Here is a 45,664-nt window from a genome sequence, read left to right as displayed (position 1 = left end):
CCCTTCACCTGACCCACGCATCCATCAACGGCGGGGAGATATCTGGCCGCCGTTGGGGACACCCTCATGGCCACCAGCGTGTGAACTATCTGGCCGCCAGCGGGGAGAGCTCAAAGGCCATTGACAGTGCTGCACGACGAAAGGGGGACAACCCGCACGGTAACGTGTGGGCGGGTCATCATGTCTAGCAGATAGTTGACCTGTTCCTTCATCACCTCCGGTCCGCCGATCTGGCGGAGGAGGACGCTCTCATCAAGGATCACGGAGATGCTCGGCGGGTTGGCCCGAGACAGGATGGCCTGACGTTGGAGCCGAGCATTGACGGCCTTCTCTACCTCGCCGGGGATGGCTCCCGGTTCTCCTTCGAAGACAGCACGAGCGTAGGCGGGCGTCTGGAGAAGGCCAGGGACCAGCGCCAGCTGGTAGATGCGAATGCTCTTCGCTGCCGCCTCAATAGCCGGCCATCTGCGGAACCACTTGGGGCTAACATCCCGGATTGCCGGCAGCAGCTCAAGCAGCTCCCCATCCAACCCGAGCACCTTTTCTAGCCCTCGGGTGAAAGGCTCCGTGGGTGGCCTGGTGCCGCGCTCCACGGCGCCCACGAGGCTTTCACTGCAGGGAATCAGCGGCGCCAAGCGTGCATGGGTGAGACCGGTCGCCGTCCGATATTTGCGCATTCGTCGCCGATATTCATCGCTGGCGGATTTGCCGATGCTATTCCCGTCTTCCTCCATTTCGCACCTTCCAGCATTGCCCTACGTCCGTACACACAAGTGAATCACATGTTGTGAAGATTTTGGATGGGCCTTTCTGGCGACATTCCCCAGGTGAAGGGTCATGCTTGGGCCTGTAGTCACACAGATCCAGAGGAAAATGTACGCCCCCGAGGTGACCATGCAGGTAGACGTAATACATCAGCCATACGCAGGCATCAAAGAATGGCTTACCGGCGAGATCGGCGACGGTGCCCTACTTCCCGGGATGGCCCGTCGAGAGCTTCGGAAATGGGTGGGCGATCACCCGGCGCTGGCCGACCTTCAGCTCATCGCATCCGAGCTCGTGACCAACGCGCTGGTCCACGGTGCTGACGCTTGGGTGCGGATGACGCTCCGGCCGACGGACGAAGGGGAACGGCGCTACTGGCGGTTGACTGTGGTAGATCCTGGCCTGTCGACATGCGTCCCGCTGCCGCGCATGCCGGGGCCGGATGAGTCGCGGGGTCGGGGCCTGTGGATCGTGGACGCGCTGACCTGCGGCTGCTGGGGCACCGACCGGACGCAGGCGGGGGAACGAGCCGTGTGGGCACTGCTACCGCGGGGTTAGGAAAGGAGATTGCGGAGCATACGCTATGAGGTCGGGCGCGGCGCTCATAAGGCGGAAAAGGTTGCAGATCGGCGGGAACCGCTGCGCTTTTAGCCCTTCGCGTGCCTTGGATCAACGATTAGCTAAGGGACGCGGCTGACAAGCAGCCCTGATTGCACCTCGCCGTTCTATAAACGGCCAAAGCCATCGTCTCAGAAGTCCACCATGGGCGCGTCTGCACGGCGGGACGGCCCTCCTCTGTTAGAACAGCAGCGCCATGACCTGGAGAAATACGTGTTGACGGCCGGCATGGCGATGATCCACTTCCGGAGCGGAGGGAACCACCGTGCGTAATGCACTCCTCGCTGTCCTGTTCGCCAGCTGTCCCGTTCTCACGAATGCCCCGCCCGTATCAGCCGCCACGAAATCCGATCCGGTCGGCGATTACATCGTCGTACTAGATGGCAACCAGAACGCGCAGACCGTCGCCAGCGACCACACCCAAGCGCATGCCACGTCCGTCGGACACGTGTACAGCCATGCCCTCACGGGTTACGCCGCGCGGATGACCAAGTCACAGGCGGCGGCCGTGGCAGCCGACGATCGCGTGCGGTGGGTGCAACCGGACGGCGTGGCGAAGATCAGCGGACAGAAATTCCCCACCGGGATCAACCGGGTCGACGCTGAAACCAGCCCGACCGCGAGGATCAACGGCGTGGACGAGCCGATGGACGTCGACGTGGCGGTCCTCGACACGGGCGTCGACTTGGACCACCCCGATCTGAACGTCAACGTCGGCGGCGCGAGGAACTGCTCCGACGGCACCAGCGCAGACGACGGCAACGGCCACGGCACTCACGTCGCCGGCACGGCCGCCGCGAAGGACAACCTCCACGGCGTCGTCGGGGTGGCACCCGGCGCCCGGATCTGGCCGGTCCGAGTGCTCAACAACAGCGGCTTCGGCTTTTTCTCCCAGATCATCTGCGGCATTGACTTCGTAACCGCGAACGCCGATCAGATAGAGGTCGCGAACATGAGTCTCGGCGGCTTCGGAACCGACGACGGCGCCTGCGGCACAGTCAACGGGGACGCCATGCATCAGGCGATCTGCGCCTCTGTCGCAGCCGGGGTCACGTACGTGGTCTCCGCGGGTAACGAACACGACGACGCCGCGAATGAGATCCCGGCCGCGTACGACGAGGTCATCACCGTCAGCGCGCTCGCGGACTTCAACGGCTTCCCCGGCGGCAGCGGCAAGCGCACCTGCCGGCCCGACGTCGACGACACGATTGCCGACTTCTCCAACTTCGGCGCCGATATCGACCTCATCGCCCCCGGCACGTGCATCCTGTCCACCTGGAAGGGGGGACTGTACGCCACGATCTCCGGCACCTCAATGGCCAGCCCTCACGTGGCAGGAGGCGCCGCGCTCTACAAGGTCACGAACCCGGCCGCCTCGCCTGCCCAGGTGAAGTCAGTCCTGCAGGACGCGGGCACGCTGAACTGGACATGGCCGGACGGCGACCCTGACGGTGTGCAGGAGCCGCTGCTGAACGTCGCCACGCTCTGAGCGGCACACGGGAAAGCGAGCCCTCGTAGGCGGTGTCCACGAGGGCTCGTCCAATCCCCCACCCGCCTCCGGTGCGGTGCCGCCGCACGTCACGCTGCAGTTCCCTATCACCGAGACGGCTATCGATCTGCTTTTCAGCTGATCGCGTCGTGCCTCCCGCGAAATCCCTACATCTCATGAGAGGTTCGGCTGGAGCGGAGGAGACATCGGGGGCTCCTCCTCATCTGCCGGAGAACGATCCCAGTGAGACACGATCATGAAGGGCTGCACGTCAGCCGGCGGCGGCTGATCACCAACATCGGCATCGGCTCGCTCGGGCTCGGCGGCCTCCTGACCGCCCGCAGCGCCGGCGCCACGGCGGCCACGGACTACAGCGACCTCTTCTCCCAGGCCAGCACCTGCACGGTCACGCCTGCCAGGTCCAAAGGGCCCTTCTACCTCGACGCAGACATGATCCGCAGCGACATCCGCGACAACAAGCCCGGTGTACGCCTGCGCCTGGCCATCAAGGTGCAAGACAGCGAAACGTGCCAGCCGCTGCCGGGCTCGGTGGTGGATATCTGGCAGTGCGACGCCTCCGGGCTCTACTCGGGAGGCGAGCGGGGGTCCATGATCGAGCACGTTGAGTCGCGCCAGATCACCCGAGACAGGGCTTGGCCCGACATGACCCCTACCGACGACAAGCGCTACCTGCGCGGCGCGCAAGTCACGGACGGCGAGGGCGTCGTGGAGTTCACGACGATCTGGCCGGGATGGTATCCGGGGCGCACGGTGCACATCCATGCCATGGTGCTCATCGGCGGCTCGCGCATGCTGACCACGCAGCTGATGTTCGAGGAGACGCTCAACTGGAAGGTTCTGTCCCAGGCCCCGTACGCCCAGCACATAGGGCGGGACACGTACAACACCGGTGATTTCTATTACGATCATCGGCTGCAGCTGACGGTTGTCGAAGACGGCGACGGCTACTGGGGCGCCATCATCCTTTCCGTCGACTCCGACAGGGACGGCAGCTGAACCCGCCGCATGGGCTTGCTCTCCCCATAAAATCGCGGAGGCGCGCACCCCTGGTGGGATGCGCGCCTCTTGACGGGCCTCAGCAGCCTCAGCCTGTGCGGCGGCGGTTGCCGTTGCTGTTGCTGTTGCTGTTGCCGCGAGGCTGGCGCCGCTGTTGCTTGCGCTCGCTCGCGGCGGACGGGGCGATGTCGTCGTCGTCCGTTGCCAGGTCCGGCGACTGGAAGATCACCGAGAACGGGCTCGGCGGGATGATCCGCTCCGGCTCCGTCCGCGCCGGTGGCGGCGGCGGGGCGAGGAAGCCCGGGTCATTCTCAGGCTTCTCCCAGAAGGGTGCGGGCACCTCGGCCGCGGGTTCGGCGGCGGCGCGGCGGCGGGAGCGCGTGCTCTCGGCCGGCGCCTCCGTGGTCACCCTGGCTGGTGCCTCTGTGATCGCCTTTGCCGGCGCCTCCGTAGTCGCCATTGCCGGCGCCTCCGTGGTCACCTTCGCCAGCGCCTCCGTAGTCACCTTGGCCGGCACCTCCTCCGTAGTCACCTTGCGGGAGCGGGTGCCCTCGGCCGGCGCCTCGGCGGTCGTCCGGCGGGAGCGGGTGCTCTTCGCCGGAGCTTCCGCCACGGCGACGTCGTCGTCGTCTGTGGCCTTGCGCGAGCGCGTGGCCTTGACGGGCGCCTCAGGAGCCTCGGCCAGCGCCTGCTCGATCGCCGACGTAGCCGCCCCCCTCCGCGTACGCGTCCGCCTCGGCTCGGTGGCCGCGGCATTGATCTCGTCTGTTGAGAAGATCGCGGGAGTCTCCTCCGCCTTGGCATCCACGAGCTCGACCTCCGAGGTCTCGACGGGTGCGGTCTCCACCTGATCGGCCATCTCCCTGCCGCCGCGGGTGCGTCGGCGCTGGCGCGGCGTGCGGGCAGGACGCTCCCGCTCCTCGCGCTCCTCGCGGCGGCGGCCGCCACGCCCGCGAATCCTGCCGGTCTCACCGAGATCCTCGATGTGCTCCGCGGACAGCCCGGCACGCGAGCGGCTCGCGTGCGGCAGGACGCCCTTGGTGCCCTCGGGGATGTTGAGCTCGGTGTAGACGTGCGGCGACGTGGAGTAGGTCTCCTCAGGCTCGGCGAAGTCGAGCCCGAGCATCTGGTTGATCATCTTCCAGCGGGTCAGCTCCTCCCACTCCACGAAGGTGACCGAGATGCCGGTTTTGCCGGCCCGGCCGGTGCGGCCGATGCGGTGCACGTAGGTCTTGTCGTCCGTGGGGCAGTCGTAGTTGACCACGTGGGTGACGTCGTCGATGTCGATGCCGCGGGCCGCCACGTCGGTGGCCACGAGCACGTCGATCTTGCCGTTGCGGAACGCGCGCAGTGCCTGCTCGCGCTGGCCCTGGCCGAGGTCGCCGTGGACGGCCGCGACCGCGAAGCCGCGGGTGTCGAGTTGCTCGGCGACCATGTCGCAGGCCCGCTTGGTCTCGCAGAAGACCATGGTGAGCCCGCGGCCCTCGGCCTGCAGCAGCCGCGCGACGATCTCGATCTTGTCCATGCGGTGCGCGCGCCACACGATCTGGCGCGTCAGCGGCGTGGCCTCGCCCTCGCCGCTCTCGTGCTCGGCGCGTACGTGCGTCGGCCGGTTGAGGTATTTGCGCGACAGCGCGACGATCTCGCCCGGCATCGTGGCCGAGAACAACATCGTCTGCCGCTCTGCGGGGATCAGCTTGAAGATGCGCTCGATGTCGGGCAGGAAGCCCAGGTCGAGCATGCGGTCGGCCTCGTCGAGCACGAGCGAGTTGACCGCGCTCAGGTCGAGGTGCTTCTGCTTGACCAGGTCGAGCAGACGGCCTGGGGTGCCGACGATGACGTCGACGCCGGCCTTGAGCGCCTGGACCTGCGGCTCGTACGCCCTGCCGCCGTAGACGGTCAGGACCCGGGAGCCGAGTTTGCCCGCGGCGGTGACCAGGTCCTCACTGACCTGCACGGCCAGCTCGCGGGTCGGCACGACGACCAGTCCGCGGGGCTTCTTGCGGTTTTTGCGGGGCTTGCCGATGCTCTGCAGCATCGCGATGCCGAACGCATAGGTCTTGCCCGTGCCCGTGCGCGCCTGGCCGATCAGGTCCTGTCCGCTCAGCGCGAGCGGGAGCGCCATCTCTTGGATGGGGAACGGTGTGACGATGCCCTCGGTCTCGAGGGCATCGGCGATCTCAGGTGTGACTCCGAGGTCTCGGAAAGTCGTCAGCTTGGCCTGCCTCAATCTCAAATGAAGGCGGGCCTGCCGGGACCGACGGGCGTGAAAAGCCCCCGTTGTGTGGGTCCTCGCGGTAGAGCCAGCCCTCTCGCGTCATCGCGACCGCAGACCTCCGGGGAGCGGAGGTATCCGGAGGGAAGTCCCCGAATCAACACAGTGCGGTCGCACTTTCTCAGAGCAGTGTACTCGATACCACAACGCTGGCCGAGCTCGCATATGTTCCCGAAGATTCACGGGGCTTCGCGAAGTACGCTGCCCTTCATGAAGGAGTCTCCAGGAGTCGTCGACCTACTCGGTGTCCTAGCTTACGCGGAGCTCAGCGCATACGCCAGGATGACCGAGGACGCCGCCACGCTGGCGCCCTCGCTGGCCGACCGGGCGGCCTTGAGCGAGCTGGCCGTCACTGAGTACGCCCATTTCCGCCTGCTGCGGGACCGCCTGGTCGAGCTGGGCGCCGATCCCGACAAGGCGATGTCGCCGTACGTGGCGGCGCTGGAGGCCTGGCACGCCCAGACTCGGCCGGCCAACTGGCTGCAGGCGCTGGTCAAGACCTATGTGGGGGACGGCATCGCGCACGACTTCTACCGTGAGGCGGCCAGGCACCTCGATCCCTCGATCGCCGGCCTGGTGGACGAGGTGCTGGTGGACGAGGGCCGGTCGCAGTTTGCGGTGGAACGGGTCAGGGCCGGGATCGAGGCCGATCCGACCGCGGGGGCGCGGCTGGCGCTGTGGGCGCGGCGGCTCGTGGGTGAGGCGCTGAGCCAGGCCCAGCAGGTGGCGGCGGCGCGGCCGGAGCTGGCGCTGCTGCTGGTGGAGGCCGGCGGTGGGCAGGCCGACATTTCCCGACTTTTCGCGAAATTGACGGAGGAACACAGCAAGCGGATGGCCGCCCTGGGCCTCTGATCGTCTGTTCATTGGGCGGCGCGAGCGCGCGAAGGGTTGTAGCGTGCCTGGCATGAGGGCCTCGCGCCGCTACGGCAGTTCCTTGACCAGATGTGGGCCGAACCGCTGGACCTCACGTGCCGTCCTGCGAAGAAGCAGCGCGGACTGTCCGGCCACCGAGGCGAGCCGGGACCACCCGCCGCGCCGTCGCCACTCCCCTCGCGGATGCGTGCTCGGGCGACGCTCACGGGGTTGAGCGGTACGGGGCGCCCGTGCGGGCCCCCGTACCCCCGTCCCGAGCCCTTAGAGTGTGCCGCCGAAGCCGACCGGCCTGGACTCGTCCTCGCCGATCTCGACGAACCCGAGCGCGGACACCGGTATGACGACGCGCCTGCCCTTCACGTCGGTGATGGCGAAGATCCCGCGATCGACCGACAGCGCGTTCCTGATCTCCTCCTCGACCTGCTCGGCGGTGAGGTCGGTCTCGACAATGAGTTCGCGGTGTACGGAGCGTACGCCGATCTTGATTTCCATCCTGGCTCCCTAGTCGACGGGGCTGGCTCACCTCCATCGTGGCCGCTCACACCCCGGGAAACGCAAATGATCGCGCCCAGCGAACGGGTTATGCCGTACGCGGAAAACCGCTGATGCCGCGCCAGGCGAGCCGGGCCAGGAGTTGCTCGGCCGCATCCTTCGGGATCGAGCCGTGTGTGGTCACCCAGTAGCGGGCGCTCACCTCGGCCATGCCGACCAGGCCCACGCCGAGCAGGTGCGCCTCGTCGCTGGTGCAGCCGGTGTCCTCCTGGATGAGAGCGCTGACCATCTCGGCGCACTCCTGCAGCGACCGCTCCACCCGCTGCCGGACCGGCGCCACGTTGCGCAGATCCGACTCGAAGACGAGCCTGAAGGCCTCGCCCTGGCTGGAGACGAAGTCGAAGAACGCCTGGAAGGTGGCCTGCACGCGCAGCTTGTTTTCGTGGGTGGAGGCCAGCGCCTCCCTGACACGGTTGACCATGTCGTCCACGTGCAGGTCGAGCAGCGCCAGGTAGAGCTCCAGCTTGCCGGGGAAGTGCTGGTAGAGCACGGGTTTGCTGACCCCGGCCCGGTCGGCGATCTCGTCCATGGCGGCCGCGTGATAGCCGTTTTCCACGAACACTTCCTGCGCGGCGCTCAGCAGCTGCCGGCGGCGGGCGAGTCGGGGCAGCCGGGTGCCCCGGGGCTTGGCGTCCGGGGTTGCGGTCACGCGGGTCTCCATTGGTCTCTCAGCGGGTCGTGCGGCCATCCTACGTGCGCGAGGGTGTCCGCACCTTGGTGACGGCCATGACGTGTACGTCCGCCACCCGGATAGCACCCGATAGCAGACGGTGCGGGCAGTCCGCCGCCGGAGCCCGGGCCCGTCACAGGAACCGGATCGGTCACCGATATTCGTCGTCGTCGAGGTCGACCACGCGGTCCTGCTCGGTCGCGTCGCCGGGGTCGACGTCGATGGGCAGCTCATGGCGCAGCGTGCCGGCGTTCTGGCGGATCTCGCGCTCCTGCTCGGCCGCGTCGGCCTCGGGCGTCTCGATCGAGAACTCTGTCTCTTCCTCGTCGTAAGGGCCTTCGTCCCCGCGGATGTCCATCTCCGACATCTTCTGGTCCCCCTTTCGGTGCGGACGGCACCAGCCTACGCCCGGCCGAAAAGGTCGCCACGTTTCCCGACTCTGGCGAGGACGTCCGGCGCCATGAAGACCAGGTCCTCCGGACGTTCGCAGTCCTCGACCTCCTTCCAGGTCAGCGGCGTGGAGACGGTCGGCTGGTCCCCCGCCCGCAGCGAGTACGCCGCCACGGTGGTCTTGGCCGGGTTGTTCTGGCTCCAGTCGATGAACACCTTCCCCGGCCTGGCCTTCTTGGTCATCACACTGACGACCTGCTGCGGGTGCTCCTTGGCGAGGACCTGGGCGAGCCTCTTGGCGTACGCGGAGGGCTCCTCGCGGCAGTCCCAGTCCGCGTACAGCTGCATGCCCTTGCGGCCGCTGGTCTTCGGCCGGGCGGAGAGCCCTTCGGCCTTGAGCACGTCACGCAGCATGAGCGCCACCTGGCAGCACTCGACGATCGTCGCCGGCGGCCCCGGATCCAGGTCGAACACGAGCAGGTCGGGCGGCAGCGCCTGGCCGTCGTCGTCGACGCGCCACTGGGGTACGTGGAGCTCCAGCGCGGCGAGGTTGGCGTAGTAGACGAGCGTGGGCAGGTCCTCGATGACGGCGAAGTTGATCGTCTCGCGGTTCTTGGTGCTGCCGGGGACCGGCAGGGTGACGCGCCTGACCCAGTCCGGGGTGTGCTCGGGGGCGTTCTTCTCGAAGAAGGACTGGCCGGTGACGCCGTTCGGGTAGCGCTTGACGGTCAGGGGGCGGCCTTCGACGTGCGGGAGGAGCACGGGGGCGATGCGGCTGTAGTAGTCGATGATCTCGGACTTGGTGAAGCCGTAGTCCGGGTAGAGCACCTTGTCCAGGTTGCTCAGGGTCAGCTCGCGCCCTTCGACCTTGACGGGAACCTTCTGGGCCATGGCGTCACCTCCACACGTCCGCGGGGATCTTGTCAAGGCGAAGCCCTCGCCACACAGGGTGCCGCAGCCGCTGATCGTCGGTCCACATCGTGTAGGCCACCTCCCCGACCAGATCCGGCCTAACCCAATGATTGCGCCATGGGACCTCGTTGCTGAACGGGCTCTTCGGGATCTCCAGCGGCCGCAGCAGCTGGTAGAGCTCGTCGAGTACGGCGTCGGTGAACCCGGTGCCGACGTGGCCGACGTACATCAGACCTTCGCTCGTGAACACGCCCATGATCAGCGAGCCGATCCCGCCAGCCCGGCGCCCCTTGCCCGGCTTCCAGCCGCCGATCACGACCTCTCTGGTGCTGAGGTTCTTCACCTTGATCCACCACGGCGAGCGCGTGCCCGGCCGGTAGGGCGAGTCGAGCCGCTTGGCGACCACGCCCTCCAGGCCCTGCTCGTACGTGGCGGAGAGCAGGTCGGAGTCGCCGGGGAAGGAGGGCGGCGCGCCGATGTCCAGCTCGTCGAGGAGTGCCCGGCGGTCTCGGTACGGCAGGTCGAAGAGCGGGAACCCGTCGAGGTAGAGCAGGTCGAACGGCATGTACGTGACCGGGTACAGCTCCAGCATGGCCGGCTCGGGGTCGGTCAGGTGCATGCGGTGCTGCAGCCGGATGAAGCTGGGCCGCCCGCGCCGGTCGAGCGCCACGACCTCGCCGTCGATGATCGCGTTCTTGAGCCCGAACCCCGAAATTTCCGGATACCGGCGCGTGTACTCGACCCCGTGCCGCCCGGTCACCCTCATCCCGCCGTCGAGGTGGATGAGGGCGCGGATGCCGTCCCACTTCACCTCGAGGCCATACCGCTCGCGATCGGAGGGTAGTTCTCCAGCCACGGCGAGCATTGGTTCGATCGGGTATGGCATTGGTTGCCCCATGCCGGGTATGTGCCCAGTGCCGAGCCGTTGAGAGCGGAGGAATGACCATGCGCAGCATCTGGAAGGGTGCGATCTCCTTCGGCCTGGTCACGATCCCCGTCAAGCTCTACTCGGCGACCGAGCAGAAGGACGTGACCTTCCACCAGGTGCATCGCGAGGACGGCGGGCGCATCCGCTACAAGCGCGTGTGCACGATCGACGGCGAGGAGATCCCTTACGCCGACATCGCCAAGGGCTACGAGCTGTCCTCGGGCGAGGTTGTCGTGCTGACCGACGAGGACTTCGAGGACCTGCCGCTGAGCACGTCCCGCAGGATCGACGTCCTGCAGTTCACTCCCGCCGAGCAGATCGACCCCATTTACTTTGCCAAGTCGTACTATCTGGAGCCCGACGCGCAGGGAGCGAAGTCCTACGTGCTGCTGCGCAACGCACTGGAGAGCTCCGGCCAGGTGGCGGTGGTGAAGGTGGCCCTGCGCCAGCGGGAGTCGCTGGCCACCCTGCGGGTCAGGGACGGCGTCTTCGTGCTGGAGACCATGCTCTGGCCCGACGAGATCCGCAGGCCCGACTTCGAGTTCCTGGAGGAGGACATCGAGGTGCGGGCCCAGGAGCTGAAGATGGCCGAGTCCCTCATCACCACGATGGAGGCGGACTTCGACCCGAGCGAATACCGCGACAGCTACCGTGAGGCCCTGCAGTCGGTGATCGAGGCCAAGGTGGCGGGCAAGGAGGTCGTCGCCCCGCCCGTCGAGGAGGAGGCAGGCCCGGCCGTGGACCTGATGGCGGCGTTGCGGGCGAGCGTGGAGGCGGCGAAGCGGGAACGCGAAGGCGGCCCTGCCAAGCCGAAGAAGGCCGCCTCGGGCAAGGCCAAGGAAGAAGAGAAGCCCCCTGCCAAGCGCAAGGCCCGCAAGTCCGCCTGACCAGCGAGCAGCCGTACGTGCTCCTCACGCGGCGCCACGCCGCCTGCGCCCGTCGAGGCATGCCCTGGGACCAGGCGCGCGCTCAGAGCCCTCCACGGGCGCCTGAGCCGCCCGCAGGCCGGATCTCGCGGTCGGCGTCCGTCGCGTCGCCTCCGAGGTCCCACCTGCGTAAGGGCCTTGCCGGTGTCGATGCGCTGACCTCTGGGTATTGTTGCCCCACGTGAGTACGCCGCGATTCCTCGACCTGCCTCCTGGCGTCACACCACAGAAGATCGAAACGCCACAGGGCACATTCGCGGCCCTGGAGGCGCTTCCGGTGAGTGGTGTGATCGAGCGCTGGCCCGCGCTCCTCGTGCCCGGCCTGACCGGCAGCAAGGAGGACTTCATCGCGGTCCTGATGACGCTCGCCCATTCGGGCCGCCGGGTGGTGGCCGTGGATCTCCGCGGCCAGTACGAGACCCCCGGCCCCGACGACCCCGAGGCCTACACCTGCCCCGCGCTCGGCGCGGACGTCGACGCGCTGGCCCAGGTGATCGGCGGCGGCGACCCCATGCACCTGGTGGGGCACTCGTTCGGCGGGCTGGTGACCCGCGAGGCCGTGATCGACGGGCGGACGAGGTTCGCCTCCTACACGCTGATGAGCTCGGGCCCCGCGGCCATCGAGGGCCTCCGGGCGGTCAACGGCAGGAAGATCGTGGAAGAGCTGCCCGTGCTGGGGATCGAGCACTTGTGGCATCACAAGTTCGAGCCGGAGGCCCTGGCCGTCGACGTGCCCGACGAGGTCCTGGCATTCCTGCACCGGCGCCTGACGAGCAACTCGCCGACCGGGATGGTGTGCATGGCCGAGCAGGTGCTGAGCATGGGGGACCGCACCGACGAGCTGCGCCAGGTCGACGTGCCGACGCTGGTGCTCTACGGCGAGCACGACGACGGCTGGACTCCCGAGACCCAGTCGGAGATGGCCGCCAGGCTCGGAGCCGAGTGCGTGGTCGTGCCGGGCGCGGTGCACTCCCCCGCCGTCGAGGCGCCGGAGACCACTGCCACGGCCCTGGTCACGTTCTGGAACACCGCCGAGAAGCACTTCTTGGACACAAGGTCCAATGTCATGTAATTATGCACTTACTATGGCGAGCCTTCAGGAAAGCGTCGTCCAGCCGCCGCAGAGCGCGACCTGGCAGGTGCATCTCGACCGCTCGATGTGGGTGGGCGGGGTACGCGGCCTCATGCTCCAGGCACTGCACCCGCTGGCCATGCGCGGCGTCTGGCAGAACTCCGACTTCCAGGAAGACCCGTTCGGGCGGCTGCGGCGCACCGCGGATTTCGTGGGGCGGGTGACGTTCGGCAGTCCCGAGGAGGCCGACGAGATCGGGCGGCGGGTGCGCGGTATCCACAAGGCGCTGCGCATCCACGATCCCGACACGGGGCGCACGCATCGGGTGGACGACCCCGAGTTGCTGTTGTGGGTGCACTGCGCGGAGGTGTCGTCGTACCTGGAGGTGGCCAGGCGGGGCGGGCTCGCACTGACCGAGCGCCAGGCCGACGCCTACCTGTCCGAGCAGCGCAAGAGCGCCGCGTACGTCGGCCTTCATCCCGAGGACGTGCCGGGCACGTGCGCGGAGATGGAGGCGTACTTCAAGCAGGTGCGGCCCCGCCTGCGCGTGACGGAGGAGGCGGCGGCGACCGTGCGGTTCCTGCTGTGGCCGCGGTTGCCGCAGGAGCTCAGGCTGCTGTCGGCCGGCAAGCCCGCATACTTCCCGTTCGGCGCGCTGTGTTACTTCACGCTGCCGGACTGGGCCAGGCGGATGTACGGCGCGCTACCCGAGGTGCCGCGGGCCACGGTCACGGCCGGGCTGAAGGCATTCCGGCTGGGCATGAACGCGTTGCCGGAGCCCGTGCACGACCACGCGTTCATGCCGGCCACGCGGGAGATGTTGCAGGCCGCACGGGAGCGGCTGGGAGCGGCTGGGTACGACGTCAGCAAAGGGCTCAAGGGCCTGACCGATCCTCGCCGCTGGCCGAAGGCGCTGGCTGCCTGACGGGCAGGAGCACGCCGCCCGCCAGCACGACCGCCGACACCGCGATCATCGTCCAGCCGGTGCCCGCCATGCCCGCCTGCTCGAACAGCACGCCGAGCAGGGACGACGCCGTCGCCGCGCCGACGTACCTGGAGGCCTGGAACAGCCCCACCGCGACCCCCGTGTCGCGCGGGCCGGCGTGCACGAACACCAGCGAGTTGAGGCCGAACTGGCTAAAGGCCGAGGCCACGCCGAGCAGCGACGCGGCCACCAGGACCAGGCCGACCGGGCCCACGGCCGGGATGACGCAGGAGCCGCCGAACAGCAGGGCCGCGCTCAGCACCAGCACGGCACGCATGCCCGCGCGGGCGGCCAGGAGCACCGCCACGGGCGTCATGACGATCGCCAGCGCGGCCATGGGGAGCACCAGCAGCCCCGCGATGTGCGCGGGCACGCCGGCCGAGCGCTGCGCCCACAGCGGCACCGCGAAGAACGCCGCGTAGAACACCACGTTGACCAGCGCGAACTCGCCGCAGGTCGCCAGCAGGCGCGGGTTCGGGCGGGGCAGCACGGTCCGGCGCGGGCCGTCCACGCGTACCTTGGGCAGCCAGCGCAGCGCCACGGCGAGCGCGAGTGCCGCGAGCGGGACGTTGACCAGGAAAATCGCTCGCCATCCCCATAGGGAGATCAGGAAACCGCTGAGCACGGGTCCGGCGGCGGCGCTCGCGGTCAGCACCATGGAGATCGTCGCGATCACGCGCGGCGGTGGCCGCCCGTCCTCGCCTGCCATCGCCGCCTGCACGATCGCCATCCCCGCCGGCATCGTGGCGCAACTGCCGAACGCCTGCAGCAGCCGCACCACCAGCAGCACCGGGAACGTCGGCGCGAGCGCGGCCAGGACGCCGGTCACCGCCATCGTCACCAGCCCGGCGCAGAACACCAACCGCGGGCCGAGCCGGTCGGCCAGCGTGCCCATCACGGGCGGCACGAGGATGCCGGTCAGGTAGAACCCGGCGGCCAGCCACGTCACGGCGGCGACCCCGACGTGGAACTCGGCCTCGATGTCGGCCAGCGCGACGGCGATCATGGAAGAGTTGAGCGGGTTGAACAACGCGCCCAGGGCCACCGCCGCGGGTAAGCGCTCCACGCGTGTCACAGAAGTTCCATAACCACTGTTTCAGTGAGCAAACGGCGTCACTTAACGTTGTACGCGCCAAACGCGGTGCGTGGCTCCCCGCCCGGCTACTCCGCCAGCGCATCCCAAGGGCGACGCTCGGGAGCGGCCGCCTGGCCCTCGGGGCAATGGCGGCGGAAGTCGCACCATGAGCAGATGGGGCCCGGGTTGGGGGCGAAGAGCTCGTCGATCTCGGCGGGCACCGCCGCGGGTCCGACCGACGGCCGCTCGACCGGGGCCGACGGCCACTCGCCGCCCACTGCGCCCCAGGACCGCCCGCCTCCCGCCGCAGCTCCGCCCGGCATGGTCCCGGACCGACCACCTCCCGCAGCAGGCCCGCCCGGCGTGGTCGCGGACCGGCCGCCTGCGGCCCTATCCCCGCCCGGGGCGGTCACGGGCCGGGCGGGCGCCGAGCTGGAAGAGCGGCCGCGGGACGGTGGCGCGGCGACCGCTTCCCGGTAGCGCTCGTCGGCCGCGGCGGCCTCCGTGGCAAGATCCTCCGCCCGCCCCAGGTGCCGGGCGAGGGACTCCTCGGTGTGGCGCCACTCGACGATCTCGCCCGTCGGCAGGTGGTGCAGCTCCACGGTCCGGCAGGGCGTGCGCATCATCGTGGACGCCGCCACGGCGTAGACGGCCAGGGCGAGCGACGAGCGCGCGTCATCCTGGGTGAGCGGCCGGCGTCCGGTCTTGTAGTCGACCACGACGAGCTCGTCCCCGCGCCGGTCGAGCCGGTCGATGCGGCCGGACACGGCGATGACCTTGGTGCGGGTGGCGACGGTGCGCTCGACGCCGACTGGATCATCGGCCGGATCCAATGTCGCGACATATCCGGACACGAGGTCGCGGGCGCGCTCCAGCCACCGCCCCGACTGCTCGGCATCCCTGAACCCCTCGGTGATCCACCCGTTCGTGAGCAGGATGGCCGCCGTCAGCGGAGTCCTTCGCTCGTACGGCTCCCGCCACCAGCCCGCCAGCGCGTTGTGCACGCTCGCCCCGACGCTGTTGTGCGCCCAGGCAGGCCCCTTGGACGGCGCCGGCCGGTCCAGGTAGGTGAACCTGTAGCGGCGGCGGCAGTCCAGCCAGGCGTTCAACCGCGACGGCGTGCACGAGTAGAGCCGCCGCGGCATGCCCTCCAGCGGAAGCTGCACTGCGTCTGCGTTCATTTGGCCTCGCTCCGTGAGGCGGGCTCGGTCACCAGAGGCCGCCGCCTGTTCATTGCCTCACTCCGTTCGGCGGCTCGGTCGCCAGACGACGGCACTCCCTCGCCTTAGTCGTCGCTCGGGTTGAGCTTGATCCCGGAGGCCTTGGTGCCGTCGGGCAGCGGGTCCTCGTCGTCGCCGTCGGTGTCGGCGCGGGTCAGCGAACCCGAGACCCAGTCGTCGAAGTGCGGCTCGAGGTCGCCGATCGTGACCTCGTCCCCATGGACCGCCAGCACCCGCGTGCCGTGGGGCAGCGTGAACAGCCGCCCGCCGATCGAGGTCAGCTGGTCGGCCAGGGCGGGATATTCGCCGCCCAGCTTGCCCGGACCGTCGGCCTGCAGGGCCTTGCCGGTGAAGACGGCCCCGAGCCCCTCGCAGTAGAGCGACACGCCACCAGAGGTGACGCCCGGCGTCTCCATGACGTCGAGCTGGACATCGGCCACCTCGAAGATGCCGTCGTCCTCCATGTCGATGTCGGGCCAGGTCTCCGTCCAGGTCTCCCGCCACAGAGGCTTGTCCTTGGGGTGCAGGGCGACCACGGCCTCGTCCCGGCTGGCCACCTCGATGGCGGCCCCGACGTGGTCGGGCAGGCCCGCCGTGCAGATGACGGCCAGCACCTCACGCTCGCCCACCTGCTCCATGATCTTGTCGGAGTCGCGGGAGGGATCGATGACGATCACCTCGTCATCGTCGCCCACGATCCACGTGTTGTTCTCGACCTTGTGTTCGGTGCCGTCGATGTCGACGACGCCCTCGGTCACCACTCGCTCGATACGCGCTGTCACGCCTCCGAACTCTAGTCGGTCTGCCTGACAACGCGACTTGCTAATCCTCCAGTCTGGGGGAGAACGCGCCAAAGGGTACGTCAAGGTCGTGATCCCGGGCGTCGATCAGCGAGAGCTCGGCGAGCGCGATCATGCAGCCGGCGTCGGCCGGCCAGCAGATCGTCCACAGCCAGTTGCCCAGCGCCTCGCCCGCGTAGACGGCACGGTCGCTCTGGCCGTTGTCCACGAACCACAGCGGGCAGGGGTGCCCGATCACGTCGATCTTGGCGTTCGGCGGGCCGGAGTCGAATCCCTCGCCGGGGTCGGGCCCGCCCAGCCCCGCGAAGGCCGCGCCGAGCCCGATGCCGGGCTCCTCGGCGACCACGAGCATGTCGGCCGGCCCCTCCATCAACGACGGCCCGGTCAGCGCCACCACGCTGGCACGGGCCCCGGTACGTTGATCACCCACCTCCGCGAAGCCGGTCACCAGCCAGCCGGCCGGCAACGGCCACGGCAGCCACACGGGCACCACGGAGCTCTTGCGCATCGCCTCGAGCGCCGTGCTGGTCGGCGGCCACGGAGGCTGATAGGGCAGGACGTCACCGTGCGTGTCACATCGATACGCACTAGACCACGCGCTCGGCCCGTGAAGCGGGCCAAAACACCGTGGGCAGGTTGGAGCCGCTCTCACAACTACCCACGGTGCTTTCTCTGGTGCGCCCCCGTCAAGGCCGCATCTCGTTATCCCGTCGTAATCTTGGCCATGTGCGCGTAAATTGTGTCGGCGCGATCGTCGTCGACGACGCCGGCCGCATTCTCCTGATCAAGCGGGGACACCCGCCGGGCATGGGACTGTGGTCGATCCCCGGGGGCCGCCTGGAGCCCGGGGAGAGCGACGCCGCCGGCGTGCGGCGCGAGGTCCTGGAGGAGACGGGCCTGCACGTCGAGGTCGGTCGCCTGGCGGGCATGGTGGACCGCCCCGGCCCCGGCGGCGTCACGTACGTGATCCGCGACTACCTGGCGACCGTGGCCGGCGGCGTGCCCCGGGCCGGGGACGACGCCGCCGACGTGCGCTGGTGCACGGCGGACGAGCTGGCCCGGCTGCCGCTGTCCGCGGGCCTGCTCGACGCGCTGACCGACTGGGGCGTGTTACCTGCTTGACGTGAGGTTCGAGCTCCACAGGATGAGGTGGTCGGCGTTGTACGTCGTCGACCGCCCGAGCGCCACGACCTCCGTCCCCGACACGGCCACCGCCGTCAGCCACTGCATCCCTTGGCCCGCCAGCCGGTCCCTGGTCAGCGCCATGCGGTTCCACGACAGGCCGTCCTGCGAGGTCCAGGCCGCGCTGTCGCCCTCCCCCGGCACGCCGTGCCAGCCGACCGCCACGAGACCCTCCTCCGTCGCGGCCAGGTCGTGCACCGCGGCCGCCTGGTCCGCAGGCAGCCAGGCCGTCTGCCACGACGCGCCCTCGTCGTCGGAGACGGCGGCGAAGGCCCGCCGCGAGCCGCCCGTCAGCGCGGTGCCGATGGCCACCAGCTTGCCCTGGTAGGCGGTGATCTGACGGAGCCCGGCCGACGTGGCGTCCGGCGGGGCGACACGGGTGCGCGAGCTCCAGTTGACCCCGTCCTCGGAGTACCAGACCACGCTGCGCTCCTCGTCGGCCGTCCCCGAGCCGCCCACCGCCACAAACCCATCCGCGGCGGCCACCGCGTCGTGGATGCGCACGCCGGAGCCGCTCTGCGGCAGCTTCTTCGACCTGGTGTACTTGCGCAGGTCCGTGGTGAACCACATGGCCGCGCTCGCGGTCCCCGCCTGGTCGCGGTCCTCCCCCGCCAGCACGTAGCCCTTCTTCCCCGCGGTCACCACATGGGTCCCCAGGTACGGACGGTCGGAGCGGCGGGTCAGGTCACCCGAGACGTCCACCTTCTTCCAGCTCTCGCCGTCGTTCGAGGTGACGAGCAGGGGGTCGGTGATCGACACGGTGGTCTCCGTACCGCCGACGGCCAGCCAGCCGCGGGCGCCGTGCGCCACGTCCTCCAGCCGCTGCCTGCCGGGGCCGCCGAGGCTCATGGACTTCCAGCTCTGCCAGTTCTTGATCGTCCACAGGCCGGCGTCGCCCGAGGCCGAGCCGACGGCCACGTACCGGCCGGCGACGCTGGTGATGCCGGTGGTCTCGCGGGCGATGCGGGTCAGGCCCTCGACGTCGCCGAGCGCCACCCGCGAGGCCTGGCCTCGCGGTGGCGCGGACATGAGCACCAGCTGGTTGTCGACGTCGGTGACCGCCTGGTCGCCGCCGGCGAACAGGGTGCCGCCGGCGGAGATCGTGAACCCGCGCAATGTCGCGCCCTGCAGGTTGCCGAGGTCGGTCCGCTTGGCCCAGGCGCGCCCGTCCGCGGTGGTCAGCACCGTGTAGCGGCCGAGGCCGGCCTGCGTGATCGCGGCGATGCCCCCAGAGTAGGAGATCAGCGACTCCACGCCGACGCTCTCGCCGCTCAGGCCGCCGATGGAGCCGCACTGCGACCACTCCGCCCCGGTCGGGGAGCAGTAGACGCGTACGTCTCCTGTGACCGTACGGTGCCGCGTCGGCACCAGCACGAACCGCTTGGGCAGCACCGCCAGCGTCCCTGGCCGCGAATCGGCTGCCTCGGGCAGCTGGAAGCCGGTGGCCTGCCAGGTGCGCCCGCCGTCGGCCGATCGGACCACCCGCGAACCCTCGCCTTCCGCGGGGTGCCCGATCGCCACGACGGTGTCGCCCCTGGCAACTACCGCCTTGAGCTCCCTCACCTCGAGCCCCGTGCTCTCGGCCCGCTCCCACGTGCGGCCGTCGCCGGAACGCCAGGCCGCCGGCCCGATCGCGCCGTCGTCCCCCGTCGCGCGCCCCACTGCGACGAATCCCGACGCCGTAATGGCGATGTCGTGGATCTGGTCGCCGGCCCGGAACGCGGGCGACCCCGTCGCCTCCACGGCCTGCCAGCTGAACCCGTCGGTGCTGGTCCACAGGCCGCGCTCGCCCGACTGGCCGTCGCCGCCGCTGGCCAGCCAGCGACCGTTCCCGCCGACCACCCGCTGGACCGTGGGGGTGGAAACGCCGCTCACCTGACCCAGCTGCCAGTTCTTGCCACCGTCCGGGGAGAACAGGAACAGCGGGCGCGGGGTCGGGCTGGTCGTGTCGCTGCCGACCGCCACCACCGCGCGGCCGACCGAGGTCATGTCGTTGAGCTTCTGAATGGTGCCGTCGCCCGAGGCGGGCACGGTGAACAGCTCATCCCCCGAGCGGCCGGTGCCCGCCTCCAGACGCAGGCTGGGGGCCTCCTCGCCGGTCCACTGCCACACGAGCACGCCGGCGGCCACGAGGACGGCCGCGGCCAGGGTCAGGACGATCGGGGCGGCGCGGTTGCCCCGGCGTACCGGACTGGACCTGCGTACGGCGGCGGGGGCCGGGCCTCGGTGATGGCGGCCGCTCGACCCTTGGGGGCGCGGGGGGCCCGTGGCGACCAGGAGGTCGGGCCGCGTCGGCCGCCCGGCCGGTGGCCGCCCGACCCGCCGCACCTCCGGCTCGTCCTCGCGCCGTTCCTCCGGCTCCTCGGCAAGCTGCTCGGCGGGCTCTTTGGCAGGGACCACCAAGCGGTACGGGATCGTACGCGGGTCCCGCCGAGGCGACGCCTCCGGCTCCTGCACGGCACGCTCCCGCTCCGCGAACTCCTGCACGGCACGCTCCCGCTCCACGAACTCCCGTGTGGCAGACTCGCCCGTCACAGGCTCCCACGCCGCGGTGTCACGCCCCGCGGACTCGCGCGCGGCAGACTCGCGCGCCGCAGACTCCCGCCCCGCAGATTCGTGCGCGGCGGACTCGCGCGCGGCGGCCTCGCGCCCCAGGACCTCGCGCGCCGCAGCATCGCGCGCCGCAGGCTCCCGCCCCGCAGACTCGCGCCCCGCAGACTCGTGCGCGATGGACTCGCGGCCAGCGGACTCGCGCCCGGCGGACTGGCGCCCCAGGACCTCGCGCGCCGCAGCCTCACTCGCCGCAGGCTCCCGCCCCGCAGACTCGTGCGCGATGGACTCGCGGCCAGCGGACTCGCGCCCGGCGGACTGGCGCCCCACGGCCTCGCGCGCCGCAGACTCGCGCGCCGCAGACTCGCGCGCCGCAGACTCGCGCCCCGCAGACTCGTGCGCGATGGACTCGCGGCCGGCGGACTCGCGACCAGCGGACTCGCGACCAGCGGACTCCCACGCCGCGGCGTCACGCCCCGCGGCCTCGCGCGCGGCGGCCTCGCGTCCCTCGCGCCCCAGGACCTCGCGCGCCGCAGCCTCGTGCGCCGCAGCCTCGTGCGCCGCAGAATCCCGCGCGGCGGACTCGTGCGTGGCGGGGGCGGGGGGCCGTTCGGCGTCGGCGGGGGTCCTTGGGGGGCCGCCGGCCACGAGCTTGTCCGGGCGGTTGACGACGCGCCGCGCCCGGCGGCGCGGCTCGGCCTCGGGTTCCGCCGTCGGCGAGCTGTACGGCATGCGCCCCTTGGGCGCCTCCGGCGGCTCCTCGTCCGGCACCGGTGCCGCGAACGGCGGCATGCCCCATGGGGAGGTCAGAGGTAAGCCCCTGGCCCGGTCGTCGGTGGGACCGGGCGGGGAGTGGCTGATCCTGGGCTCTGGGGAAGAGTGCGGTTCCGACGTGCCCTCGGAACGCGGGTCGTCGTCACCCGGCGGTCGCCGAGGCGGTTCGCTGGGGCCGGAGGCCACGCGTCGTACCTCCTAGTCGAACTAGTCGGACGAAAACGGTCACTGCGCGGGGACCGTTCCACATGATTTCGAACGTATTGTCCTCACCCGACGAAGTATCACACGCGCCCACACTTACCCCGCCGGACCGAAACGATCACCTCCGGGAGTCCCTCGCCGCCCCACACGATCCAGAGCAGCATGAATGAGCCGGAATTGCGAGACCTCTCTAGCGAGATTCCCCGACCCGCCAACCCGATTTATCCAGAAATAGTGCTGATTGACCGCTTTTTGGCCAGATACAAAACCCCAAAAGCGTACGCACCAAGCTGCACCACCACGCCCACGATCGCCTGCCACGGCACCGCCACCTTGCTCTGGATCAAGGCGTCCTCGAGGGTCCCCGCGGCCGCGCTCATCCCGAACGCCAGCATGTTGTTCATGACGTGCAGCCCGATCCCGGCCTCCAGCCCCCCGGTCCGCACCGCCAGCCAGCCCATGACGGCGCCGAAGGCGAACACGTCGGCCAGCCCCATCCACGTGTATCCGTGCACCGACGCGAACAAGCCGGCCCCGATCAGGATGGCCCAGACCGGATTGCGCACGTGCGCCCCGACGGCCTGCAGGAACCAGCCGCGGAAGACGTACTCCTCGGCGGCCGACTGGAACGGCACCAGCAGCACGATCACGATGAGCGCGGGCAGGAAACGTTCCCACCCGACCCAGCCGAACATGTCGGAGTATTCCTCGCCGCTCATCGCCAGGGCGAGGACCTGCACGGCCTGCCCGAGCACGAGCGCCAGGATCGCCAGTCCGGCGCAGGCCATGAGCCAGGGCCAGCGCAGCCGCCCGGCCACCGACGACAGCGTCCCCGGACGGCGCCGCTGCAGCAACGCCGCCATGCCGAACACGAAAGGGAGCACGGCGGCGATCGACAACAACGTCACGGTCAGCCCGAACACCGGGTCGCCGAACAGCCCGCGCTCGACGTCGAGCGGTGCGGGGATGCCGAGCAGCGTCGCCACCACCGCGCCGGCGGACAACACCACCGCCGCGACAAGGAGGAATATGGCGGCGATCCCGATCGTGCCGACGATCGCCCGCCACGGCCTGGCGACCCCGTTCCTGGCGAGGTGGTCGTACCGGGCCCCGCGGGGCGCCGGCATAAGCCAGGACCGCGGCGGAGCCGGATACTGCATGCCGTATGGATGATGCGGCCCAGGATTCTCCTGCATCTCTCCATTCTGTCCATCTGATGCGCATTAGTTCACAGACGGGCCCGCCTTTTAGGCGGATGCTCTGAGCCGTAGGGGCAGTCAGCTGCCACCTGCGGTCGGCCGCTGGACGCGGCCGAGGTAGGCATTTCGACCCTGGGAGCAGTCCATGTCAAGGCTGGGACCTGTCATCACCCTCGCGGCGGGAGCTGTGCTCGCCGCGGGGCTTGGTGTCGCCAGCATCACCGCGACACCCGCGGCGGACACCACGACCGCCGCCACAGAGGACAACCCCGCCGCGGAAGGGTCCGCGGCGAAGGAGAACACCGCTCAGCCGTCCCCGTCGCCGGCCGAGTCCGAGGAGAAGCGGATCGAAAAGGCGGACTACGCCGGACGCGTCAAGGGCAACGGCGCCCTCATCGCGATCTCGATCAGGGACGGCAAGGCCATCGGCTACTTCTGCGACGGCACAACCGAGTCCTGGTTCAAGGGCACCCAGTCCGCCGACGAGGTGAGCCTCAAGGGCCTCGGCGCCGGGAAGGTCACGGCCGCGTTGGGCGGCGGCCGGGCCAAGGGCTGGGTCTCCGTCGGCGGCAAGAAGTGGAGCTTCGTGGCGCCCACGGCGGAGAAGCCGTCGGGCCTGTACCGGGCCAGTGCGATCGTCCGGGGCGCCCAGTTCCGGGCCGGCTGGATCAGGGTGAAGAACCCGAACGGCGGCTACACCACGGTCGGCGCCGCCAACGAGGGCGGAAGCCCGGTCCCGGTCCCCGAGCTGAACGGCGAGCAGCCGACCGCGCCGCTCACGGTCGGCGACACCACGATCTACCCGAAGGACGTCGACGGCTTCATCGAGGAGATGCAATGACCGCCATCCACCATCGCCCCTCGCGCAGCCTGACGCCGTTACTGGTGCCGCTGCTGATCGGCGGCCTGGTCGTGCTCGCGCTCGGCGTGTACGGCCGGGTGCACACGCCCACCGGGTTCGCGGTCGGCGTGGCCGGCTTCTCCGCCGCGCTGCCCATGAAGGTGTGGCTGACGACCGGCGCGTTTCTGCTGGCGATCGTGCAGGTCGTCTCGGCCCTGTCGATGTGGGGCAAGCTCGGGATCACCATCCCGCCGGCCGTGCACCGCTGGTCGGGACGGCTGGCGTTCCTGCTGACGATCCCGGTCGCCTTCCACTGCCTCTACGCCCTGGGCCTGCAGTACGACGTGCCCCGCGTGCTCGCGCACTCGCTGCTCGGCTGCTTCTTCTACGGCGTGTTCACCACGAAGCTGCTGGCCCTGCCCAAGCGGGACACGCCGGGCTGGACGCTGCCGGTGCTCGGCGGACTGGCGTTCACCGCGCTGGTGGGGCTCTGGCTGACGTCGTCGTTCTGGTTCTTCACCGCGATCGGCATCAAGGTGTGAAGCTCTTCGTACGGACCAGCCCGGCCGCCCGCCCCTTGGCGGCCACGACGAGCGCCATCTTGCGCGAGGCCTCGTCGATCATCTCGTCACCCAGCATGACCGCGCCGCGCTTCTCCACGGTGGTGTAGTAGTCGTACGCCTCCAGGATGAGCTCGGCGTGGTCATAGTCCTCCTGCGCCGGCGAGAACACCTCGTTGGCCGCGTCCACCTGGGAGGGATGCAGCACCCACTTGCCGTCGTAGCCGAGCGCCGCGGACCTCCTGGCCACCCGCCTGAAGCCGTCGACATCCTTGATCTGCAGGTAAGGCCCGTCGATCACCTGGAGGTCGTGCGTCCTGGCGGCCATGAGCAGCCGCATGAGGATGTAGTGGTAGGCGTCGCCCTCGTCGTAGCCGGGCGGCTGCTCGCCGACGACCAGCGTGCGCATGTTGATCGAGGCCATGAAGTCCGCGGGGCCGAACACCAGGGTCTCCAGTCGCCTGGACGACCCGGCGATGGCGTCGGCGTTCACCAGGCCGCGGGCGTTCTCGATCTGCGCCTCGATGCCGATGCGGCCGACCTCGTAGCCCATGGCCTTCTCGATCTGGCTGAGCAACGTGTCCAGCCAGACGACCTCCGTGGGGTCCTGCACCTTGGGCAGCATCACGCAGTCGAGGAACTCCCCGGCGCCCTCGACGGTCTCGATCACGTCCCGGTACGTCCACTGCGTCGCGAGGTCGTTGACCCTGACCACCCGCGTCTTGCCGGTCCAGTCGCCTTCGCGCAGCGCCGCCACGACGTTGCGGCGCGCCTCCTCCTTGGCCGCGGGCGCGACGGAGTCCTCCAGGTCGAGGAAGACCTCGTCGACGGGCAGGGTCTGGGCCTTCTCCAGGAAACGCGGGTTGCTGCCGGGCACCGCGAGAACCGAACGACGTGAGCGCATGCGCCACACGCTACTGTCCCGAGGTCGTCGCCACGGCGCGAGGGCCGTGGCGGCCGCGCGTGCCCGCACGGGGTGCGGGCACGCGAGGCCAGACGGCTCAGCGGCGGGGAGCCAGGCCCAGGTGGAGTCCCTTCAGGCTGGAGGAACGCTTGCTCAGCCCGGAGGCGATCTTGAGCAGCTCGGCCGCGGCCGGCGAGTCGGGGTCCGTCAGGACCAGCGGCTTGCCTTCGTCGCCGCCCTCGCGAAGCCGCAGGTCGATCGGCACCTGGCCGAGCAGCGGCACCCGGGCCCCCAGCGTGCGGGTCAGCGCGTCGGCCACGAACTGGCCGCCGCCCTCGCCGAACACAGCGACGCGCTCGTCGCAGTGCGGGCAGGGCAGCCACGCCATGTTCTCGATGACGCCGGCGATCTGCTGGTGGGTCTGGGCCGCGATGGATCCGGCCCGCTCGGCCACCTCGGCGGCGGCCATCTGCGGCGTCGTCACGACCAGGATCTCGGCCGACGGCAGCCGCTGGGCCACGGAGATGGCGATGTCGCCGGTGCCCGGGGGCAGGTCGAGCAGGAGGATGTCGAGGTCGCCCCAGTAGACGTCGGCGAGGAACTGGTGGAGGGCCCGGTCCAGCATCGGCCCGCGCCAGACCACCGGCGTGTTGCCCTCGGGCTTGAACATGCCGACCGAGATGACCTTGATGTCATGCGCCATCGGCGGCATGATCATGTCCTCGACCTTGGTGGGCTTCTCGGCGGCGCCCAGCATGCGAGGAACGCTGTGGCCGTAGATGTCGGCGTCGACGATGCCGACCTTGAGGCCGCTCGAGGCCATGGCGGCGGCCAGGTTGACCGTCACCGACGACTTGCCGACCCCGCCCTTGCCGCTGGCCACCGCGAACACGCGGGTCAGCGAGCCCGGCTGGTTGAACGGGATCTCCTTCTCCGGCCCGCGGTTGCCCCTCAGCATGGTCTGCAGCTTCTTGCGCTGCTCGGTGCTCATGACGTCGAGCTCGATCTGGACGCCGGTCACGCCTTCGACCTTGGAGACGGCGTTCGTCACGTCGCGCCGGATGGTGTCTTTCATCGGACATCCGGACACGGTGAGGTAGACGCCCACACGCACCGCCCCATCGGGAGCGATCTCGATGCTCTTGACCATGTCGAGGTCCGTGATCGGGCGACGGATCTCGGGGTCGATGACGGTGGACAGGGCCGCCGTCACCAGTTCCTGGGTTGGTGCCATCGAAGTCTCGGCACGAAGGAGTGCCGTACCTCCTTAGTCGGCTATGTCGATATATGGGTGACAGGCGCTGGACGCCAGCGAGGATGCCCCTCAATGGTATGAACCGGAGGCGGCGCTGGGTTAATCCGTGCTGTTAGATGTCTGTGCAACAACGTCTTAAGGTTACTCCGTGACTCTCCTGCGCGACGACGGGCTGACCGCCGAGGAGCTGACGGTCTGGCGGCTGCTGCAGCGTGCCCAGGTGCGCATCACCCGCCACCTGGAGGCGGAGCTGCTCGTCGCCCATGATCTGCCGCTGGCCTCGTACGAGGTGCTGATGCAGCTGGCCGAGGCGCCCGAGCGGCGGCTGCGCATGAACGATCTCGCGGACCGCGTGCTGCTCTCCCGCAGCGGCCTGACCCGGCTCATCGACCGGCTGCAACGTGACGGGCTGGTGTCGCGGGAGGCGTGTGCGGACGACGCTCGCGGGCTGTTCGCGGTGCTGACGGACGCCGGCGCAGCCCGGCTGGCCGAGGCGACCCCGACCTACCTGCGCGGCATCCGGAGTCAGTTCCTCGACATGCTCGGCGCCGGCGAGATCGCCCAGATCCGGGCCATGCTCGGCAAGCTGAACATCAGTGGCGGGGCTCCTTGAGCTCCTCCAGCAGCCGGCCGAGCTCCGCGCGCAGGTAGTCGCGGGTGGCGACCTCGTTGATCGCCATGCGCAGTCCAGCGATCTCGCGGGTCAGATATTCGATCTCGGCCTGGTTGCGGTCGGCGACCTCCCGGTCGTGCTCGTACTGGATGCGGTCCCGGTCGGCCTGCCGGTTCTGGGCCAGCAGGATGAGCGGCGCGGCGTAGCTGGCCTGCAGCGACAGCATGAGCGTGAGGAAGATGAACGGGTACGGGTCGAACTTGAGGCTCGGGGGCGCAACGAAGTTCCAGCTCACCCAGACCGTCACGAACACGGTCATGTAGACGAGGAACCTGGCCGTGCCGAGGAAGCGGGCGATCCGCTCCGACAGGCGGCCGAAAACCTCCGGGTCGTAGTGCGGCCGCAGCGAGCGGCGCAGCGCACGGGGCTGGTCCAGTCGTTCGGCGGTCATGACGGGGCCTCCTCGCGCCAGTCCTCGGGTAGCAGGTGGTCCAGGACGTCGTCCACGGTCACCGCGCCGACGAGCCTGCCGAGCTCGTCCACGACGGGGGCCGCGACGAGGTTGTAGTTGGCCAGGTAAGCGGTGATCTCGATCAGCGAGAACGCCGGCCTGATCGGGTCGATCGACGGGTCGAGCACGGCGCCGAGCAGCGTGGACGGCGGCTCGCGCAGCAGCCGCTGGAAATGCGAGACGCCCAGGTACGTCCCCGTCGGCGTCTCGGTGGGCGGCCGGGTCACGTAGACCTGGGCCGCGACCGCGGGCGTCAGGTCCTGCTGCCTGATGTGCGCGAGCGCCTCGGCCACCGTGGCGGTGGGCGGCAGGATCACCGGCTCGCTGGTCATCACGCCGCCCGCGCTGTCCTCCGGATAGGTCAGCAGCCGCCGCACCGGGTCCGCCTCGTCCGGCTCCATCAGCGCCAGCAGCCTGGCCGCCTGCTCGTCGGGCAGGTCGTGCAGCAGGTCGGCGGCGTCGTCGGGGCCCATCTCCTCCAGGACGTCGGCCGCCCGCTCCGGCTCCAGCGTGCCGAGGATGCCGATCTGGTCGTCGGGCGGCAGCTCCTCCAGCACGTCGGCCAGCCGGTCGTCGTTGAGCGCGCGGGCGATCTCGACGCGCCGCTTGCTCGGCAGCTCGTGCAGGGCGCTGGCCATGTCGGCGGCGCGCATCGACTCGAACGCCGCGATCAGCCCCGCCGCCCCCTGGTCCTTCTGGAGCTTGTCGAACCCCGACACCTCGCTCCAGTCCACGATGCGCGGCTCGCGCCGCCTGCCCTTGTAGACGGCGACCTCGGTGATCTCCCAGGTCGACGGCTTGATCTCCTCCATGGCCAGGTCGTAGACGGTCATGGGCTCGCTGTCGACGTGGACGGCCAGGTCCAGCATCTCCCCGACGACCAGCGTCTCGGTGCCGCGCTGCTCGAACCTGCGCATGTTGATGCGGCCGGTGAAGACGACGGCGCCCGGCTCGATGCGGCGTACGCGGGTGATGGGCAGGAACACCCGGCGGCGCGGCTGCACCTCCACCACCAGGCCGTGCACGGTGGGCCGGCGGCCGATGCGCAGGCCGACCACGACGTCCCTGACCCGGCCGATCTGATCCCCTGCCGGGTCGAAGACCGGGGTCCCCGGCAGCCGGGCCACGAAGATCTTCACGTGGCCAGGCTAACAGCGCCGCCCCGTTGCGCCCGGGACGCCCGGCGTGTCAGTATCAAACCCGGTTAACGGTCATTACGTAGCAGGTGGTGTGCGATGAGGTATGCGGGGCTGGCGCTCGCGTTCGTGTCTTCGTGGTGTTTCGCGTTCTCGGGTCCCATGGCCAAATACCTCATCACCGCCGGGCTGGCGCCGATCGAGGCCGTGTGGACGCGGATGGCGGGCGCGGGGCTGCTGCTGCTCGCCGTGCTGGCCGTGGTCCGCCCGCAGGCGCTGCGGATCCCGCGGTCGAGGTTGCCGTTCTTCGGGCTGTACGCGGTCATGGCGGTGGCCGGGGTCCAGTCGCTGTACTTCGTCGCGATCACGCGGCTGCCCGTCGGGGTGGCGCTGCTGCTGGAGTTCATGGCTCCGGTGATGGTGGTGGCCTGGGTGCGCTTGGTGCGCAAGATCCGGCTCGCGCGGGCCGCCTACGTGGGCGCGGTCGTCGCGTTCGTAGGCCTGGGGATCGTCGTCGAGGCGTGGCAGGGCTTGCGGCTGGATGCGCTGGGGCTGCTGCTGGGGCTGATCGCTGGGGCATGCTGTGCCGGCTATTTCCTCATGAACGATAGCTTCGGCGACGACGTGGACCCGCTCGGGCTGATCGCCTGGGGGATGATGGGGGCAGCAGTGGTGCTGATCCCGTTCGCCCGGCCCTGGAACATCCCGTGGGACGCCTTCACCGCCTCGGCCACGCCGTCTGAGGACGGGCTGACGTTGCCGGTGCTCGGCGCGTATCTGTGGATGGTGCTGATCGCCACCGTGATCGCGTACATCCTGGGTGTGAACGCCGTGCGGCGGTTGTCGGCCGCGGTGGGCGCGACGGTGGCGACTCTGGAGGTCATCGGCGGCGCGCTGGTCGCCTGGGCACTGCTCGGCGAGACGCTCGGCGTCTTCCAGATCGTCGGCGGCCTGATCGTCCTGTCCGGCGCTCTCCTGGCTCAGACCGCCTCAGCGTCGCCTCAGCCGTCCCCGGCCGCGGCGGCCGAGGAGCCCGTGACCGTCCGGGCCTGATGCTCCGGGGCCGCGGTGGTCGCGCCGGTCTCGGGGGTGAGGCGCAGGACGACGGACTCGCCGGCCCAGCGCTCGGTGAGATGCTCGCTGTCGCGGGCGTTGAGCCGCTCCTTGGCCAGCGCGGCCACGGCGTCGGCCGCCGCGGCCTGGTCCACCACCGACACCGCCGCGTCGAACTCCACCAGCCGGGCGCCGTTGTCCTTGCTCCGCAGCGTCACGTGAACCCGCTCGAGGGCCTCCAGACCCGGCAGCCGCTGCTCCTCACCGCCGGTCACCAGGTAGATCGCCCCGTCGTGCCAGGCATGCCAGGCCAGGCGGGGCCGGTCGAGGGTGAGCCAGAGGATGCCGGACTTCTTGGCGCCTTCCTCGATGGCCGTGGTGATGTCGCTCACATCTCAGAACTCTACTCGCGGCCTGGCCGTCAGGTCGCTTCCGAGTCGTAGGGCGGGAGCTCGCCGTAACCCAGCTCGTCCACGACCGGGTCCGCGTAAGGGGCCGTCGTGGCGGGCTCCAGCTCCTTCGGCTTGTCGTTCCAGTTTTCCTCGAGGTCGTCGAGGAGATGCTTGCGGACGAAGTTGCGCGGGTTGAGGTCGGCCGGGTCGAAGTTTTGAAACTCCGGGCCCAGGCCTGAGCGCAGGTCGTCGCGGGCGTTGTTGGCCATCCGGCGCAGATTGCGCAGCGTCTTGCCTGCCTGCGCGGCGGCCTGAGGCAGTTTGTCGGGACCGAAGACGAGCAGCGCCAGCACGATCAGCGCCCCGATCTCCGCCCACCCGAGTCCGAACACCGTGAGCTCCTACAGCCGTCCAACCCTTCCGAGGAGAACCCCGGCCTACCCACAGACTAAGGGCTCTCAGCCATGGCTCGGCCGCCCGCCCCATGATCGCCGTATGTCCTTACGACGGCGACGGCGTCGGCTCGTCCTCAGCGACCACGACGAGCGTGGCGGTGCGTTCCTGGCCGTCGCGTTGATACTTGATGGTGATCTTGGATCCCGGCTCCTTGCTCCGGATCAGCGCGATCAGCTCGTTCCCGTCCTGCAAGGCCAGCCCGTCGATCTCCATGATGATGTCACCGGCCTTGAGCCCGGCCTTGTCGGCGGGCCCACCGGCGTCCACCGGCTGCCGTCCCGCGGCGGGCTCGGACGCGATCTTCACGCCCTGCCCCCGATAGTCCTTGTCCAGCACGATGCCGATCTTGGGCCGCTTGGCCCGCCCGGTGCTGATCAGCTCCTCCGCCACCCGCCGCGTCTGGTTGACCGGGATCGCGAAGCCCAGCCCGATGCTGCCGCTCTGGCTGTTCACCGACCGGCTGAGGGTGGCGATGGCCGAGTTCACGCCGACGACCTCGCCCCGGCTGTTGACCAGCGGCCCACCCGAGTTGCCTGGGTTGATGGCGGCGTCGGTCTGAATGGCGCTGATGTACGCGGGCTCCTCATTGCTGGTGCCGGTGTCGTCACCGGCGATGACCGGGCGGTTGAGCGAGCTGACGATGCCCGTGGTGACCGTGCCCGTCAGGCCCAGCGGCGAGCCGATGGCGATCACCGGGTCGCCGACCACCACCTGGTCGGAGTTGCCCAGGGTGATCTCCGGTGTGCCGAACGTCTCCTCCGGCTTGACCACGGCCAGGTCGGAGCCCGGGTCACGGCCGACGATGCGGCCCGTGGTGGTCTTCCGGTTGTTGAACATGATCTGGATCTCGCCACCCCGTGCGGCCAGGGAGACCACGTGGTTGTTCGTGACCACGTACCCGTTCTTGATCAGGAACCCGGACCCGGACGCGCCCTCGGTGCTGGAGCCGTTGCCGACCTCGAGCGAGACCACGCTGGGCAGCACCCGCGCGGCGACGCCCGCCACCGAGTCCGGTGCCCGGTTGGTGGCGCCCGTCGGCAGCGGGCCGAGGCTGTAGGAGGGGTCGTTGCCGCTGCTCGGCTTGGTGAGCACGTACGTGCCGACGCTGCCCAGCACGGAGGCCACCAGGGCGATGGCCACGGCGATCGCGACCAGGGCGCCGAGGCCCGGACCACGCCGGCCCGTCGCGCCCGGTCCCGGCCCGCCCGGAGGCGGCGGCCCCCAGCCGGCGCCCATGCCGAGCGGTCGCGGCGGCGGAGGCGGCGGAGCGCCGCCGCCACCGAACGGCGGGCTGTCATAGGACCGCCCCCCGCTGTCCGGCGCACCGTATGAAGGACCGCCGCCCGGCCCGCCGTACGAGGGACCGCTGTCCGGCGCACCGTACAAAGGACCGCCGTCGGGACGGCCGAACGAAGGGCCGCTGTCCGGCGCACCGTACAAAGGACCGCCGTCCGGACGGCCGAACGAAGGGCCGCTGTCCGACCGGTCGAAGGACGAGCCGCCGAACGACGGGCCGCCGAACGACGGGCCGCTGTCGGGAGGGCCGAAGGAAGGACTCTCGTAAGACCGGGTGCCGCCGTCCGAAGATCCGCCGAAGGACGGGCTCTCGTACGACCGGGTGCCGTTGTCCGGCTCACCATAGGAAGAGGCCGCGTCGTAGGGAGACGTCCCGCTGTACGGGTTGCCGGTGGAGAAGGATGGGCTGCCGTAGGAAGACCCCGACGGGTCACCCCATGACGCGCCGAACGAGGCGGGCGGCTCAGGCCGCTGGCCAGGCTGATCGGCCGGATGCTCCGCGGGGAGGAACTCCGGCCGCCCCAGTGGTTCGGGGTAGTCCGACGGCATGCGTCCTTCGGTGGGGCGCGTCTCGTCGGTCATCTAAGTCTCACCACTCCTTGGCTCGGCCACCGCAATCCTCACTCTTGCGGTATACGAGGGTCATAAAGCAGATTGTTCCGCCCACACGTAACAAATCCCGAACCCAGATCGTATGCCCTTAGAGTGGGCGACTACGCCAACAGGAGTCATCACCGGCATATCCGGACGTCACGGGGTGGCAATCGACGGCGAGTTGGTCGGCGACTGCTGCACCCTCCACAATTCGACCGGCGGCGTCGTGGAATCCTGCCCCGCGCCGGAGACGGCGAAGAACGTCCCGAGCGCCACGGCGGCCGAGACCATGCTGACCGCGACGTAGGTGGTCCGCCGCCTACCAGTGCGGCCAGGGCCCGAAGCCCCGCCACCCGCGTCCCTGCGCGGGCGGTTGTCGAGGGGAGCGATGCTGTGCGGCCCAGGAATGGGCACTCCCCCGAACGTACGCGCGGGGAAAGGGCGCTCCCTCGGCGGCAGCGGCCCGCCCGGCTCCGCCATCCGGAGCAGGGACATCGTCAGGTCGGTGGGCATCGCCGGGGTGTCGAGCGAGCGCAGGCGCGACTTCAGCGCCCGCATCGACTCGACCTCGCTCCGGCAGTCAGCACAGAAGGTCAGATGAGCCAGCGCGCGCTCGCGTTCGTGGTGGTTGAGCTCCCCGTCGACGAGCGCGGAAAGACGTTCTCCAAGATGAGCCATGTCAGACTTCCTCCCCACGGATAACGGTCGGGGGGAGTTGAGAATTGCGCGGGGCCCGATGGTCGAGCGCCTCCCGCAACTGCGCCCGGCCACGGTGAATACGGCTTCGGACCGTACCCAGCTTGACGCCGAGCGTGGCCGCGATCTCCTCATAGGACAAGCCCTCGATATCGCACAGCACGATCGCGGCCCTGAACTCGGGTGCGAGTGCGTCGAGAGCAGCCTGGATGTCGGGCTCCAGGTGGGCGTCGTCGAACGCCTGCGCCGGTGACGGCTCCCGGCCGCGCAGCCGCTCGGCGGCGTCGTCGGCCAGTCCCTCGAACCTGATGCGCTGCTTGCGCCGCGCCATGTCGAGGAACAGATTCGTCGTGATCCGGTGCAGCCACCCCTCGAACGTGCCGGGGGTGTAGCTCGACAGCGACCTGAAGACCCGGACGAAGACTTCCTGGGTGAGGTCCTCGGCATCGTGAACGTTGCCGGTCAGCCGGTAAGCGAGCCGATACACGCGTGCGGAATGAGTCCGCACGACTTCCTCCCACGTGGGAGGCGTCCAGTCAGACGACACGGGAGCATCCGTCTGGTGGTCGCTTTCGTCCACCAGAACTCCTCTCTCTGGGACCACCGCTATCGCCATAGTGCCTGGTTTCGTCCCTTCGTGCGCACTGCCTGCCCTCCGGACCGGCAAAGCCCGTTTAAACCTGCAACGCCTCAGGACCCTCCTGAGTTCCCGTCCTGGCGTGTCTCCCCTAGGCTGCGATCGGTGCCAATCACCTGTATGACCCTTTGCGACCAATCGCACGAAAGTGGGGGAGGCGGCCGATGACCAATCAGGTGGAGGCCACTCTGGCCTATGCGGAGCAGTTTCATCACGAGGATGAGATCATCCACGCGGCGCGGCAGCGCGGGCTGGAGATGGGGGCCACACCCATCCTCCCCGGCGGCGGGGCGGCATTGTGTTTCCTCGCCACCGCCGTCAACGCCAAGTCGGTCGTGGAGATCGGCACGGGATGCGGCGTCTCCGGTCTGTGGCTGCTGCGCGGCATGCGCGCCGACGGCACGCTGACGAGCGTCGACGTCGAACCCGAGCACCAGAGGCTGGCCCGTCAGGCGTTCGCGGAGGCGGGGTTCTCCGGCGGGCGGGTGCGGCTCATCTCGGGGCGCGCGCTCGACGTGCTGCCGCGGCTGTCGGACGGCGGTTATGACATGGTGTTCGCCGACGGCGCGAAGCAGGAATACACCGACTACCTCGCCGAGGCGGTCCGGCTGCTGCGGGTGGGCGGCATCGTGGCCTTCGACAACATGTTGTGGCACAACCGGGTGGCCGATCCCGCGCAGCGCGACCCGGACACGGTCACGCTGCGCGAGGTGGGCAAGCTGGTGCAGTCGGACGACCGCCTGCGCTCGGTGCTCATGCCCCTGGGCGACGGCCTGCTCGCCGCCGTCAAGGTCTCCGACTAGCGCCGCGACCTCAGGAGCGGGTGAGCCACTCCAGGAGGACGCGCACGCCGAAGCCTGTCGCGCCCTTGCTGAGGGTGCCCTCGTCCACAGTGCTGCGCCCGACCCCGGCGATGTCGAGGTGCGCCCACGGCCGCCGGCCGGCGAACTCCCGCAGGAACAACGCCGCCGTGATCGACCCGGCCCCGAACCTCGACCCCGCCTCCACATTGGCCAGGTCGGCGATCGACGACTCCAGCGCGGGCGTGTAGTCCTCGATCAGCGGCATCCGCCACAGCAGGTCGTCACTGGCCTGCCCGGCGTCCACGAGCTGCTTGGCCAGCACGTCGTCGGAGGCGTAGACGGCGCCCACGGTGCGGCCGAGCGCCACGCTGATCGCCCCGGTGAGCGTGGCGATGTCCACGACCGCGTCGGGGTCGAGGACGGCGTCGGCGTAGGCGAGCGCGTCGGCCAGCACGAGCCGGCCCTCGGCGTCGGTGTTGAGCACCTCGACCGTGCGGCCGCCGTAGTGCTTGATGACGTCGCTGGGCCGCTGGGCGGTGCCCGACGGCATGTTCTCGGCGGCGGCGACCAGCCCGGTGACCCGTACGGGCGCGCCCAGCCGCGCCAGCGCGCCGAGGACGGCGATCACGACGGCCCCGCCCGCCATGTCGGTCTTCTGGGTCTTCATGTTGTCGGTGGGCTTGAGCGACAACCCGCCCGAGTCGAAGGTGATCCCCTTGCCCACCAGCACCACGTGCCGGTCGACGGGCTCGGCGGGCGTGTAGGAGATCTGGATGAGCCTGGGCGGGCTGGCCGAGCCCCGCCCGACGGCCACGATGCCGCCGAACCCGTCGGCCTGCAGTTGCTCCTCGTCCCAGACCCGCACCGGCAGCCCGATCTCGGCGGCCCGCTCGGCGAGCCAGGCGGGGTTCTTGACCGAGGACGGCGTGTTGGCCAGGTCACGAGCCAGCGCCACCGCCTGGGCCACGGCCTGCACGCGGCCCACCACGACCTCGTCAGCCCCGGCGAACGCGAGCGTGCGCACAGCCTTCTTGCCCGCGTTGCCGATCTTGAACGAGTACGCCGCCAGCAGCGCCGCCTCGGCGAACGCCGCCACGTCGCCCTCCGGCACCACCACGGTCAGCCTGTCCCTGCCCTTGACCCTGCGGGCCAGCGCGGCCCCGGCCTTGCGCAGCGCGCGCGGCGACCCGTCGCCGACGCCGTAGAACAGCACCCTGCCCACGCCGCCGGCCCGGGCGACCGGCACGTCGACGATCTCCCCGGCCTCCCCCTTGGCCTCGTAGTGGGTCAGCAGGTCGCGTACGGGCAGGTGCAGCTCGACCACGTGAGCGGGGTCGAGGTCGGAGGCGTAGGGGACGGCCAGCAGATCGGCGTCGTCCGGAACCTCGGCGACCACCGAAGCAGTGGTCTCAATGGGCACGGAAGATCTCTCCTCGAACGTCAGCGACCCTGGCGCCGGATTACGCCAGGGTCGTGGGATCAGGTTGTCTCTGGGGAGCGCTCAGCCGACGACGTTCTTCAACGCCTCACCGAGCGCCTTGGCCTCGTCGGCGGAGATCTCCACGACGAGCCGGCCGCCACCCTCCAAGGGGACCCGCATGACAATGCCGCGCCCTTCCTTGGTGACCTCGAGCGGACCATCGCCGGTCCGCGGCTTCATCGCCGCCATGCGTGCATCCCTTCCTGCCTTGGGCTCCCGCGGCCCGCGATTTCCGACCTCCCGAGGGGGTGGTCGGCGCATTCACGTCTTCTGTGATGTCCCATTCTCCCGCATCGAGAGCGCTCATGGGTAACGATCTCCTCCCAGAATGCGTTGTCGAGGAGTGCGCGGACGTCCAAACTGGACTGCGTGCACGCTCGCGCCGCCCTCTTCGATCTCTACGGAGACCACCTGCTCTCGCGCGGTGGACAGGCGTCCGTCGCTGCGCTCGTCCGGCTCATGAAACCCCTGGAAATAGCCGCTCCCGCCGTGCGCACGGCCGTCTCGCGCATGGTGCGGCAGGGCTGGCTGCGGCCGATCAGGCTCCCCCAAGGCGCCGGGTACGCGCTCACGCCGAAATGCGTCAGGCGCCTCGATGAGGCGGCCCTGAGAATTTACCGAGCCGGGACACTCACCTGGCACGGCCGCTGGCACATGATCGTCCTGGAGCCGGTCAAGGAGCGGCCGCAAAGGGAGCGGTTACGGGCCGACTTGACGTTCCTCGGCTACGCGGCGCTGTCGGAGACGACCTGGATCGGTCCACGCTCGTCGATCGAGCTGGACAACCTGCTGGAGGGCGAGGGCGTGAGGGCCGACAGGTTCGACGCGGCGCTGGAGGGCGACCCGCGCGAGCTGGTGGCGCGGGCGTGGGATCTGACGGCCATCGGCGAGGCGTACGAGCAGTGGCACGCCGAGGCTGTCACGCTGATCAGCACGCTGCCCGAATCGGCCCCGGACGACCAGGTGTTCGCGGCAAGGAGCAGGCTCGTGCACGGATGGCGCAACTTCCTGTTCCGCGATCCCGGCCTGCCGCCCGAGCTGCTGCCCGCCGGCTGGCCCGGTGAGAAGGCCAGAGCCTATTTCGAGCAGGAGGCCGCCCGGCTGCTGCCCGCAGCCGCCGCGTTCGTCGACAGGGAGTTGACTTGATCCGTTATGACGTGACCGACGCCGTCGCCACCATCACGCTCGACCGTCCCGACGCGATGAACTCGCTGACCGCCGAGCTCAAGGACGCCCTGCTCGACGCGGTGCGCCGGGCCGCGGGCGATCCCTCGGCCAGGGCCGTTCTGCTCACCGGCGCGGGGCGGGCCTTCTGCGCGGGCCAGGACCTGCGCGAGCACGCCGACAACCTGGAGGCGGGCCGCGGCCTGGCCGGCACCGTCCACCGGCACTACAACCCGATCGTGGAGCTGATCGCCACCATGCCCAAGCCGGTGGTGGCCGCGGTCAACGGTGTGGCCGCCGGCGCGGGCGCGTCCCTGGCGTTCGCCTGCGACCTGCGGATCGCTTCGGAGAAGGCCAAGTTCGCGCTGGCGTTCGCCGGGATCGGCCTGGCGCCGGACTCGGGCGCGTCGTGGACGCTGCAGCGCCTGGTGGGGCGGGGCCGCGCCGCCGAGCTGATGCTGCTGGGCGAGCCGCTCGACGCGCCCCGCGCTCTGGAGCTGGGACTGGTCACCCGCGTGGTGCCCCCGGACGAGGTGCTGAAGACCGCCCAGGAGCTGGCGGCGCGCCTCGCGCAGGGTCCAACGCTGGCGTACGCGGCCACCAAGCGCGCGCTGGCCTACGCGGCGACGCACTCGCTGCCCGACTCGCTGGCCGTGGAAGCCGAGCTCCAAGACACCTGCGCCGCCACTCAAGACCATGTGAACGCCACCCGCGCCTTCCTCGCCAAGGAACGCCCCACGTTCCGCGGCGAGTGACGCGGCCATCGGATGCACGACTTCGACACGCTCAGGGCGACCGCGCTCGACCTGCTCACCGGCGGCGACATCGACACCTCCGACCCCGTCTACGCCGGCCCCCTGGCCCGGCTCAGCGAGCGGGCCGGCGGCTGGCTGGCCGCGATGACACCCGGCTTGACCTGGCCGGACCTCCCGCTGGACGACAGCCCGGGCAACGTGAGCGGCAGCTACGGCCGGCTGCGGCGGATCGCCACGGCGTGGGCGACACCGGGCACCGCGCAACACGGCGACGACGCCGTCGCGGCACGGGTGGTGGCGGCGCTCGACCTGCTCTACGAGCGCCACTACAACGAGCGGCTCCCGGAGACGGGCAACTGGTGGTTCTGGGAGATCGGCACGCCTGCCGAGCTGGGCCGCGCCTGCGTGCTGCTCGGCGGCCGGCTCGACACCGGCAGGCTGGAGGCGTACCTGGGGGCGATCGACCGGTTCTGCCCGGACGCCGGCCGCCGCGCCGGCAATCCCGCGGCGTGCGAGGCCGGGGCGAACCTGGCGGACAAGGCGTACATCGTCGCGTTGCGCGGCGTGGCCGGGCGCAGCGCCGCCAAGCTGGCGGCGGCCCGCGACGGGCTGTCCGACGTGCGGGGCGGCGTGTTCCACTACGTCGAGTCCGGCGACGGCTTCTACCGCGACGGGTCGTTCATCCAGCACGGGGACGTGGCCTACACGGGCTCGTACGGGCTGTCCCTCCTCATCGCGGTCGCCGGCACGCTGGCCCTGCTCCACGGGTCGCCCTGGGAGGTGACCGATCCCGGGCGGGCGGTGGTACTCGACGCGGTCGAGCGGTCCTTCGCCCCGTTCGTGCACGACGGGCTGCTGATGGACACCGTGAGGGGTCGGGCGGTCACCCGCCAGAGGTTCTCCGACCGCGTGGCCGGGCACGCCGCGATCGGCGCCGTGCTGCTGCTCGCGCGCTGCGCGCCGGAGCCGTACCGCGGCCGGTTCGCGGAGCTGGCCAAGGGCTGGATCGAGCGTGGCGGCCGCGGCTCCTATCTGGAGCGGGCGGACGTACCGGAGACCCGGCGGGCGGTCGCGGTGCTGGACGACAAGACGATCGAGGCCGCCCCGGGGCCCGTGGGGCACTTCGTCTTCCCGTCGATGGACCGGGTGGTGCACCGGCGGCCCGGCTGGTCGTTCGCGATCAGCCTGTCGTCCCGGCGCGTCGCGGCCTACGAGGCGATCAACGGGGAGAATCCGCACGGCTGGTACACCGGCGACGGCATGACCTACCTCTACACGGGCGACCTGGACCAGTTCGGCGACGGCTTCTGGCCGACGGTGAACCCGTACCGGCTGCCGGGCACCACGGTGGACACCCGCGAGCGCGAGGACCTGTCGTTCCGTGCCGACCGCCCCGACAACGCCTGGGCCGGCGGCGCGGTGCTCGAGGGCCGGTACGGCGCCGCCGCCATGGAGCTCACCGGGGCAGGCCCGCGGGCACGCAAGTCCTGGTTCTGCCTGGACACGGCCGTGGTGGCGCTGGGCAACGGCATCACCGGCTCCGGTGGACACTCCGTGGAGACCGTGGTGGAGAACCGGGCCACGGACGCGGAGCCGTACCTGGGGGACGGCTGGGCGCACCTGGCGGGCGTCGGCGGCTACGTGATGGAGGGGGCGCATTCCCTGGTCGAGACGCGCACGGCCAGATGGCGCGACATCAACGCGGGCGAGGACACGCGTGGCGCCTCCCGCCCCGTCACGCGGCGCTACGTGACCTTCTGGTTCGACCACGGCGTCGACCCCGTGGACGCCTCCTACTCCTACGTGCTGCTGCCGAACGCCTCGCGCGAGCGCACGCGCGCCTTCCGCGGGTCGCGTCCCATCCGGGTGGCGGCCAATACGCCGCTGGTCCAGGCCGTGCGGATGCGCGGGTTGCTGGCCGCCACGTTCTGGGCGGCGGGCGAGGTCGACGGCGTCCGCGTGGACGCGCCCTGCACGCTGCTCGTGCGGCGGGCCGGCGGGCGGGTCGTCGTGGCCGTGGCCGATCCGAGCCGGACCATCGACGCCGTGACCGTGACGCTCGACCGCCCGGCACGCGGCGTCGCCCAGGCCGACGACACCGTGTCGGTACGGCCGGGAGGACATCCGGCCGTCACCGTCGCGCTCGGCGGGTCGCTCGGGCGCACTCACACGGCCGAGCTCAGCGTGTACGCGCCACGCAGTCCTGGAGGTGGTCGTTGACCAGGCCGATGGCCTGCATGAGCGCGTAGGCCGTGGTCGGCCCGACGAACTTGAAGCCGTGCTTCTTCAGCTCCTTGGCCAGTGCCTTGGAGCCGGGAGTGGTGGCGGGCACGTCGGCCATCGTCTTGGGCACCGGCGCGCCGGGGTCGGCGAAGCGCCACACCAGCTCCGACAGGCCGTCGGGGAGGTCGAGCGCGGCCCTGGCGTTGTGGACCGCCGCCTCGATCTTGGCGCGGTTGCGGACGATGCCCGCGTCGCCGAGCAGCCGCTCCACGTCCCGCTCGGAATAGGCGGCCACCTTGTGGATGGCGAAGCCGTCGAACGCGGCGCGGAAGTTGTCCCGCTTACGCAGGATCGTCAGCCACGACAGGCCCGACTGGAACGACTCCAGCGCGACCCGCTCGAACACCGCGTCGTCGCCTTTGAGCGGGCGGCCCCACTCCTCGTCGTGGTAGGTCAGGTAGATCGGATCCGACATGCCCGTCCAGCTGCAGCGGATGGGCTCGGTCACGGACGCTCGTCCCCGTCCTTGCCCAGCGTGGCGCGTACGCGCTGCTCGGCGGCCCCGGTCTCGCCCTCCGGCACGTCCGATGCGCCGGCCTCGTCCCCGGCCTTCGCCTCGTCGGCCGTCTCGCCCGGCTCGTGGTCGAGATCGTGCGCCTGGTCGTCGAAGTCATGCGCCTGGTCGTCGAGGTCATCGGGCCGGTCGGCGGTCTCTCCGCCGGCGGACGGCTCCTCGTCATAGAAAGCCGGGCCGTCGCTCGCGGACGGCTCCTCGGCGGAGGAGGCGGCGCCGTTGCCCGCCTGCAGTCGCCACTCCGGGCTTCCCTGCGCGTGCGCCGCGTTGGCCCCCTGGCCCCAGGACAGCGTCGTGCCGCTCGCCGACATAGGGTCACCCGACTCCGGAAGCTCTCTGGCGACGGCCGGCGCCTCGGGCGAGTGATCGGTACGCAGAGCGCCACCCGGCGCCGCGTACACCTCCTGGCGCGCGTGCAGCCGGCTCGACAGCAACTCGGACACCCGCTGCTCCAGCACCGCGATCCGCGTGTCCCGGGCACTGATCGCGTTGGCGGCCCGGCGCAGGGTCTCATCGACGCTCGCCGTGTGGTAGCCGACGAGGTTGACCGGCAGTTGGAGCGCCATGAAGTCGACCGCCGTGAGCTGCCCCGGCTCGGGCAGGTCGAGCGGCGGCACGTCGGGCGGGAACTCGGTCAGCTCTCCGCCCCTGCCGAGGGAGACCAGGACCACGCAGGCCAGGATGGCGATGGCGGCGATGGCGAGTATGACCAGCACATTGGCATCGTACTCATACCATCGGGGCATGAGGTCCGCACTTGCCTCAGCTCGTGCCTGTCCGGGCGGACAGTGCGCTGGTCAGCCGGTGGACTCGCCGAGCTCGGTGACGCTGGGCCGGACCGGGCGGGGGCGGGCCTCCAGGCGGCTGATCGCCTCCTCGACCGTGGTGGTCCAGGAGATCGCGTCGAAGACGGCGGCCCGGGTGAAGCCCTCGTCGTACATGTTGCTGATCAGCTGCCTGAGCGGCTCGTACAGGCCCCAGGGGTCGAGGACCACCAGGGGACGGTCGTGGATGCCGATCGTGCGCGCGGTCCAGATCTCGAACAGCTCCTCCAACGTGCCGATGCCGCCGGGCAGCACGAGGAACGCGTCGGAGCGGGCGTCCATGAGGCCCTTGCGCTCGCGCATGCCGGTCGTGACGATCAGCTCGTCGGACTCCTCGTCCGCGATCTCGATGTCCACCAGGACCTGAGGGATCACGCCGATCGTCCGCCCGCCGGCGGCGCGGGCGGCCGAGGTGACGGCGCCCATGCAGGAGACGGTGGCGCCGCCGCTCACGATGGTGTGCCCGCGCTTGGCGAGTTCGGTGCCCACCTGCCCGGCCAGCTCGAGGTATTTGTCGTCGATGTGCAGGCTGGAGGCGCAGAAGACGCAGATGTTCACGGTGAGGAAGCCTATTGGGGCTCCGCAGTCTGCGCGGCGGCGGCCTCCAGTTCTTCTCCGCGCTGCTGGGAGCGGGCCAGGTCGGCCTCCACGATGATGCGCACGGCCTCGACGGGGTCGTCGGTGACGGTGATCAGGTCGAGGTCGTGGGAGGCGATCTTGCCGGTGCCCAGCAGGGTGCCCTTGATCCACTCCAGCAGCCCGCCCCAGAACTCGGAGCCCATGAGCACCACGGGGAAGGACGTGACCTTGGCGGTCTGCACCAGCGTCAGAGCCTCGAACAGCTCGTCCAGCGTGCCGAAGCCACCGGGCAGGGCGATGAAACCGCACGAGTACTTCACGAACATCGTCTTGCGCACGAAGAAGTAGCGGAACTCGATGCCGAGGTCCACGTAGTCGTTCATGCGCTGCTCGAACGGCAGCTCGATGCCGAGCCCGACCGAGATCGCGCCATCCACGTCACGCGCGCCCCGATTGGCCGACTCCATGACACCGGGCCCGCCACCCGTGATCACGGCGTAGCCGGCCTCGGCCAGCGCCCGGCCGAGTGCCCGGCCCAGTTCGTAGTCGGACGAGTCGGGGCCGGTGCGCGCCGAGCCGAAGACCGTGACCGCCGGCGGCAGCTCGGCCAGCTGCCCGAATCCTTCGACGAACTCCGCCTGGATGCGCAGCACTCGCCACGGGTCCATGTGGACCCAGTCGGAGGGTCCCTGACGGGCGAGCAGCCGCTCGTCATGGGTGGAGGTGGGGACGAGGTTGCCACGGACCACGGCCTGGCCCTGGCGGCGTTCTCGACGTATTTGTTCCATGCGGATCACGCTAGTCCCTCTCGCCTGCGGCCGTGTCCAGGCCCGCGCTCCTACCCGTTCGGCTGCCTAGATTGCCTCCTGCGGGCGAAACCCCAGGTAAGCGGGGTAGAACATCCGCAGAAAAAATCTTGAAGAAACCAGGGAACCGGATTTCGACTAGCCCGCGTCTAATCGTCGAGGGTGCTGCTCGGGACTGAAAGTGGTCTTCCCCGCCAAATGGCCGGCGAGGAGGGCCACTTTCATTTTGTGAGCCAGTCCAGCATCGCACGCTCGCTCTCGACGATCTTCGACAGCGACACGTACTCGCCCTGCTGGTGCGCGAGGTTCGGATCGCCGGGCCCGTAGTTCACGGCCGGCACGCCCAGCGCGGAGAAGCGGGCGACGTCCGTCCAGCCCAGCTTGGCCCGCGGCGTGCCGCCGACGGCCGCGGTGAACGCCGCCGCCACCGGATGCGTGAGCCCCGGCCTGGCCCCCGGCGCGGCGTCCACGAAGCTCACCGCGAACCCGTCGAACACCTCCCGTACGTGCTCCTGCGCCTGCTCGATCGACAGGTCGGGCGCGAACCGGTAGTTGACCGTCACCACGCACTCGTCCGGGATGACATTGCCGGCCACGCCGCCCCGCACGCCGACCGCGTTGAGTCCCTCGTGGTATTCGAGCGCGTCCACGACCGGCCGGCGCGGCTCGTAGGCATTCAGCCGGGCCAGCACCGGCTCGATCCCATGAATGGCGTTGACCCCGAACCACGACCTGGCGCTGTGCGCCCGCTTGCCCGTCACGGTGACATCGGCGCGCAGCGTGCCCTGACAACCGCCCTCGATCACGCCGTCGGTCGGCTCCATCAGCACCGCGAAGTCGGCCAGCAGCCAGTCGGCGTGGTCCCTGGCCACCCGGGTGAGGCCGTTGCGCTCGGCCTCGACCTCCTCGCAGTCGTAGAAGACGTAGGTCACGTCCTTGTTGGGCGCCGGCACGGTGGCCGCCAGCTTGAGCGCGACCGCCACGCCGGCCTTCATGTCGGAGGTGCCGCACCCGTAGAGCAGGTCGCCGTCCACCCGGCTGGGCAGGTTGGCGGCCACGGGGACGGTGTCGAGGTGCCCGGCGATCAGCACGCGCTCGGCGCGTCCCAGGTGGGTGCGGGCCACGACGGTCTCCCCCGACCGCTCCACCTTCAGGTGCGGCAGCGGGGACAGGGCCCGCTCGACCGCGTCGGCCAGCGCCCGCTCGTCGCCGCTCACCGACTCGATGTCCACGATCGCGGCGGTGAGCGCGCGTACGTCCTGCGTCAGGTCCAGCATCAGGTGTTCACTCCGTGTTCCCGCAGCACCTCGTTGAGCGCCGCCTTGTCGTGCCGCTGCCCCGGCTTCAGCCGCTTGATCACCAGCACGCAGGGCAGCCCGAACGTGCCTCCGGGGTATTCCTTCTGTCTGGTGCCCCCGACCGCCACGCACCAGTCGGGGATCCTGCCGCGGGCCAGCTCCTCGCCCGTCTCCACGTCGATCACCGGGATCGTGCCCGACAGGATCGTGCCGGCGCCGACGACCGCGCCCTGCCCCACCCGGGCGCCCTCGACGATCATCGCCCGGCTGCCGATGAGCGCCTCGTCCTCGATGACGACCGGCACGGCGTTGGGCGGCTCCAGCACGCCGCCGATGCCGACACCGCCGGAAAGATGCACGTTTTGTCCGATCTGGGCGCATGATCCTACCGTGGCCCAGGTGTCGACCATCGTCCCGGCGTCCACGTACGCCCCGATGTTGGTGAACGACGGCATCAGCACCACCCCGGGCGCCAGATAGGCGCCCCAGCGGGCGATCGCGCCCGGCACCACCCGCACCCCGTCGAACGAGCTCTTCAACGGGATCCTGTCGTGGTGATGGAAGTCGCCCACCTGGGACCGCGCCATGCCCAGCACCTTGAAGGCGAGCAGGATCGCCCTTTTGGCGCGCTCGTCCACCACGACCTCGCCGTCCACCAGGCGAGCCGCCCTGGCCTCGCCCTTGTCGAGCTGATCCACCGCGCCGACGACCGTGTGGCGCGCGTCGACGTCGGAGGTCGACAGCTCCGTGCGACGCTCCCACAGCTTGTCTATGGCCGGGGATATCGGTGTGGAGGTGCTCACGTCACTCATGGCCACGGAGCTTATCCAGGCCGGGTAGGTTTTTCAGGGTGCGCATGCGGTTCTCCCGTGGAGTCATCACCATCGCGATCATCATGGTCGTGCTCGCCGTGGGCATATCCGTGGGCGTCTACCACCTGCTGAAGAAGGCGACGCCGCTGGCGGTGCCGGACCCCTACTGCGTCGTGCGCACCCCCGACGGCGTCCGTGAGCTCCAACCAGAGCAGGCGCAGATCTCCGCCACGATCGCCGCCGTGGCGGCGCGCAGGAAGCTGCCCGAGCGGGCCGTGGTCATCGCCTACGCGACCGCGATCCAGGAGTCGAAGCTGCTGAACCTGGAATACGGTGACCGTGACTCGGTGGGCGTGTTCCAGCAGCGCGAGTCGCAGGGGTGGGGCCGCAAGGAGCAGCTCATGGACCCCGTCTACGCCACGAACAAGTTCTTCGCCGCCCTGGTGAAGGTGAAGAACTACCGGAAGATCCCCCTGGCGGAGGCGGCCCAGGCGGTGCAGCGCTCGGCAGGCGGCTACGCGTACGCGCCGCACGAGGGGGAGGCCAAGATCCTCGCCGCGGCCTTCACCGGCCGGGTGCCGCAGGCCGTGCACTGCTGGTATCCGACGGCCAAGACCCCGGCGCCGCGGCCCAAGACGACCGAGGCACGCAAGCAGCTCGCCCGGGCGCTGGGCAGCACCGCGATCGTCAGCAAGAAGCGCGGGTGGCTGATCGCCGCCTGGTCGGTGGCCCACGCCGAGAAATACGCGCTGAGCCAGGTCCGCTACAGCGGCGCCACGTGGTCCAACGACGTCGAGCTGGAAGGCTGGAAAGCCGGCGACACGTCCGGCACCGCCCAGGTCGAGCTCTCCTGACCCGCTCCGGCGGGGTGCGCTACGAGGCGCGGCGGACGATGGAGATGGAGCCGGGCGGCAAGGGCTGGGCGT

49 protein-coding genes (1 of these 49 only partly in view) are annotated in these 45,664 nt (G+C 70.1%); 17 read left to right on the top strand and 32 right to left on the bottom strand.

Annotation, left to right across the window (positions count from 1 at the left end; genetic code table 11):
- Positions 1–110 precede the first annotated feature (110 nt).
- Positions 111–734: a helix-turn-helix domain-containing protein gene (locus Q9G87_RS51545; protein ID WP_305924034.1), complete on the bottom strand. Its 624-nt coding sequence runs from the start codon at positions 732–734 to the stop codon at positions 111–113.
- A 247-nt stretch (positions 735–981) separates the two neighbouring features.
- Between Q9G87_RS51545 and Q9G87_RS51540 the strand changes: the two genes are divergently transcribed.
- The 3 genes from Q9G87_RS51540 to Q9G87_RS51530 all read left to right on the top strand — a co-directional run bounded on the left by Q9G87_RS51540 (position 982) and on the right by Q9G87_RS51530 (position 3,889).
- The gene (locus Q9G87_RS51540) at positions 982–1,323 is read left to right on the top strand and encodes an ATP-binding protein (RefSeq protein ID WP_305924033.1); all 342 of its coding nucleotides are present in this window, start codon (positions 982–984) and stop codon (positions 1,321–1,323) included.
- A 325-nt stretch (positions 1,324–1,648) separates the two neighbouring features.
- The gene (locus tag Q9G87_RS51535; protein WP_305924032.1) at positions 1,649–2,872 is read left to right on the top strand and encodes a S8 family serine peptidase; all 1,224 of its coding nucleotides are present in this window, start codon (positions 1,649–1,651) and stop codon (positions 2,870–2,872) included.
- A gap of 243 nt (positions 2,873–3,115) precedes the next feature.
- On the top strand, positions 3,116–3,889 hold the full coding sequence (locus tag Q9G87_RS51530) for a dioxygenase family protein (protein ID WP_305924031.1): 774 nt from the start codon (positions 3,116–3,118) through the stop codon (positions 3,887–3,889).
- Positions 3,890–3,977: 88 nt separating this feature from the next.
- On the opposite strand, the gene Q9G87_RS51525 is transcribed toward Q9G87_RS51530, so the two are convergent.
- Positions 3,978–6,014 carry a DEAD/DEAH box helicase gene (locus Q9G87_RS51525; protein WP_305924030.1) on the bottom strand — a complete coding sequence of 679 codons (2,037 nt, stop codon included), beginning with the start codon at positions 6,012–6,014 and terminating at the stop codon, positions 3,978–3,980.
- Positions 6,015–6,374: 360 nt separating this feature from the next.
- Here Q9G87_RS51525 and Q9G87_RS51520 point away from each other — a divergent pair, with 360 nt between their 5' ends.
- Positions 6,375–7,016, top strand: a complete 642-nt coding sequence (locus Q9G87_RS51520; protein WP_305924029.1) for a ferritin-like fold-containing protein — start codon at positions 6,375–6,377, stop codon at positions 7,014–7,016.
- A gap of 282 nt (positions 7,017–7,298) precedes the next feature.
- Here the strand turns inward: Q9G87_RS51520 and Q9G87_RS51515 are convergent, their stop codons facing one another.
- The 5 genes from Q9G87_RS51515 to ligD (Q9G87_RS51495) all read right to left on the bottom strand — a co-directional run bounded on the left by Q9G87_RS51515 (position 7,299) and on the right by ligD (Q9G87_RS51495) (position 10,447).
- Positions 7,299–7,529, bottom strand: coding sequence for a DUF3107 domain-containing protein (locus tag Q9G87_RS51515; RefSeq protein ID WP_305924028.1), 231 nt, complete (start codon positions 7,527–7,529; stop codon positions 7,299–7,301).
- 88 nt (positions 7,530–7,617) lie between these two features.
- Positions 7,618–8,238 carry a TetR/AcrR family transcriptional regulator gene (locus Q9G87_RS51510; RefSeq protein WP_164903935.1) on the bottom strand — a complete coding sequence of 207 codons (621 nt, stop codon included), beginning with the start codon at positions 8,236–8,238 and terminating at the stop codon, positions 7,618–7,620.
- A gap of 172 nt (positions 8,239–8,410) precedes the next feature.
- Entirely contained in the window at positions 8,411–8,617 is a 207-nt protein-coding gene (locus Q9G87_RS51505; protein WP_305924027.1) for a hypothetical protein, read from the bottom strand.
- A gap of 44 nt (positions 8,618–8,661) precedes the next feature.
- Positions 8,662–9,540, bottom strand: coding sequence for a non-homologous end-joining DNA ligase (gene ligD, locus Q9G87_RS51500; RefSeq protein ID WP_305924026.1), 879 nt, complete (start codon positions 9,538–9,540; stop codon positions 8,662–8,664).
- Between the two features lie 4 nt (positions 9,541–9,544).
- Positions 9,545–10,447: a non-homologous end-joining DNA ligase gene (gene ligD, locus Q9G87_RS51495; RefSeq protein ID WP_305924025.1), complete on the bottom strand. Its 903-nt coding sequence runs from the start codon at positions 10,445–10,447 to the stop codon at positions 9,545–9,547.
- A 59-nt stretch (positions 10,448–10,506) separates the two neighbouring features.
- On the opposite strand from ligD (Q9G87_RS51495), the gene ku reads away from it, so the two are divergent.
- From ku to Q9G87_RS51480, 3 genes are all read left to right on the top strand, one after another.
- Positions 10,507–11,376: a non-homologous end joining protein Ku gene (ku, locus tag Q9G87_RS51490; RefSeq protein WP_305924024.1), complete on the top strand. Its 870-nt coding sequence runs from the start codon at positions 10,507–10,509 to the stop codon at positions 11,374–11,376.
- A gap of 220 nt (positions 11,377–11,596) precedes the next feature.
- Positions 11,597–12,487, top strand: a complete 891-nt coding sequence (locus tag Q9G87_RS51485) for an alpha/beta fold hydrolase (protein WP_305924023.1) — start codon at positions 11,597–11,599, stop codon at positions 12,485–12,487.
- 13 nt (positions 12,488–12,500) lie between these two features.
- A complete protein-coding gene (locus tag Q9G87_RS51480; RefSeq protein ID WP_305924022.1) occupies positions 12,501–13,412 on the top strand; it encodes an oxygenase MpaB family protein in 912 nt (303 codons plus the stop codon).
- On the opposite strand, the gene Q9G87_RS51475 is transcribed toward Q9G87_RS51480, so the two are convergent.
- The 4 genes from Q9G87_RS51475 to Q9G87_RS51460 all read right to left on the bottom strand — a co-directional run bounded on the left by Q9G87_RS51475 (position 13,363) and on the right by Q9G87_RS51460 (position 17,219).
- On the bottom strand, positions 13,363–14,538 hold the full coding sequence (locus Q9G87_RS51475) for an MFS transporter (protein WP_305924021.1): 1,176 nt from the start codon (positions 14,536–14,538) through the stop codon (positions 13,363–13,365). The genes Q9G87_RS51480 and Q9G87_RS51475 overlap by 50 nt on opposite strands.
- Before the next feature lie 95 nt (positions 14,539–14,633).
- Positions 14,634–15,728: a RecB family exonuclease gene (locus tag Q9G87_RS51470; RefSeq protein WP_305924020.1), complete on the bottom strand. Its 1,095-nt coding sequence runs from the start codon at positions 15,726–15,728 to the stop codon at positions 14,634–14,636.
- Positions 15,729–15,832: 104 nt separating this feature from the next.
- Positions 15,833–16,549 carry an MBL fold metallo-hydrolase gene (locus tag Q9G87_RS51465; protein ID WP_305924019.1) on the bottom strand — a complete coding sequence of 239 codons (717 nt, stop codon included), beginning with the start codon at positions 16,547–16,549 and terminating at the stop codon, positions 15,833–15,835.
- Positions 16,550–16,589: 40 nt separating this feature from the next.
- On the bottom strand, positions 16,590–17,219 hold the full coding sequence (locus tag Q9G87_RS51460) for a DUF6758 family protein (RefSeq protein ID WP_305924018.1): 630 nt from the start codon (positions 17,217–17,219) through the stop codon (positions 16,590–16,592).
- Positions 17,220–17,293: 74 nt separating this feature from the next.
- On the opposite strand from Q9G87_RS51460, the gene Q9G87_RS51455 reads away from it, so the two are divergent.
- Positions 17,294–17,689 (top strand): NUDIX hydrolase, encoded by a 396-nt coding sequence (locus Q9G87_RS51455; protein ID WP_305924017.1) that lies wholly within the window; start codon positions 17,294–17,296, stop codon positions 17,687–17,689.
- Here the strand turns inward: Q9G87_RS51455 and Q9G87_RS51450 are convergent.
- From Q9G87_RS51450 to Q9G87_RS51445, 3 genes are all read right to left on the bottom strand, one after another.
- The gene (locus tag Q9G87_RS51450) at positions 17,678–20,284 is read right to left on the bottom strand and encodes a WD40/YVTN/BNR-like repeat-containing protein (protein ID WP_371825965.1); all 2,607 of its coding nucleotides are present in this window, start codon (positions 20,282–20,284) and stop codon (positions 17,678–17,680) included. The genes Q9G87_RS51455 and Q9G87_RS51450 overlap by 12 nt on opposite strands.
- On the bottom strand, positions 20,281–20,772 hold the full coding sequence (locus Q9G87_RS61085) for a pentapeptide repeat-containing protein (protein ID WP_371825964.1): 492 nt from the start codon (positions 20,770–20,772) through the stop codon (positions 20,281–20,283). Before Q9G87_RS61085 ends, Q9G87_RS51450 begins: the two co-directional genes overlap by 4 nt.
- Before the next feature lie 726 nt (positions 20,773–21,498).
- Positions 21,499–22,404: a CPBP family intramembrane glutamic endopeptidase gene (locus tag Q9G87_RS51445; RefSeq protein ID WP_305924015.1), complete on the bottom strand. Its 906-nt coding sequence runs from the start codon at positions 22,402–22,404 to the stop codon at positions 21,499–21,501.
- Positions 22,405–22,621: 217 nt separating this feature from the next.
- Here Q9G87_RS51445 and Q9G87_RS51440 point away from each other — a divergent pair, with 217 nt between their 5' ends.
- Both Q9G87_RS51440 and Q9G87_RS51435 read left to right on the top strand, forming a co-directional pair.
- Positions 22,622–23,317, top strand: a complete 696-nt coding sequence (locus tag Q9G87_RS51440; RefSeq protein WP_305924014.1) for a hypothetical protein — start codon at positions 22,622–22,624, stop codon at positions 23,315–23,317.
- Positions 23,314–23,859, top strand: a complete 546-nt coding sequence (locus tag Q9G87_RS51435) for a DUF6529 family protein (RefSeq protein WP_305924013.1) — start codon at positions 23,314–23,316, stop codon at positions 23,857–23,859. The genes Q9G87_RS51440 and Q9G87_RS51435 overlap by 4 nt, the downstream gene beginning before the upstream one ends.
- Here Q9G87_RS51435 and Q9G87_RS51430 read toward each other — a convergent pair.
- Positions 23,849–24,781, bottom strand: a complete 933-nt coding sequence (locus tag Q9G87_RS51430) for an HpcH/HpaI aldolase/citrate lyase family protein (RefSeq protein ID WP_305924012.1) — start codon at positions 24,779–24,781, stop codon at positions 23,849–23,851. The two genes, Q9G87_RS51435 and Q9G87_RS51430, sit on opposite strands and share 11 nt — an antisense overlap.
- Before the next feature lie 97 nt (positions 24,782–24,878).
- A complete protein-coding gene (locus Q9G87_RS51425) occupies positions 24,879–26,015 on the bottom strand; it encodes an Mrp/NBP35 family ATP-binding protein (RefSeq protein ID WP_305924011.1) in 1,137 nt (378 codons plus the stop codon).
- Positions 26,016–26,184: 169 nt separating this feature from the next.
- On the opposite strand from Q9G87_RS51425, the gene Q9G87_RS51420 reads away from it, so the two are divergent.
- Positions 26,185–26,649: a MarR family winged helix-turn-helix transcriptional regulator gene (locus Q9G87_RS51420; RefSeq protein ID WP_305924010.1), complete on the top strand. Its 465-nt coding sequence runs from the start codon at positions 26,185–26,187 to the stop codon at positions 26,647–26,649.
- On the opposite strand, the gene Q9G87_RS51415 is transcribed toward Q9G87_RS51420, so the two are convergent.
- Both Q9G87_RS51415 and Q9G87_RS51410 read right to left on the bottom strand, forming a co-directional pair.
- Positions 26,630–27,100: a DUF1003 domain-containing protein gene (locus Q9G87_RS51415; RefSeq protein ID WP_305924009.1), complete on the bottom strand. Its 471-nt coding sequence runs from the start codon at positions 27,098–27,100 to the stop codon at positions 26,630–26,632. The two genes, Q9G87_RS51420 and Q9G87_RS51415, sit on opposite strands and share 20 nt — an antisense overlap.
- A complete protein-coding gene (locus Q9G87_RS51410) occupies positions 27,097–28,299 on the bottom strand; it encodes a magnesium transporter MgtE N-terminal domain-containing protein (protein ID WP_371825963.1) in 1,203 nt (400 codons plus the stop codon). Before Q9G87_RS51410 ends, Q9G87_RS51415 begins: the two co-directional genes overlap by 4 nt.
- 96 nt (positions 28,300–28,395) lie before the next feature.
- Between Q9G87_RS51410 and Q9G87_RS51405 the strand changes: the two genes are divergently transcribed.
- Positions 28,396–29,349: an EamA family transporter gene (locus Q9G87_RS51405; RefSeq protein WP_305924008.1), complete on the top strand. Its 954-nt coding sequence runs from the start codon at positions 28,396–28,398 to the stop codon at positions 29,347–29,349.
- Here Q9G87_RS51405 and Q9G87_RS51400 read toward each other — a convergent pair.
- From Q9G87_RS51400 to sigE, 5 genes are all read right to left on the bottom strand, one after another.
- Positions 29,298–29,741, bottom strand: a complete 444-nt coding sequence (locus Q9G87_RS51400; RefSeq protein ID WP_305924007.1) for a hypothetical protein — start codon at positions 29,739–29,741, stop codon at positions 29,298–29,300. The two genes, Q9G87_RS51405 and Q9G87_RS51400, sit on opposite strands and share 52 nt — an antisense overlap.
- A gap of 29 nt (positions 29,742–29,770) precedes the next feature.
- Complete coding sequence (locus tag Q9G87_RS51395) at positions 29,771–30,133, bottom strand: sec-independent translocase (RefSeq protein ID WP_305924006.1); 363 nt, start codon at positions 30,131–30,133, stop codon at positions 29,771–29,773.
- Positions 30,134–30,242: 109 nt separating this feature from the next.
- Positions 30,243–32,075, bottom strand: coding sequence for a S1C family serine protease (locus Q9G87_RS51390; protein ID WP_305924005.1), 1,833 nt, complete (start codon positions 32,073–32,075; stop codon positions 30,243–30,245).
- 168 nt (positions 32,076–32,243) lie between these two features.
- The gene (locus tag Q9G87_RS51385) at positions 32,244–32,765 is read right to left on the bottom strand and encodes an anti-sigma factor family protein (RefSeq protein WP_305924004.1); all 522 of its coding nucleotides are present in this window, start codon (positions 32,763–32,765) and stop codon (positions 32,244–32,246) included.
- Position 32,766: 1 nt separating this feature from the next.
- The gene (gene sigE / locus Q9G87_RS51380; RefSeq protein ID WP_138713496.1) at positions 32,767–33,399 is read right to left on the bottom strand and encodes an RNA polymerase sigma factor SigE; all 633 of its coding nucleotides are present in this window, start codon (positions 33,397–33,399) and stop codon (positions 32,767–32,769) included.
- A gap of 185 nt (positions 33,400–33,584) precedes the next feature.
- Between sigE and Q9G87_RS51375 the strand changes: the two genes are divergently transcribed.
- Entirely contained in the window at positions 33,585–34,223 is a 639-nt protein-coding gene (locus tag Q9G87_RS51375) for an O-methyltransferase (protein WP_305924003.1), read from the top strand.
- A gap of 10 nt (positions 34,224–34,233) precedes the next feature.
- Here the strand turns inward: Q9G87_RS51375 and Q9G87_RS51370 are convergent, their stop codons facing one another.
- Both Q9G87_RS51370 and Q9G87_RS51365 read right to left on the bottom strand, forming a co-directional pair.
- Positions 34,234–35,643: a leucyl aminopeptidase gene (locus tag Q9G87_RS51370; protein WP_305924002.1), complete on the bottom strand. Its 1,410-nt coding sequence runs from the start codon at positions 35,641–35,643 to the stop codon at positions 34,234–34,236.
- Between the two features lie 81 nt (positions 35,644–35,724).
- The gene (locus Q9G87_RS51365; RefSeq protein ID WP_020545024.1) at positions 35,725–35,892 is read right to left on the bottom strand and encodes a DUF3117 domain-containing protein; all 168 of its coding nucleotides are present in this window, start codon (positions 35,890–35,892) and stop codon (positions 35,725–35,727) included.
- A gap of 180 nt (positions 35,893–36,072) precedes the next feature.
- Between Q9G87_RS51365 and Q9G87_RS51360 the strand changes: the two genes are divergently transcribed.
- The 3 genes from Q9G87_RS51360 to Q9G87_RS51350 are packed head-to-tail and all read left to right on the top strand — an operon-like array spanning position 36,073 to position 39,842.
- Entirely contained in the window at positions 36,073–36,849 is a 777-nt protein-coding gene (locus tag Q9G87_RS51360) for a PaaX family transcriptional regulator (RefSeq protein WP_305924001.1), read from the top strand.
- Entirely contained in the window at positions 36,846–37,622 is a 777-nt protein-coding gene (locus Q9G87_RS51355) for an enoyl-CoA hydratase-related protein (protein ID WP_305924000.1), read from the top strand. The genes Q9G87_RS51360 and Q9G87_RS51355 overlap by 4 nt, the downstream gene beginning before the upstream one ends.
- A 12-nt stretch (positions 37,623–37,634) precedes the next feature.
- Entirely contained in the window at positions 37,635–39,842 is a 2,208-nt protein-coding gene (locus Q9G87_RS51350) for a polysaccharide lyase 8 family protein (RefSeq protein ID WP_305923999.1), read from the top strand.
- On the opposite strand, the gene Q9G87_RS51345 is transcribed toward Q9G87_RS51350, so the two are convergent.
- From Q9G87_RS51345 to Q9G87_RS51320, 6 genes are all read right to left on the bottom strand, one after another.
- Positions 39,802–40,320, bottom strand: coding sequence for a DNA-3-methyladenine glycosylase I (locus tag Q9G87_RS51345; protein ID WP_305924037.1), 519 nt, complete (start codon positions 40,318–40,320; stop codon positions 39,802–39,804). The two genes, Q9G87_RS51350 and Q9G87_RS51345, sit on opposite strands and share 41 nt — an antisense overlap.
- A gap of 29 nt (positions 40,321–40,349) precedes the next feature.
- Positions 40,350–41,135, bottom strand: a complete 786-nt coding sequence (locus Q9G87_RS51340) for a hypothetical protein (RefSeq protein WP_305923998.1) — start codon at positions 41,133–41,135, stop codon at positions 40,350–40,352.
- Positions 41,136–41,216: 81 nt separating this feature from the next.
- The gene (locus tag Q9G87_RS51335; protein WP_305923997.1) at positions 41,217–41,801 is read right to left on the bottom strand and encodes an LOG family protein; all 585 of its coding nucleotides are present in this window, start codon (positions 41,799–41,801) and stop codon (positions 41,217–41,219) included.
- Between the two features lie 11 nt (positions 41,802–41,812).
- Entirely contained in the window at positions 41,813–42,610 is a 798-nt protein-coding gene (locus tag Q9G87_RS51330; protein WP_305923996.1) for an LOG family protein, read from the bottom strand.
- Positions 42,611–42,849: 239 nt separating this feature from the next.
- Positions 42,850–43,905, bottom strand: coding sequence for a succinyl-diaminopimelate desuccinylase (gene dapE, locus Q9G87_RS51325; protein ID WP_305923995.1), 1,056 nt, complete (start codon positions 43,903–43,905; stop codon positions 42,850–42,852).
- On the bottom strand, positions 43,905–44,738 hold the full coding sequence (locus Q9G87_RS51320; protein ID WP_305923994.1) for a 2,3,4,5-tetrahydropyridine-2,6-dicarboxylate N-succinyltransferase: 834 nt from the start codon (positions 44,736–44,738) through the stop codon (positions 43,905–43,907). The genes dapE and Q9G87_RS51320 overlap by 1 nt, the downstream gene beginning before the upstream one ends.
- 44 nt (positions 44,739–44,782) lie before the next feature.
- On the opposite strand from Q9G87_RS51320, the gene Q9G87_RS51315 reads away from it, so the two are divergent.
- The gene (locus Q9G87_RS51315) at positions 44,783–45,592 is read left to right on the top strand and encodes a hypothetical protein (protein WP_305924036.1); all 810 of its coding nucleotides are present in this window, start codon (positions 44,783–44,785) and stop codon (positions 45,590–45,592) included.
- Positions 45,593–45,611: 19 nt separating this feature from the next.
- Here the strand turns inward: Q9G87_RS51315 and Q9G87_RS51310 are convergent, their stop codons facing one another.
- Positions 45,612–45,664 carry the final stretch of a DUF4178 domain-containing protein gene (locus Q9G87_RS51310; protein ID WP_305923993.1) on the bottom strand. The gene runs 610 nt beyond the window's last position, so only the last 53 of its 663 coding nucleotides appear in the window; the start codon falls outside the window, past its right edge — the gene reads right to left on this strand; its stop codon occupies positions 45,612–45,614.

The organism is Nonomuraea turcica (assembly GCF_030718205.1).
Lineage (GTDB): Bacteria > Actinomycetota > Actinomycetes > Streptosporangiales > Streptosporangiaceae > Nonomuraea.
The sequence above is the reverse complement of the archived record's forward strand: the minus strand, read 5'-3'. Positions and strand labels throughout refer to the sequence as shown.

Coding starts and splice junctions, on each gene's coding strand:
- Q9G87_RS51545 (WP_305924034.1), bottom strand. CDS start 734: ATGGAGGAAGACGGGAATAGCATCGGCAAATCCGCCAGCGATGAATAT.
- Q9G87_RS51540 (WP_305924033.1), top strand. CDS start 982: ATGGCCCGTCGAGAGCTTCGGAAATGGGTGGGCGATCACCCGGCGCTG.
- Q9G87_RS51525 (WP_305924030.1), bottom strand. CDS start 6,014: ATGGCGCTCCCGCTCGCGCTGAGCGGACAGGACCTGATCGGCCAGGCG.
- Q9G87_RS51520 (WP_305924029.1), top strand. CDS start 6,375: ATGAAGGAGTCTCCAGGAGTCGTCGACCTACTCGGTGTCCTAGCTTAC.
- Q9G87_RS51515 (WP_305924028.1), bottom strand. CDS start 7,529: ATGGAAATCAAGATCGGCGTACGCTCCGTACACCGCGAACTCATTGTC.
- Q9G87_RS51505 (WP_305924027.1), bottom strand. CDS start 8,617: ATGGACATCCGCGGGGACGAAGGCCCTTACGACGAGGAAGAGACAGAG.
- ligD (WP_305924026.1), bottom strand. CDS start 9,540: ATGGCCCAGAAGGTTCCCGTCAAGGTCGAAGGGCGCGAGCTGACCCTG.
- ligD (WP_305924025.1), bottom strand. CDS start 10,447: ATGCCATACCCGATCGAACCAATGCTCGCCGTGGCTGGAGAACTACCC.
- ku (WP_305924024.1), top strand. CDS start 10,507: ATGCGCAGCATCTGGAAGGGTGCGATCTCCTTCGGCCTGGTCACGATC.
- Q9G87_RS51480 (WP_305924022.1), top strand. CDS start 12,501: ATGGCGAGCCTTCAGGAAAGCGTCGTCCAGCCGCCGCAGAGCGCGACC.
- Q9G87_RS51470 (WP_305924020.1), bottom strand. CDS start 15,728: ATGAACGCAGACGCAGTGCAGCTTCCGCTGGAGGGCATGCCGCGGCGG.
- Q9G87_RS51445 (WP_305924015.1), bottom strand. CDS start 22,404: ATGCCGGCGCCCCGCGGGGCCCGGTACGACCACCTCGCCAGGAACGGG.
- Q9G87_RS51440 (WP_305924014.1), top strand. CDS start 22,622: ATGTCAAGGCTGGGACCTGTCATCACCCTCGCGGCGGGAGCTGTGCTC.
- Q9G87_RS51435 (WP_305924013.1), top strand. CDS start 23,314: ATGACCGCCATCCACCATCGCCCCTCGCGCAGCCTGACGCCGTTACTG.
- Q9G87_RS51430 (WP_305924012.1), bottom strand. CDS start 24,781: ATGCGCTCACGTCGTTCGGTTCTCGCGGTGCCCGGCAGCAACCCGCGT.
- Q9G87_RS51425 (WP_305924011.1), bottom strand. CDS start 26,015: ATGGCACCAACCCAGGAACTGGTGACGGCGGCCCTGTCCACCGTCATC.
- Q9G87_RS51415 (WP_305924009.1), bottom strand. CDS start 27,100: ATGACCGCCGAACGACTGGACCAGCCCCGTGCGCTGCGCCGCTCGCTG.
- Q9G87_RS51405 (WP_305924008.1), top strand. CDS start 28,396: ATGAGGTATGCGGGGCTGGCGCTCGCGTTCGTGTCTTCGTGGTGTTTC.
- Q9G87_RS51390 (WP_305924005.1), bottom strand. CDS start 32,075: ATGACCGACGAGACGCGCCCCACCGAAGGACGCATGCCGTCGGACTAC.
- Q9G87_RS51385 (WP_305924004.1), bottom strand. CDS start 32,765: ATGGCTCATCTTGGAGAACGTCTTTCCGCGCTCGTCGACGGGGAGCTC.
- sigE (WP_138713496.1), bottom strand. CDS start 33,399: ATGGCGATAGCGGTGGTCCCAGAGAGAGGAGTTCTGGTGGACGAAAGC.
- Q9G87_RS51375 (WP_305924003.1), top strand. CDS start 33,585: ATGACCAATCAGGTGGAGGCCACTCTGGCCTATGCGGAGCAGTTTCAT.
- Q9G87_RS51365 (WP_020545024.1), bottom strand. CDS start 35,892: ATGGCGGCGATGAAGCCGCGGACCGGCGATGGTCCGCTCGAGGTCACC.
- Q9G87_RS51350 (WP_305923999.1), top strand. CDS start 37,635: ATGCACGACTTCGACACGCTCAGGGCGACCGCGCTCGACCTGCTCACC.
- Q9G87_RS51345 (WP_305924037.1), bottom strand. CDS start 40,320: ATGTCGGATCCGATCTACCTGACCTACCACGACGAGGAGTGGGGCCGC.
- Q9G87_RS51330 (WP_305923996.1), bottom strand. CDS start 42,610: ATGGAACAAATACGTCGAGAACGCCGCCAGGGCCAGGCCGTGGTCCGT.
- dapE (WP_305923995.1), bottom strand. CDS start 43,905: ATGCTGGACCTGACGCAGGACGTACGCGCGCTCACCGCCGCGATCGTG.
- Q9G87_RS51320 (WP_305923994.1), bottom strand. CDS start 44,738: ATGAGTGACGTGAGCACCTCCACACCGATATCCCCGGCCATAGACAAG.
- Q9G87_RS51315 (WP_305924036.1), top strand. CDS start 44,783: ATGCGGTTCTCCCGTGGAGTCATCACCATCGCGATCATCATGGTCGTG.